Source organism: Amycolatopsis sp. NPDC051716 (assembly GCF_040681595.1).
GTDB lineage: Bacteria > Actinomycetota > Actinomycetes > Mycobacteriales > Pseudonocardiaceae > Amycolatopsis.
In genome coordinates, this window is record NZ_JBFAZA010000011.1 from 193435 (window position 1) to 249746 (window position 56312).

The window sequence follows — 56312 nt, forward strand, 5'->3', positions numbered from 1 at the left end:
GTCCACAAGGCCCCGGCCAACGAGGTCGTCCGCGGCGCGCTCGCGCTCGAGACGCACCTGACCAAGGCGGAGCAGGAACTGCTCAACCCGATCGGCGTCAACTGCGTGCGGTCGTTCTCCGGCAAGGGCATCCGGGTCTGGGGCGCGCGGACGCTGTCGAGCGACCCGGCGTGGCGCTACCTGAACGTCCGGCGGCTGTTCAACTACCTCGAGGAGTCGATCCTCGGCGGCACCCAGTGGGTCGTGTTCGAGCCGAACGACGACGCGCTGTGGGCGCGGATCCGGCGCACGATCAGCGCGTTCCTGGTGATGGAGTGGCGCAAGGGCGCGTTGTTCGGGCTCACCCCGGACGAGGCCTTCTTCGTCAAGTGCGACCGCGAGACCAACCCGGCCGAGGGGATCGACCTCGGCCAGGTCATCTGCGAAGTCGGCATCGCCCCGGTGAAACCGGCGGAGTTCGTGATCTTCCGGCTGGCCCAGATGTCCGGCGGCACCAGCCTGGTCAACGAGTAGTGAAGGGGCTCCACAGACATGGCACTTCCCGATCTTGACAAGGCGGTAGGCCACTCCTTCGGGCTCGAGATCGACGGCGTCCAGATCAAGCAGATCTCCGAGGTCTCCGGCCTCAAGATGGAGCAGGACGTCATCGAGCTCAAGCAGAACACCGCCGACGGCAAGTACGTCATCAAGAAGCTGCCCGGGCGCCCCAAGGCCGGCGAGGTCACGCTGACCCGCGGCCTGACCGAGGACAACAGCTTCGAGAAGTGGGTCAAGGACGCCCACTTCGGCAAGATGGCGACGGCCCGCAAGGGCGGCGCCATCATCGTCTACGACTACGAAGGCACCGCGCTCAAGCGCTACAAGCTCACCAACGCGTGGCCGAAGAGCCTGGAGATCGGCTCGCTGAAGGCCGGCGACACGAGCGTGCTCACCGAGAAGCTCGTCATCACCTACGAGCAGATGGAAGTCGAGTGAGCCGATGCGCAGGGTGATGGCGTCGGCCCCGGTCGAGGAAGCCCCCGCCGCCCCGGCGGGGGAGCCCCGGGCGGAACGGCCGAAGCTGCGGACGGAGTTCGCGTTCGAGCTCCCGCGCGGGTACGTCGACGACGAGGGCAAGGTGCACCACTCCGGCGTGATGCGCCTGGCCACCGCGCGCGACGAGCTGATCCCGCTGCGGGACGACCGGGTGCGCGAGAACGCGGCGTTCCTCACGGTGGTGCTGCTGGCCCGGGTCGTCACCCGGATCGGCGACATCACCGACGTGCACGCCGGGGTCATCGAGAACCTGTTCGCCTCCGACCTGGCGTTCCTGCAGGACATGTACCGCCGGGTCAACAGCGAAGGCCACACCAGGGCGGGCGTCGCCTGCCCCGAGTGCGGCCACAGCTTCGTCGTCGACGTCGCCGGTGGCCGCCTGGGGGAATCGTGACGTACGCGGCCGACCGGCTGCACGAGGAAGTCGCGTACGTGGCCTACCACCTGCACTGGTCCCTCGACGACATCCTCGACCTCGAACACCCCGACCGGTTGACCTACGTCGCCGAGATCGCCCGGATCAACACCCGGATGAGCCAGGGACGGTGACGCACGATGTGGTTTCGCCGGAAGGAGGCGGGCCCGCCGCCCGTGCCGGTGCCCGCGCCTGAGCCGGCCGCGCTGCCGGTGAAGCGCGCGGAGTGGCGGAGCGTGGCGCCGATCCAGCGCGTCCTGGCCGAGCACCCGCTGGTCAACCCGGTGCAGCGGTTCAGCTCGACGCTGTCGTCCTGGCAGAGCCCGGGCTACCTCGAGCCGCTCGGGCACCGCGTCGGCCCGGCGGAACCCGCCGGCGTCATCGGCGATCTGGTGCGCCCCGCGGAGACACCCATGCCGCTGGTGGAGCCGGGACCGCCGTCCCGGCTTCGCGGCGCCTCGGTGCAGCGGGCCGGTGGCGGGCAGTCCGGCGAACCGGACCTGCCGCTGGTGTTGCCGGTCGTCACCGCGCGCGAGACCGTGCCGCCGCTGATGTCCGCGGCGGCCGAGAGCGGCCCGCCGGTGCGGACCCTCCAGGCGATCGCGGAGCCGTTCCCTGTGGACACTCCGGTGGCCGGCGACACCCCGGTGGTCCCGGTGGCGGCGCCGGAACCCCCGGCACCCGAACCCCCGGTCCCGGCTGAGCCGGCGCGGCCCGAGTTGCCGCTCGTCCAGCGGACCGAACAGGCGACACCGCGGCGGCTCGGACTCGGCGCGCCGATGCTGCCGGATCCCGGCTCGCCGCTTCCGGTGTCGCGGCTCGCGGAGGACGTTGCGCCGGTCTCGAGCGCTCCGGGGCCACCAGCTGAGCCGGTGTCGCGGACGACCGGTTCGCCGCCGGTGAACACCTTCCGCCCGTTCGACACCCCGGAGATCCGTTCCGGGACCACGGAGCCGCCCGGGACACCGGGCGGCTCGACGAGCGTTTCCCCGTCCTTGCCGGTGGCGCCGGTCGTGCGGCCGGGGGAGGGCTCGTCGGTTTCGGTCTCGCGAGCCGTCGAAGGTACTTCGCTCCCGGTGCTGGGCGCCGCCGAGCCGGCGGGGGTTCCGCTGACACGAGGGGTGGAGGAGTCACTGCCTCAGGTGCCGAGGGCGGGCGAGGCGCTTCCTGTCGTACCGACGGCTCAGGAGTCATCTTTGCCGGTGTCCCGCGCGGCTGAGGCCTCGGCAACGCCGGATTCGCCGCTGCTGGTGTCGCGGGCGGCGGAGGCCTCGCGACCGGCGGCCGAGCCGCTGGTGCCGGTCGGGTCGGCGGCGCGTGAGCCGTCGCTGCCGGTGGCGCGAGCGAGCGAAACCTCGGCGGTGCCGGTGGGACCGGCGGCGCAGGATTCTCCGCGGCAGGTGCCAGGCGCGGCCGGGAACCCGGTGGCGCCGACAGTGCCGGATTCGTCGCCGCTGGTGTCCCGGGCGGCCGAGAGTTCCGGCGTACCGGCGGCTCAGGAGCCGCCGCTGCCGATGGCGAGAACGCTTCCGTTGCCGGGAACGGAAGGCACTTCGGCGCTTTCCGCGGCCCGCATGGCCGATGAGTCCCCGGCCCCTTCCGCCGGGTCGGGATCACCGCTGCCGGTGTTGCGGGCTGTCGAGACCCCGGCGCGCCCGGCTGCGCCGGAGCCGCTGCCGCGGGCGACCGAGACCTCGGTGCTCTCCGTGGCACGAGCGGCGGAGGAATCACCGGTTCCGGTGACACGCGCCCTCGAGACTCCGGCACTCCCGGTGACGAGCGCGGCAGAGGCCACATCCCTTCCGGCGACACGGGGGAGCGAGGGTTCGCCGCTTCCGGTCGCCCGGACCGCCGAGGATGCACCTGCCGCGACGGACGCGACGCAGAGTGCTCCGCTCCCGGCGGCTCGCGCCATCGAAGGCTCGGCAAGCCCGACGGCAGGTGCCGGGTCGTTGCCGGTGGCTCGGTCCCACGAGGGAGTGGCGAGCCCGACGGCAGGAGCCACGGCCCCGTTGCTCCCGGTGGCACGGTTCCTCGAAGGCCCAGCGAGCCAGCTGGCAAGAGCCGCGGTGCCGCTGCTTCCGGTGGCTCGGTCGGCCGAAGGCTCGGCGAGTTCGACGGCAGGTGCCGGGTCGTTGCCGGTGGCTCGGTCCGACGAGGGAGCGGGGAGTCCGATGGCACGAGCCACGGTGACGTTGCCGGTGGCTCGGGCGGTCGAGGGGGCGGCGAGTCCGATGGCTGGGGCCGCGGTGCCGCTGCTTCCGGTGGCGCGGTCCGTCGAAGGCCCGGCGAGTCCGATGGCAGGTGCCGCGACGTCGCCGCTTCCGGTGGCACGGTCCCTCGAAGGTCCAGCGAGCCCGATGGCTGGAACCGCCGTGCCGCTACTCGCCGTGGCACGGTCCCTCGAAGGCCCGGCAGCCTCGACAGCGGGAACCGCGATGTCCTCGCTCTCGGTGGCACGATTCGCCGAAGACTTCGCCACCTCCACTTCACTCCCGACGGCACGCACCATCGGAACCGCGGCGCTCCCGGTCGCGCGAACCCCGGAAGGGGCGCCCGCCGAGATGGCGGGCACCACCGCGCAACTCTCGGCAGCACCGGCCGTTGACGGCGTGGCGCCCGCGATGCCGCCACTCCCGGTGGCCCGAGCGGCCGAAATCCCGGCACTCCCCGTGACCCGGGCCCTCGGCAATCCGGCCGTCCCGCTCTCACGCACCGTCGATGCCCCGGCACCCCACGCCGAACTGACCGAACCACTGCCCGTCGCGAGGATCGCCGACCCGGTCCAACCGTCCACACCGGACCCGCCGCCGCCTCCCGCGCCGGTCGTCCAGCGCGAGCCGGAACCGGCCGCCGCACCCGCACCCGTGCCGGCACCCGCGTCCGCGCCGGCCGCGGCTCCGCACCAGCAGCCGGTGGAAACCGAAGAGCTCGTCAAGAAGCTGTTCGATCCGCTGCTGCGCCGTCTCAAGACCGAACTCCGTCTCGACCGGGAGCGCCGGGGCGCGCTCACCGATCGCCCGCACTGAAGGAGGAGCGTCGATGCCGGACACCGAAGAAGCCGTTGCCGTGTGCTACGTCGTCAAGCTGGACGACAAGAACCTCGGCAACCTCGGCGCGTTCTCCAGCTGCGACGGGCTCGGCTGCGAATTCGTCATGGAACAGCGGGAAGAGGGCGGCAACAACGGCATGGTCTGGCAGCTGCCGACCCGGATCAAGTACTCGAACATCAAGCTCTCGCGCCCGGTCACCGAGGCCAGCTCGCAGATCACCAAGTGGTTCGCCAGCCTGGCCGGCGGGATCGAACGCAAGACCGCCACCATCGAGGCGCGCACGCTCGAAGGCAAGGTGATCGCCAGCTGGGCCCTCGAAGGCGTCGTCCCGGTGCGGTGGAGCGGGCCGCAGCTCTCGCCCGACTCGCCGAAGGTCGCCACCGAGACCCTCGAACTGGCCCACCACGGCTTCCTCAGCCCGGCGAAGAAGGGCTGACCGATGCCCTCGCCCGTCACCTTCACCTCGGCCGGCGCCCAGTCCACGGCGGCCTACAGCTCAGGCGCGCCCAGCAACCTCCAGCGCGCGGTGCTGAAAGTCCACAAGCCGCCGCAGTCCGGCGGGACCGGGCAGCCGCCCGGCGACTGGCTGTTCGACATCGAGTTCCAGTTCAACCCCAAGGAATTCTCGGTCAGCAAGAACGCCAAATGGGGCCGGGACGCCCAGCCCAACGCCAAGAAGAGCGCACCGCCGCAGTTCAAGGGGTCCGATCCGGCGAAGCTCTCGCTGGAGATGTTCATCGACGCGACCGACAAGATGAACGACGCCGTCGTCAAGAAGGTCGAGCAGCTGTTCACCTGCTGCGTGGCCACCGAGGACAGCCGTCAGCACAAGAAGCCCTCACCGCCGTGGGTGATCTTCAAGTGGGGCGGCATGACCGGCTTCCCCGCCTACGTCGCCTCCGTCACCGCGAAGTACACGCTGTTCACCCCGTCGGGGACGCCGGTGCGCGCGATCTGCACGGTCAACCTCGAGGAGATCTCGGGCGAGCTGGGCGGGCAGAATCCGACGTCCGGCGCGCTCGCCGCGCGGGACACGCACGTGCTCGTCGCCGGGGACTCGCTGCCCTCCGTGGCGTTCCGCGCCTACGGCGACGCCGGGAAGTGGCGCGCGATCGCCGACGCCAACGACATCGACGACCCGATGCGGCTGCGCCCCGGCACCCGGCTCCTGGTGCCCGCGCTGGAGGAGCTCGATGGCTAACGAGACCTTCACGAACACCCTCGTGGTCGAGGTCGAAGGCACCGCGCTGCCCGACGACGTCCGGGTGATGCTCGGCTACGCCTACGTCGACGACAGCCGGAACCTGCCGGACACCTTCGTGCTGCGCTTCCGCGACCCCGGGGCCGTCGTGCTGGAGAAGGGCAAGTTCAAGGTCGGGGCGAAGCTCAAGCTCAAGGTCCAGACGTCCGACCCCGAAGCCCCGCAGGACCTGCTCTCGGGCGAGGTCACCGCGGTCGCCGTCGACCTGGACCCGCACGGCACCTTCACCGAGGTCCGCGGGTACGACCACGCGCACCGGCTGTTCCGAGGCCGCCGGGTCGCGGCGTACCCGAACATGACGATCGCGGACGTGGTGCGCAAAGTCGCCCGGCGCGCGAACCTGCCCACCGGGAAGATCGACGACGTCAAGGGCTTCGGCGGCCGGCCGAACACCCAGCTGAGCCAGGACAACGTCAGCGACTGGGAGTTCCTGTCCCGGCTGGCCGACGCGGTCGGCGCGCAGATCGCCGTCCGGGACGGGAAGCTGAACTTCGAGCTGCCGGAGAAACCGTCCGGCGCGCCCTCCACGAGCACCAAGGCGACCGCCGATCCGCTGGTCCTCGAAGCCCACGGGACACTGCTCAGCCTGCGCGCGAGCGTCACCGCGGCCGAGCAGGTCCCCGAGGTGCGGGTCAACGGCTGGGACTACGAGAACAAGCAGCCGATCACCGCCACCGCGACCCCGAAGAACGCGGGCACGGACGTGCCCGGCGTGGATCCGGTCGCGCTGGCCGGGAAGTTCGCGAGCCCGCCCTTCCTCGACGCCGCCGCACCCCGGCGCACCCAGGGCGAGGCGGACGCGACCGCCAAGGCGCTGGCCGACCGGTTCGGCGGCGCCTGCACCGAACTCGACGGCGTCGCGAAGGGCAACCCGAAGCTGCGCGCGGGCGCCGCCGTCACGCTCACCGGCGTCGGCCAGCCCTTTTCGGGCAAGTACACGCTCACCAGCACCCGCCACCTGTTCAACGAGGAGGTCGGCTACACCACCGAGTTCGCCGTGTCGGGACGCCAGGAACGCTCGCTGTACGGCTTGGTCGCCGGCGGGGCGAAGCACTCGTCGTGGCCGGGGGTCGTCCCCGCGCAGGTGACTGACCTCAAGGACCCGGCGAAGCTCGGCCGCGTCAAGCTCACGTTCCCGTGGCTGGACAAGGAGTTCACGAGTACCTGGGCACGCACGGTCCAGGCGGGTGCGGGCCACGACCGCGGCGCGCTGGTGCTGCCCGAGGTCGGTGACGAGGTCCTGGTGGGCTTCGAACACGGCGACTTCGAAGCGCCCTACGTGCTCGGCGGCCTCTACAACAGCAAGGACACGGCGCCGTCGAAGTTCACCAAGCCCGTCGTGGACGGCAACAGCGGCGAGGTGGCGCTGCGCGGGTTCGTCTCGCGGAAGGGCCACAAGCTCGAGTTCGCCGAGGACGACGGGATCATCCTGTCGTCGGCGGACGCGAAGTTCGTGGTCAAGATCGACCAGAAGAACCAGGTCATCGAGGTGACCAGCGGCAAGAGCGTCACGGTCAAGGCGCAGAACGGCGTGAGCATCGACGCCGGCGCCGGGCCGCTGGAGCTCAAGGGCCAGAAGGTGTCCGTGAAGTCCCAGACCGACGCCAGCATCGAGGCGACCAGCCAGCTCAAGCTGAGCGGCACCGCGGGCGTGAAGGTCGAGGGCGCCACGGTTTCGGTCGCCGGCCAGGGCCAGACGGAGCTGACCGCCAGCGGTGTCGTCACCGTGCGCGGCAGCGTGGTCAAGATCAACTGACGGGGGAGCGACATGCCACCAGCCGCGAGGGTCGGCGACCCGACCGGGCACCCGGGCGTCATCGCCGGGCCCGGCGTGCCGACCGTGCTGATCGGCGGGATGCCCGCCGCGAACGTCGGGACGCTGCACACGTGCTCCTTCCCGCCGCCCGCGGTGCACCCGCCGACGCCGATCGCGCCGCCGGGCTGCCCGACGGTGCTGATCGGCGGCATGCCGGCCGCCCGGATGGGCGACATGGCCACCTGCGGCGCGCCGATCGTCATGGGCTGCCCGACCGTCCTGATCGGAGGCTGAGGTGACGGTGAGCGGGAAGGACTTCCTCGGCCGGGGACTGGCGTTCCCGCTGCACACGGACGCGACCGGCTCGATCGCGCTGGTCGGCGGCGAGCGCGAGGTCGTCGAAAGCATCCGGCTGATCCTGGCGACCTCACCGGGCGAACGCCCGATGCGCCCCGAGTTCGGCTGCGCGGTGCACGACCTCGTGTTCGCGCCCGCCGACGCGGCGACCGCCGGGCAGATCGCCTACGAGGTCCGCACCTCGCTGGAGCGCTGGGAGCCGCGGATCACCCTCGACGACGTCGTCGTCAGCTTCGACGAGGCCGACCGGGGCACCCTGCTGATCGACATCCGCTACCGCCTGCGCGGCACCAACGACCCGCGCAACCTCGTCTTCCCCTTCTACGTCATCCCGCCGCACGAGTCCACCGAGGACGGTGCGTGATGACCCTCCCGATGCCCAACCTCGACGACCGCCGGTTCCAGGACCTGGTCGACGAAGCCAAGTACCTGGTCCAGCGCAACTGCCCGGAGTGGACCGACCACAACGTCTCCGACCCCGGCGTCACGCTGATCGAGACGTTCGCGCAGATGGTCGACCAGCTGCTCTACCGGCTCAACCGGGTGCCCGACCTGCACTACCTGCGCTTCCTCGACCTGATCGGGGTCCGGCTGTTCCCGCCCGCCGCGGCGCGGACGGACGTGACGTTCTGGCTCTCGGCCGCCCGCGACGTCCCGGTGGTCGTCGCGGCCGGCAAGCAGGTCGCGAGCGTGCGCAACGAGGTCGAGGACCCGGTGGTCTTCACCGTGGAACGCACGCTGGACATCGTGCCGTGCTCGCTCGCGCACCTGGCGACCAGCACGGCCGACACCGGCTCGCCCCCGGTCGACCGCACCGACGAACTGCTCGTCGGCGGCGGCCCGGCGGTCTTCGCCGAGACCCCGGCCCCCGGCGACGCGGTCCTGTTCGGACTGTCGGACGCCGTCCCGGGCTGCGCGGTGCTGCTCCGGCTGGACTGCGAGGTCGAGGGGCAAGGCGTCGACCCGCGCGACCCGCCGTGGCTGTGGGAGGCCTGGGACGGCTCCGGCTGGGCGGCGTGCGAGGTCGACCGGGACAGCACCGGCGCGTTCAACCGGTCCGGGGACATCGTGGTGCACGTCCCGCCCGGGCACGCGATGTCGGTGCTCGCCCGGCAGCGGGCCGGCTGGCTGCGCTGCCGCCTGGTCGAGGCCAACCCGAATCAGCCGTTTTACCAGCGTTCGCCGCGGCTGCACGCGGTCGAGGCCTCGACCATCGGCGGCACGGTCGCCGCCGTGCACGCCGAGATCGTCCGCAACGAGGTCGTCGGGACCTCCGACGGCACCCCCGGCCAGCGGTTCCCGCTCGGCCGTCCCCCGGTGGTCGTCGGGGAGGGCGAACTGGTCGTCGAGGTCTCGGGCCCGGACGGCTGGCAGCAGTGGACGGAGGTCCGCTCCTTCGCCGACTCCGGCCCGGACGACCGGCACGTCATGCTCGACCGCGTCGGCGGCGAGGTCGCGTTCGGCCCCGCGGTGCGCCAGCCCGAGGGCGGGCTCCGCTACTACGGGGCGTTCCCGCCCAAGTCCGCCGCGATCCGGGTGCCCGAATACCGGTCCGGTGGCGGGCGGCGCGGCAACGTCGCCCGCGAGGTCCTCGAGGTGCAGCGGGACCCGATCCCGTTCGTCAGCAGCGTGGTGAACCGCCGTCCGGCGATCGGCGGGGTGGACGGCGAGTCGGTGCGGGACGCGGCGGTCCGCGGTCCGCTGCTGCTGCGCACCCGCGACCGCGCGGTCACCGCCGAGGACTACGAGCAGCTCGCGCGCGAAGCGGCACCGGAAGCGGCCCGGGTGCGGTGCATCCCGGCACACGGCGCCGACGGCCGCGAGACCGGCGCGATCCGGGTCCTCGTCGTGCCGGCGGTGCCCGACACCGGCGAACTCGCCTTCGCCACCTTGATGCTCGAGGCCGGCATGCGCGCCCGCATCGAGCGCCACCTCGGCGAACGCCGCTGCGTGGGTGCGCTCGTGTCCGTGGAACCGCCGTTCTACCAGGGTGTCACGGTGGTCGCGCGGCTGCGGGCCCGGCGCCGGACGACGGCGGGCACGCTGGGCGCCCGGGCGAGCCAGGCCCTTTACGACTACTTCAACCCGATCAGCGGCGGCCCGGACGGCGACGGCTGGCCGTTCGGGCGCCCGGTGCAGTCAGGGGAGGTGTTCGCGGTGCTGCAGCGGCTTCCCGGCGTCGAGCTGGTGGAGGACGTGCGCCTGTTCGCCGCGAACCCGATCACCCGCGAACGCGGCGAGCAGGTCGACCGGCTCGACCTGCCGCCCAACGCGCTGGCGTTCTCGTTCGGGCACCAGGTCCGGGTCCGGGAGGCGGGCGCATGAGGACGGGGATCCCGGGACTGCCGAGCCCGCACCCGATCGGCGAGCAGCTGCCCTCGGTGTACGCCGAGGACCGGTTCGTGCAGGGCTTCACCGGCGCGCTCGACGAAGTCCTCGCCCCGGTCATCTCCACTTTGGACAATTTCTCGGGCTACCTCGACCCGGGCGTGGCGCCGGCCGACTTCGTCGGCTGGCTGGCCCACTGGGTCGCGCTGGGCGTCGACGAGAGCTGGCACCCGGACCAGCTGCGGCAGCTGGTCACCCGCTCGGTCGAGCTGCACCGGTGGCGCGGCACGCGCCGCGGCCTCACCGAACACGTGCGGCTGCTGACCGGCGGCGCGGTCGAGGTGACCGACAGCGGCGGGGTCGTCGCCGACCCGCAACCGGGCGCGCCGCTGCCGGACCCGGGACCGCCGTGGGTGCAGGTGCGCGTGCGGGTGCCCGACCCGGCCCGGGTCGACGTGCGCCGGTTGACGGCGACGGTCGTGGATGCGGTGCCCGCCCACGTGCGGGTCACGGTGGAAGTGCTGGAGGGCTAGCGGATGGTCATCTACGCGGAGTGCGGGCACCAGGGGCCCGCCGACGTCGAATTCTGCGGCGAATGCGGCCGCTACCTGAAGTGGGACGACGACGGCCCGGTCGCGGTGAAGACGCAACCGGTACTGCAGCAACAGCAGCAGCAACAGCAGCAGGTCGTGCAGCCCGCCGAGCCGATCGCCCCGGTCCGGCAGCCGGTGCAGCCGACCGTGGAAGAGCAGGTCCTCAACCCGGGCGACCTGATCTGCGGCCGGTGCGGCAAGGGCAACGCGCCGGCCCGGAACTTCTGCAGCCGCTGCGGCGCTTCCCTGGCCGAGTCCGAGGTAGTCAAGACGTCGTGGTGGCGGCGGTTGTTCGGCCGCAAGCCGAAGGAGCTGAAGGCGGGGGCCCGGCCCGGCAAGGACGGCGTCCGCCGCCGGGCCGGCCGGAGCGGGGCCGCGCGCCGGACCGTGGGCAAGGTGCTCCGCCGGACCGTCGCGGTGGCACTGATCTTCTCGGCGCTGATCTACGCGCTGTACCAGCCGTTCCGCGGGGCGATCAACACCGCGGCGGTGGGGCTGTGGAGCCAGGTGACCGGCGTCTTCGAGGCGAAGCTGAATCCGATCCACCCGATCAAGGTGAGCGCGACCGCGCAGACCGACGGGCACGCGGCGCCACTGGTCACCGACAACGCCAAGAACACGTTCTGGGCGGCCCCCGGCGACCGGGAACAGGTGCTGGTGTTCACCTTCGACCACCCGGCGGACCTGCGGAAGGCGATCGTGTACTCCGGGGACGCGGCGAACTTCCCGGCCGCGCACCGGCCGCAGAAGCTCCACCTGGTGTTCTCCACCGGCAAGACCTACGACATGGTGCTGGCCGACACGCCGGACGCCCAGGAAGTCCCGATCGAGAACAGCGCCGGCGCCACGAGCGTCGAGCTGCACGTGACCGGGCTGTACCGCTCGCTCAACGGCACGGACGTCGCGATCTCCGAGATCGAGCTGTTCGAAGCCGGCTGATCCGCCGAAGGCTTTTGGGGAGGACCGACCATGCGCGCGAACCGAGCGGTGGCGGGCAGCGCGGTCATCGCGGTGCTCGGCGGCTGGGCGATCAGCGGTGCGCTCGCGCCGACCGAGGCACAGGCACCGGTGGCCTCGCCGTACCGCGTCGGGTACGTCAGCGAGGCCAGCACCGGCCTGTACCAGGCGACCGGCGAAGGCGCGGAGCCGGCGCTGCCCCGCACCATCGGCGGCGTCGACTCCGACGCGTCCGCGGGCACCGGAGGCATCGTGTGGGTGAGCCACCGCGCCGCGGCCGCCGGTGGCGCCGAGCGGGACGGCGAACTCTGGTACCTCCGCGACGGCGCCCCGGCGGCCCTGCAGCTGACGAACGACGACGCCGTCGACCTCCACCCGGCGCTTTCCCCGGACGGCCGCACGGTCGCGTTCGCCTCCGAACGTGCCGGCGGCCGGAAGCTCTTCGTGATCGGCGTGGACGGCCGCGGCCTCCGCCAGGTGACGTCCGGCCCGGCCGCCGACGACTCGCCGAGCTGGTCGCCCGACGGCACCCGCCTGGCCTTCAGCAGCACCCGCGACGACCCGGCCGGGGACATCTACACCGTCGGAGCCGACGGCGGGACGCCGGCGCGCCTGACCGCCGACCCGGCCGCCGACACCCAGCCCGCGTGGGGTCCGGCGCGGATCGCGTTCACCACGACCCGCTTCCACCCGGCCGGCGACGTGGTGTTGATGGCCGACACGGGCGGCGCGGTCACCCGGGCGGTCCCCGACCCCGGGGATTCGGCCGAGCCGGCGTGGTCGCCCGACGGCGCGCGCCTGGCCTTCACGACCCGCGCGCAGGATCCGCTCGGCGACGTCAAACAGGTCGAGGGCGGCACGGTGTCGGTCATCTCGGCCCTGTCGGCCATCGGCGAGACCGAGCCGGCGTTCCGCGCGGACGGCCGGCCGGTGTTCACCGAGCTGCGCGCGAGCGGCACCGCGGACATCTGGAGCGCGGACGCGACCGGCGGCGATCGCCGGGACCTGACGAACCGCCCGGGCGCCGGCGAGTTCGACCCGGCCTTTTCCGCCGACGGCTCGCAGCTGGCCTACACCCAGGCCGGCCCCGGCGAGGCTGCCTCGGGGACCGAGATCATCGTGGCCAACGCCGACGGCGGCGCACCCCGGCCCCTGACCGGCCCGAGGGACGGGATCAAGCGCGAGCAGCACCCGGCCTGGTCGCCGGACGCGACGGCGATCGCCTTCACCAACACGGCCATCCGCGGCGAGAGCCGCTTCGACACCGTGCGGATCGCCCGCGTCGCCGACGGCCGCGTCCTGGGCGAAATCCCGATCCCGCCGTACCTGTCCGGCGACGACTCGCAGCCGGTGTGGTCGGCCGACGGCACGAAGATCACGCTGACGCGGGCGGCCTCGCGGAGTACGCCGCCCCCGCCGGGCCGGGTGCAGCCGACGGTGGTCGACGTCCCGGTCGGGCAGGGGTCTTCGGCGGCGATCCCCAAGACCGTGCCGACCGACAAGGTGCCGGCCAAGCCGGACATCGTGCTGCTGATGGACCAGACCAGCTCGATGGGCACCGCGCTGGCCGCCATGCAGGCCAACCTGACCGAGGTCATGAAGACCATCACCACGGCGCAGCCGGAGGCCCAGTACGCCGCCGCGGCGTTCGGCGATCGCGACGACGGCATCGACGCGAACAACCCCAACGGCCGCCTGTTCCAGGTGCAGCGGGACCTGACGAAGGACCAGTCCGAGATCACGAAGGCCTTCGCGAAGATCACCCCCGACGGCGGGATCGACACCCCGGAGGACTGGATCTACGCCCTGGACCGCGTCGCCACCGGCGCGGTCACCTTCCGGCCGGACAGCAGCCGGATCGTCGTGCTGGTCGGCGACGCACCCAGCCACGACCCGAGTGGCGTTCCCCAGCACCCCGACCAGGGCGTGACGCTCAGCCAGGCGATCGAGCACCTGAAGGCGCAGGGCATCCGGGTGGTCGCGGTGTCGGCCGCGGGCGGCGGCGGTGGCCTGGACAGCGACCCGGCCCACCAGGCGACCCAGGTGACGGACGCGACCGACGGCGTGCTGGCCAGCACGGACCCGGGCAACATCAGCGCCGTGATCACCGAGAAGATCGGTGACCTGAAGGTGAAAGTGCAGCCGGTGCCGTTCTGCGACCCGGGGCTGACGTTGACGTTCACCCCCGAGGGGACCCAGTCGGTGCCGGGCGGCACGACCGCGAACTTCACCGAATTCGCGGCCGTCGCGGCCACCGCACCCCTCGGGGCTTTCCTGCACTGCCGGGTCGAGTTCCGGCTGGCCGGCGAGCCCACCGTGCGGCCCGGCTACACCGAGGACGTCACCGTCCGGGTCAAGGACCCGCGGCTGCCGCTGATCACCCTGCACGACAAGACCGTCACCGGAACCGCGCCCACGGTCGTCGAATACTCCGCGACCGCCATCGATGCCGATCGCGAAACGCCGCTGACACCGTTCTGCACGCCGTCGTCCGGCAGCCTCTTCCCGGTCGGTGCGACGACCGTGACCTGCACGGCGACCGGGCGGGGCGGCACGGCCACCGAGACCGCCGTGATCTCCGTCGACCCCGGCGGGGAATTCCGGCAGGAGTTGTGGCAGGTTCCCCTGGCCGCCGGACCGGACAGCGTCACCTTCGGCACCCAGCGGAACCTGTCGCCGTCGTTCGGGACGCCGTGCGGCGCCGGGCGGCAGGGCTCGGCGGACGTCTCGCCGGACGGCGCCGCGCTGGTGTTCCACAACGACTTCCGCCAGCTCTGCGTGGCGCCCGTCGACGGCGGGCGCGCGCGGGTTCTCGTGCAGGACACCGATTTCGTGGACGACCCGGCCTGGTCGCCGGACGGCACGCTGGTCGCCTTCGACAGCGCGGCCTCCGAATCCCGGCCGGGCATCCGGATCGTGCCGTCGGCCGGGGGCGCCTCCAAGCCGCTGATCGACGAGCCGGGCGGCGCATCGCAGCCGGCGTTCCAGCGGATCGGTGACGTCGGGGTGACCGCCACCGCCGTTCCGGCTGCCATCCCGTTCTCCGGGCTCACGACGTTCGAGTTCGTGGTCACCAACCACGGCGCCGCCGCGGCGCCCGGGACCGGGCTGTTCGTCCGGCTGACCGCGGGGCTGCGGCCGCAGGCGCCGATCACCAGCGTGGGCACCTGCACGCCGGACCTCGTCTGCACCTTCGGCACGCTCGCGCCGGGTGCGCAGGCGCGGGTGCGGTTCAGCGCCACCGGCGCCGAGCCCGGGCCGCAGGCCGCGACCGGCACGGTCACCACGGCGGGCCCGGACGCCGACCAGCGGGACGATTCCGCGACGGCCGTGGTCACCGTCGGCGAGAAGCCGGTGCCCCCGGTCACGCCGGGATCGCTGTCGGTGGGCCTGGCGGTGTCGGCGGTACCGCTGTTCGTCGGCGGCGACGACGTCGGGCTGACCTTCCTGGTGCACAACGGATCCGGGGCGCCGATGCCGGACGTCCGCCTGGTCACCCAGCTGCCGCCGCAGCTGCCGGCGACCTCGGTGCCGCCGGGGTGCACGCCGGGCGGCGGCAGCTGCGCGCTCGGGACGCTCGCGCCCGGCCAGACCGTCGAAATCCGGATCACGCTGGCGGCCGCGGCCGCGGCGGACGCGCCGGTGGCCGGCACGGTCAGCACCAGCGGGCCGGACAGCAACCCAAGCGACAACACGGTCAGTGCCCGGGTGGTGATCCGCCAGCCGGTGGTGACCGTGGACCCGGGCGTCGGCCCGGTCGGCTCCGTTCCGCGCGTGACGGGCACGGACTTCCCGCCGGGCGCGACCGTCCGGCTGGCCTGGTCGGCCGGGATCTCCGAGACACCCGGCCTGGCCACCGTCGGCGTCGACGGGAAGTTCGAGGCGCAGTTCCTGATCTTCCACCACGACCTGATCGGGCCCCGGACGGTGGCGGTGACCTCGGTGAGCGGGCCGAAGTTCGGGACGGCCCAGTCGAACCCGATCCTGGTGGTGCTGCGCACGGAACAACCCCCGTTCATCTCCCGCGGCTGAGCCGCGGCGAACTCGCTGCCCGTAGGGGCAACCACCAGCGCACGGCCGCACACCCGTCCGCTGGTGCCGGATCCACACCACGAAAGGGAGACTTCGGCGCATGGGAGCAACGGCGACGCTGTCCGAGGCCGGCCTGGTCGCGGAACCCGGCCAGGAGACCAGCTGCACGGTGACCATCCGGAACGCCGGGCAGGTCGTCGACCAGTTCGCGGTCGACGTGGTCGGCAACGCGAGTGGCTGGGCCACCGCGGAACCGGCCACGGTCAACCTCATGCCGGGGGAGACCGGGACGGTCACCGTGCGGTTCACGCCGCCGCGATCGTCCGACGTCCCCGCGGGGGCGATCCCGTTCGGCGTCCGGGTGTTCTCGAGCGAGGACCCCGCCGGCTCGGTCGTGGAGGAGGGCACCGTCGAACTCGGCGCCTTCACCGAGGTGACCGCCGAGATCGTGCCGGCCAAGGTGGAAGGCAGCTCGAAGGCCGACTTCGAGGTCGCCGTCGACAACCGGGGCAACCGGCCGGTGGTGGTCGAGCTGAGCCCGCTGGACCCGGAGGACGAGCTCGACTTCCGGCTCGAGCGCGACCGGGCCGAGCTGGCGCCGGGCACCGCCGCGTTCATCCGGATGCGCACCAAGCCGCGGAAGCGCTTCCTGCGCGGGCCATCCGTCCGGCACCGCTTCCAGGTGTTCGTCGTCGCCGACGGCGCCGAGCCGATCAAGACCGAAGGCACCATGGTGCAGCGACAGCTGCTGCCGAAGTGGCTGCTGCCCGCGCTCATCGCGCTGCTCGTTCTTCTGCTCGCCCTCGTGACGTTGTGGTTCACCGTGCTGCGGCCCGCGGTCAAGTCGGCCGCCCGCGAGGCCGCCGAAGAGCAGAACCACGAGATCGTGAAGGCGGCGCAGGACGCCGGCGCCGGGGCCGATCAGGCCAAGAAGAACGCCGACCAGGCCAAGCAGAACTCCGAACAGGCGATGAAGGCCGTCGGCCTGACCCCGCCGGGCGACAACCCCGCACCGCCGGGTTCCGGTCCCGGGACGCCGCCTCCGACCCGCGTCTCGAACGCCGCGGCCGACGGGACACCGACGGACTTCCGGGTGGCCGCGGACGCGAAGATCGACTCGAACGTCAACCGGTTCGCCGAGTTCCCCTACACCCTGCCGGACGCGAGCAAGACGCTGGTGATCACCGACCTGATCCTGCAGAACCCGCGTGGTGACACCGGAACCCTGCGGCTGCTGCGGGATTCCGGCGGCACCAAGACCGTGCTGCTGGAGGTCGGGCTTTCGAACTTCCGCGACCTCGACCACCACTGGCTGCAGGCCTGGCGGTTCCAGCCGGGGGACAAGATCGTGCTCGCGGTCAGCTGCCAGAACCCGGCGGACCGGGGCCACTGCACCCCGTCGGTCTCCTTCTCCGGCCGCGTCGAGTGAGCCGCGCTAGTGTCGCGCGTCGCAAGTTGTTTGACGTCCGGGAAGAGCGCCCCAATGTGGCCTTCGGTGCGTTGAACGCAACCATGGCCACATTGGGGCGCTCGGGGACCGGGCCGCTGTCACTGAACTTCGGACGCGCGACACTAGATCAGCCCTTCACGCATGGCGAACGCCACCGCGTGGGCGCGGTTGCGGAGCTGGAAGCGGTTGGTGATGTCGTGCAGGATCGACTTCACCGTCCGCTCCGAGTAACTCAGCTGATCGGCGATTTCCTTGGTCTCGAACCCGTCGGCGACCAGCCGCAGCACCCGGGTTTCCCGCTGGGACATCCCGGCGAGGTCCCAGCCGTTCGGGCGCAGCACGTCCCGCTGCAGCCGGGACACCCGCGACAGCAGGCGGCCCAGCAGGTCGGGCGGCAGCGCGCCTTCGCCGACGGCCGCGGCTTTGACCAGCCGCACCAGCGTGTCCGGGGTGGCGTCGGCCCGGCGGATGATCGCCGAAACGCCGTTGCCCACCACGTCCAGCAGTTCCGAGTCCTCCACCTCCCCGGCGACCAGGACGACACCCGCGTGGCCGGCGCACTGGAGGCTGCGCAGCAGCTGCCGGGCTTCCTCGTTCAGCCGCTCCACGATGACCAGCACCACGGCGGGCTCGCCGGAGTCCTCGTCGGCGAAACGGATTTCGGGACGTGACCGCAGTGCGGCCGTGACGCCCGCGTGGGTGATGGTGTCGGTGGCGTGCAACAGCACCGGAACCTGGTCGGTGATCATCGGTGAGGCCCTCCCTCGAACGACGTCGGATCGTTCCACCCCCCAAGGATCGGGGTGCGGACGCCTGCCGAACAGGGACATGGAGTCCCGACCTGTCCCGCTTTCCTTACTCCGATCGGGCAATGCCGGCCTCTTTGGCCTTGGCGATGGCCTGGGTCCGGTCGGTGACGCGGAGCTTGCGGAAGATGTGGGAGACGTGGTTGCGCACGGTCTTCTGGCTCAGCACCAGCTCTTCGGCGATCGACGCGTTGCCCATGCCCCGCGCGACGAGCCGCAGGATCTCCTGCTCGCGCAGGGTGAGCCGCGGGAACGACTCGTCGCGCGGGGTCGCCGTCCCCAGCAGCGACAGCACCCGGGTCGCGATCGCCGGGCTGAAGATGGCTTCGCCGTCGCCGATCACCCGCACCGCGCGGATGATCTGCTCGTTGCGCGCGCCCTTGAGCAGGTAGCCGCGGGCGCCCGCGCGCATCGCGGCGAACACCGCGGCCTCGTTCTCGAACATGGTCAGCATGAGCACCCCGGTGTGCGGGCTCGCGCTCACGATCCGCCGCGTCGCCTCGATCCCGTCCAGGTCCGGGAGGTTCAGGTCCATCAGGACGACGTCGGGTTCGAGCCGGCCCGCGTCGGCGACGGCGGTCAGGCCGTCGGCCGCCTCGCCGGCGACCTCCATGCCGTCGGTGGCCTCGAGCATCGCGCAGAGCGCCGCGCGGAAAACGGGGTGGTCGTCCACCACGAGGACGCGCAGTGACTCGAACACCGCCTCACTTCCCCGCGGCGAGGGGCAGCCAGGCGGCGATCCGCGTGCCACCGGAGGAAACCGGCTCGACCCGGCAGCCGCCGCCGAGGTCGCCGGCGCGTTCCCGCATCGACCGCAGCCCGGTCCCGCCGACCGTGGGCAGAGCCTCGCCGTCGGTGCCGACGCCGTCGTCGACGATCTCGACGTGCAGGTCGCCGTCGAGCGGCCAGAGGTGCACGGTGCACTCCCGGGCGCCGGAGTGGCGGGCGACGTTCACCAGCGCCTCGCGGATGATCCGGTAGGCGGTGACCTCGACCTCCGCCGACAGCGGCGGCAGCTCCCCGCCGACCTCGACTTCGACCCGCAGCGGCCCGTGTTCGGCGGGCACCCGCCCGGTGAGCGTGGCGGCGTACCGGCGCACGGCGAGGACCAGCCCGGCCTCGTCGAGCGCCGGCGGCCGCGCGTCGGCCACGATCCGCCGCAGGTCGGTGATCGCGCCGTAGAGCTCGTCCTCGAGCCGGGCCAGCAGGTGCTCGGTACCCGCCCGGTCCCGCCCGATCAGGTCCCGGGCGGCGCGCAGCCCGAGCACGGCGGCCGTGAGCGTCGGCCCGAGCCCGTCGTGCAAATCGTGGAGCACCCGTTTCAGCCGGTCCTCGTACCCCGCGGGACGACCGATGTCGGCGACGACGAATGTCCGGCGCATGTTCTCCCCGTCCGCCAGAAATGATCCGGCACGCCCTCGCGAACCGGGGTACCAGCCCTCGTGCGGGTAGCCCAGCCGGCTGCTCCGTTTCGCGTAGCGGGATGGTCACCCGCTGTACTAATCGCCGCATCCTGCCCCGGCGTTTCATTCGGAGCCACCGTCAAAGGTCACGGTATGGTCCCGATGCGGAAACGCTCGTAACGGTGCAGGTCCACGCAATGATCCGTCTGGTCCAGCGCGGCCGGGCCGTCAAAAACCATTCATGAACTGTGCCGTGAACCGGTGGAAATTCGACAAAGCCGGGACGCTGCACTTTCGGGAAGTCGCACGGCGGATGGCGCAGAAGGCGACGGACAATTGGCGCAATGGCAACAGGGCCGCGTGGCCGGTTCGTTTCGCGGGCCGGGGGGAGCCCGCCTTTCGCTAACGGATCTCGGCGGGGCCGGGGAGTTCGGCGAGCTGGGTCACGGCACCGGCGTCGGCCGTGCTGTGCCGGGCCAGTTCGGTGAAGAAGCGGGCCACGTGGCCGGTCGCCAGGTGCGCCCGGAAGGCGTCGGTGTCGGCGTAGACCTCGTAGAGGTGAAAGGTCCCCGGCTCCGCGACCGCGCGGAACGACCGGAACTCCCGGCAGCCGGGCTCGCGCCGCACCGCGGCGGTCAGCGTCGTGATGGCGGCGGCCAGCTGTTCCTCGTGGCCGGGGACCGCCCGGACGACGGCGACCATCGGCCGCTCGCCGGGCGGGAGGTCGGCGCCGACCTCGGGCATGAACCGCCGGTCATCGGTGCTCACGGGACCACGACCGGCGTACCCGGCACCACGAGCCGGACGGGGATCTCCGGGGCGATGCGGGCCACCGCGTCGGCGTAGTGGCGCGGGTCCTGGTCGCCCTTGGTGATCATCCGGTCGCCCAGGCGGCCGCTGTGGAAGGCGTAGTGGTGCGGGATCGCCAAGGCCGGCTTCAACGCCGCGGTCAGGCCGGCTGCCTCCTCGGCGTCCATCACCACCTGCTCGAGGTGCATCGGCCGGATGCACAGGCCGTTCGTCGGCAGGATGGCCAGGTCGACGGGACCGAACCGGTCGGGGATCGTGTCGAGCTCCGGGACCCGCAGCGAGTCGCCGCCGAAGAAGACCGTGCGGTCGCCGGCCTGGATGACGAACGTGACTTCGTGGACGCCGTGCTTGCCCGGCGTCGCCGTCACCGTGAGGTCGCCGACCGTGGCGGCCTCCCACGCTTCGACGACGCGGATGTCGCGGAAACCCTTGTCCCGCGCGATGGCCGCGACCGTGCCGGGCCCGATCAACGGGGTGCCGAGGTCGAAGCCGCCGTCCACGAGGCCGTCGAGGTCGCAGTGGTCGTAGTGCTCGTGGCTGACCACGACCGCGTCGACCCGGCCCAGACCGGCGACGGTCGAGGCGACCGGCTCCCCTTGGTAGTAGGTCGCGGCCTGGGTGAACCACGGGTCGGTCAGGACCCGGAGCCCGCCGATTTCGATCAGCTGGCAGGCGTGCCCGATGCGGGTCACGCTCAACGAAGTGGGCATGCTGGTTCTCCTGGTGTCAGTTGCCGAGGTCGAGCAGGGCGCCGAGCAGTTCCTCGGGCGTCTCCACCTGCGGCAGGTGGCCGGTGCGGGGGAGCAGGGTGAACGTCGACAGCGGGATGGCGTCGGCGAAGGCCTTGCCGTACCCGGGGCCGGCGATGCCGTCGCTCTCGCCCCAGATCACGTGCACGGGGAGGTCGAGTTCGCCGAGCCGCTTGGCGAGCGTCGGGTCGGCCATCGCCGGGCCGGTGTAGCCGATCAGGGCCCGCACGTCCGGACTCGGCCCGGTACCTCCGCCCGCCGGCGGCACCGGAGCCTTGCCCGGGTCGTGAAAGGACAGTGCCCGGATCTCCGGGAGGGACATGGTGCTGATGTCGGTCAGTGGATGCCCCTCGACTTCGATTCCGATCCCGTCGATGATCACCGCGCCGCTGACCCGCGGGCTCTTCTGAAGGGCGATCTCGGCGGCCAGCCAGCCGCCGAAGGAGTTGCCGACCACCGTGACGTCGGTGAGGTCGAGCTGGTCCAGCAGCCCGACGTACAGCCGGGCCAGTTCGGCCACGCCGGTCAGGCTTTCGGCTTTCGGGGTGCCGGCGAAGCCCGGGTGGGTGGGCAGCAGCACCCGCGAGTGGGTGCGTTCGGCGAGCAGGTCGGCGAAACCGGCCATCGTCGCGACACCGCCGCCGCCGTGCAGCAGCAGGAAGGGCCGGGTGCGGTCGCGGTCCTGGAGGGTCACCTCGGCGGGGCCGACGGTGCGGGTTTCGGTGCGGGTGGGCCGGAGTGACCCGGCCGCGGGGAGAGTCGTCATCGTTCCTTCTCGGTCGTGGAGGGTCGTACCTAAGGAACCTTATATAAGGTTCTTTAGATAAGCAACCTGACTTCGATGAGTTAGGGTGAGCGGCATGAAGTACCGCCCCGGCGACGTCTCCCTGGCCGTCAAGCGCCTCCAGTACCGCCACCACCGAGCACTGAGCCGGGTCCTGGCGCCGCTGGGGCTTTCGCTCGTGCAGTGGGACACGCTGCGCCACCTGCACCGCCGCCCGGACGCTTCGCTGCACGAGCTGGCGGTGCTGACCTTCCAGACCGACCAGTCCTTCGGTTCACTGGCGACCCGGATGGCCGAACGCGGGCTCATCGAACGCGTCCCCGGGCCGGGCCGCGCGGTCCGGCACCGGCTCACATCGGAAGGCGCCCGGCTGCGCGCCGAAGGGCAGGACCTCGTCGACGGGGTTGTCGAGGCGTCGTTCCGCGACCTGTCGGAGACGCAGATCGACCAGCTGGGCGAGCTGCTGGATCGAGCCTTGGGTCCGGACCCGACCGCGTAGTCGCTTTCGCGGGTGAGCCGGACGGGGAGTGCCCGGAAGGGCCGAGGAGGCGGGAACCGTGTGGTGTGGCCGGGGTGGGCGAGCATGATCACCGCCACGGCGGCGAGCGTCTCCGTGGACACCCGGGATTGGCGACCGTGAGTGCGCCCAGTGGCGAGGCCCGAACCCGCCGGCGCGGTCGTCCCGACGGCAACGACCAGGCTCCGAATCGCCGGCCTCCGCGGAACTGCTGCTGCGTCCGCTGCCCGGCGGACCGCTGGTGGCTACCCAACGCGACCTGACCGACCAGCCGTGGACCTCGAAGTCTCCCGAGGTCGTCAGCGACCTTGCCCAGCGCCGAGAAAAGTGTATAACGTCATATACGACGTGGGTACTTTTGACAAAATTCGTGACCAAAAACCACAGATCAAAAGCACTTCGACCGCGCCGAGCGGTCAGCCGGTGACCTTCCGCGCCACCCCGCCGTAGAGCTGCGTGTTCGTGTACGGATCATTCGACACATCACCCGGGCCGCCCGGCCGCCACAGCGCGCAGCCGACCAGGCCGGGTTCGATCAGCTGGAAGTCACCGAACATCGACTCGACTTCGCGGTACGTGCGGGTGGTTGCCTGGTCGTGGCCTCTGGCCTGGTTGAACGTGCCCACGAGGCTGTTCATCCGGTTGCCTTCCTGGTCGCTGACCATGTGCGAGATCGCCAGGTAGCTGCCGGCCGGGAGGCGGCGGCGGTACTCGGCGAGCAGCCGGTGCGGCTCGCCGGCGTCCGGGATCCAGTGCAGCATGGCCACCATCAGCAGGCCGATCGGTTCGCCGAAGTCGAGCCGGCGCAGTTCCGGGTCGGCGAAGATCCCGTCCGGGGCCGTGAAGTCCCCGTGCGCGATCGTGGCGTTTTCGCTGGTGCGCAGCAGCATCTTGCTGTGCGCGACGGCGATGGGGTCGCGGTCGACGTAGACCACGCGGCACCGTGGGTCGATCTCGCCGGCGATCTGGTGGACGTTGCCCACCGTGGGGATGCCCGAGCCGATGTCGAGGAATTGCCGGATGCCCAGGTCCATCAGCGTGCGGACGACCCGCCCGAGGAACGCGCGGTTGAGCCGGGCGACGTCGCGGATGCCGGGCATGACCTTTTCGGCCTGTTCGGCGGCCTCGCGGTCGGCTTGGAAATTGTGCGCGCCGCCCAGGAGATAGTCGTAGGTGCGGGAACTGCTGGGTTTCGTCGTGTCGATACCCGGAGGAACCCATTCCTCTTGCTGGTGTTGTGTCATCGCGTCCCACCTCGCTCGCCTTCGAACGAAGAACATACTCACTCCGGCGGCGGACCCGATTACGCCATCGGTGTGACGTCAATTCAGCCGATGGGTGCTGTCGCGTGCGGCCGATCGGGCCTAGGGTGGCAAGCCTCCTTCCGGACAGCCAAGGAGAGGAAATGGACGTCCCGGTCGCGCCAGGCCGTCGGATCCTGCTGGGACACACGTCGTCGCTGTTGCGGCAGCGGGTCGAGTTCACGTCTTCGTTGCGGTCGCACGGCGATATCGTGCGGCTCTTCCTCGGTCCGTTGGAGACGTATTTCCTGACGAGTCCGGAGTTGGTCAATCACGTCCTCGTCACGCAGGGGACCAGCTTCTCGAAAGGGATCATCTTCGATCGTTTCCGGCCGTTCATGGGAAACGGGCTGGTCATGTCGGAAGGAGCGTTCCACCTGCGGCAGCGGCGGTTGATGCAGCCGGCGTTCCACGGTGCCCGGCTCGCCGCGTACGCGGACACGATGGTGCGGGCCACCGGGGAATTGACCGGTACCTGGCGGGCGGGGGAGGTGCGCCGGCTGGACGCGGACATGCAGCGGCTGGCCGTCACCGTCGTGGGGGAGACGCTCTTCGCCACCGAACTGGGGCGGCGGGCCGTCGCGGAGGCACGCCGGTCGATCCCGGTGGTGCTGAAGTCGGGGATGATCCGGGCGTTGTCGCCGCGGTTCCTCGAACACGTTCCGGTGATTCCCGCCAACCGGCGGTTCGACCGGGCCGTCGACCGGCTCCGGCGGGTCGTGCAGGAGGTCATCACCGGGTGGCGGCCCACGGGGGAGGACCAGGGTGATCTGCTGTCCATGCTGATGCTGGCCCGGGATCCCGGGACCGGTGCGGGGATGACCGACGACCAGGTCTACGACGAGGTGATCACGTTGCTGACGGCGGGCAGTGAGACGAGCGCCGTCGCGCTGACGTGGCTGTTCCACGAGCTGGCCCGGCACCCGGAGGTCGAGCGGCGGGCGCGGGCCGAGGTGGACGAGGTGCTGGCCGGCCGCGCGGCCACGTTCGATGACGTCGCGAGGCTGGCGTACCTGCGCCGGATCGTCAGTGAGGTCTTGCGGATGTACCCGATCTGGATCCTCATGCGGCGGGCCCTGCGGGACGTCGAACTCGGCGGGGTGCGGCTGCCCGCCGGTACGGAGGTCATGTTCAGCCCCTTTTCGCTGCATTTCGATCCGCGGTTCCACGAAGATCCGGATCGGTTCGATCCCGATCGGTGGTTGCCCGAGCGGGCGGCGCGCATTCCGAAGGGTGCGTATGTGCCGTTCGGGGCCGGTGGCCGGCAATGCATCGGGCAGGCGTTCGCGCACACGGAGATCACGCTGGTCGCGGCGTCGGTGCTGGCCGGGTGGGAGTTGTTCCCGGTGCCGGGGGTGCCGGTGCGGTTGACGGTGACTTCGGCCGCGTATCCCGACCGGATGCCGATGACCGTGGTCCCGCGGCGGGTGGCCTGAGCGGCGCCGGAAATCGATCGACCCCGTTTCTTGATCGATCTTGTTCTTGATCTGTTCTGTTTCTTGATCGCTTTGTCGGTTTGCTCGGTACTGTTCTCTTTCGGAGGTAGTTTTTCGTGTTCGGATTCCGTGGTGGGATGAAGCGCGCCGCCCGTCGTCGCCGGCGGGCCACTGTGCTCGTGCTGGTGGCACTCGGCTTCCTGCTGGTGCCCGTTTCGGCCAGGGCGGAGGGCGCGAGCTGCCGGGAGCTGTACTTCCCGGTGACGCTCGTGGCGCTTCCGCAGACGATGCACGGCACCTTGTGCGTGCCGTCCGGTGGCGCGGGCACGGTGCAGGTGCTGATTCCCGGCGGTACGTACAATAGTTCCTACTGGGACATCGGGTACCAGCCGGAGATCCGGTCCTACCGGCTGGCGATGAACAACGCCGGGTACGCCACGCTGGCGCTCGACCGGCTCGGTACCGGGCGCAGCACCACGCCGCCGAGCGTGGTGCTGACGACGATCACCGAGGCGGCCGTGGTGCACCAGGTGATCCAGGCCGTCCGGTCGGGTGCGCAGGGGCCGCGCTTCGGCAAGGTGATCCTGGCGGGGCATTCGTTCGGTTCCGGGACCGCGAGCATCGAAGCGGCCACGTTCCACGACGTCGACGCCGTGCTCGTCACCGGGCTGGCCCACCGGTTGAACCTCACCGGGACGGCGGCGGTCTTCGCGTCCACCTACCCGGCCTTGCTCGATCCGCGGTTCGTCACCGGCGGCTACGACCCCGGCTACCTGACGACGCTGCCGGGCACGCGGTACTCGATCTTCCATTCGCCCGGGCCGAAGGTGGACGGGGCGATCGCGTTCGACGAGGCGACGAAGGACACTTCGGCGTACGAGCAGGCGGCCGACCTGTTCCCGATCGGGATCATCGCGCCGTACTCGCTGCTGATCGACCGGCCGGTGATGGTCGTGCTGGGCCAGGATTCGGTCTTCTGCGGGCTGCTGGCCACCAACTGCTCGTCCGCGGTCGCGATCAAGACGTCCGAGACGCCGTACTACGGGGCCGGGGTGGATCTGACGACGTATGCGCTGCCGGGGTACGGGCACGCGATCAACTACGCGCCCAACGCGCCCGACTACTTCCGGGCGGTCGTCGACTGGGCGAACCGGAAGGTCGGCCGCTGAGGCGCGCGATGGATTGAGCACCACGTCGGGGTGGCGACGCCCGGGGGTTCGGTGGCGGCCGGTGAGCCGGCCGCTGGGCGTGGTGTCGATCGGGCGGGCCGGGTTCGCCGGGGCGGCGCCCCTGAGCCGGCCGAGGGGGCGGCGGCGCTGACCGCGGCCGTACGGACCGCGCTGAGCAGGCCGGCCTCCGTGATCGTCGTGGTGCGGGCGGTCTCGGCGTCGAATTCGCGTCGCCGTTCAGCGGGGCATCTCGAAAGTTTCGAATTCCCGCCCCCGTGTAAATTTCACGGCCTCATTGTCCTTTGTGGACCTATGACAAGCCTTTGAGGAGGCAAAGCGCGCCGGCCCGGCGTCGGGGGCGCCGGGCCGCGCGTGCGTGGATTGACAATTCCGCTTCGGGAAGTCCAGGCTGGCGCCACGCATGTTAGCGATAACAGTTGTCGTCTTGCTCATGCGCATACCGATCTGGCCGTCCAACGGCGGGTAGCTGACCGGGAGAAGGTCGTCATGAACAGAAGAAGTTTGAGCCGCGGGAGCCGACACTCGATCGCCGTGCTCGCCGCCGCGGCGACAGTCGCGGTGACGGCGTTGTTCGGGGCCGGTGCGGCCCAGGCCGACGTCACCGGCGCCCTGCGCGGTGTCGGGTCGGGTCGCTGCCTGGACGTCCAGAACGCCAGTCAGGCCGACGGCACCGGCGTGCAGATCTACGACTGCTCGGGCGGAGCCGGCCAGCAGTGGACGTCGACGGCCAGTGGCCAGCTGACGGTGTTCGGCAAGTGCCTGGACGTGGCCGGCAGCGGGACCACCGCCGGCACCAAGGTGCAGATCTGGACCTGTCACGGCGGGGCCAACCAGCAGTGGCGGGTGAACGCCGACGGCTCGGTGGTCGGCGTGCAGTCCGGGCTCTGCCTGGACGTCACCGGCGCCGGGACGGCCAACGGCACCGCGGTGGCGCTCTGGACCTGCCACGGCGGCACCAACCAGCAGTGGACGGGCCTGTCGGGCACGCCGACGACCACGACCACCACCACGACCGGGGGGAACACCGGCTGCACCCTGCCCTCGTCCTACCACTGGACGTCGTCCGGTGCGCTGGCGCAGCCGAAGAACGGGTGGCTCTCGCTCAAGGACTTCACCAACGTCGTCTACAACGGCAAGCACCTGGTCTACGGCTCGACGGTCAACTCGTCCGGGTCCTACGGCTCGATGGCGTTCAGCCCCTTCACCAACTGGTCCGACATGGCCTCGGCCGGGCAGAACGGGATGAACTCCGGCACCGTCGCCCCGACGCTGTTCTACTTCGCGCCGAAGAACATCTGGGTGCTGGCGTACCAGTGGGGTGCCTGGCCGTTCATCTACCGCACCTCGAGCGACCCCACCAACCCCAACGGGTGGTCCTCGCCGCAGCCGCTGTTCACGGGCAGCATCTCCGGCTCCGGCACCGGCCCGATCGACCAGACCCTGATCGCCGACGGCTCGAACATGTACCTGTTCTTCGCCGGTGACAACGGCAAGATCTACCGGGCCAGCATGCCGATCGGGAACTTCCCGGGCAGCTTCGGGTCGTCGTACACGACGGTCATGAGCGACTCGCAGGCCAACCTGTTCGAGGCGGTCGAGGTCTACAAGGTCCAGGGCCAGAACCAGTACCTGATGATCGTCGAGGCGATGGGCTCGGGCGGCCGCTACTTCCGCTCGTTCACCTCCAGCAGCCTCGGCGGTTCCTGGACCCCGCAGGCGGCCAGCGAGAGCAACCCGTTCGCGGGCAAGGCCAACAGCGGCGCGACGTGGACGAACGACATCAGCCACGGCGACCTGGTCCGCACCAACCCCGACCAGACGAAGACGATCGACCCCTGCAACCTCCAGTTGCTCTACCAGGGCAAGGACCCGTCCGCGGGTGGCGACTACAACCGGCTCCCGTGGCGGCCGGGCTTGCTGACGCTGCGGCGTTGATCGCCTGAACGACTGTTCGAGAAGAGGAGCCCCGGCCGTCCAGCGGCCGGGGCTCCTCTTCGTCGCGGGCACGTTTCGCCCCGAATTCACCGGGAATTGCGCTGCCTTTTGGTGACACCCGGACGGGTTGAAAAGGTTTATGGGGAAATCCGCGTGGTTCGCGGCCGTGTTCACTCGTCAAGGCGATCATGATCTTGCTCCGGTGGCAGCTTCGCCGAGCTGTCGGTTAGCGTGATCCCGGCCCGGGAAACGGCGCGCCACAAGCGCTTCGCCGACCGGCTTCCCCGAAGGCGTCCGATCAGCGGATCCGAAGAGCCTTCATTTTCGACCCAGGCAGGGTTGGCTGCTGAACCGGAGAAGAAGATGTCTTTCGGCAATGACGCGACGACGATTCCCCGCCCGCGGCGGCCTCGTACCGGGCGCGCCGGCGGGGTACTGGCGGTGCTGCTCCTGGCCCTCGCTTCGGCCTGCCCGGTGGCGCACGCCTACCCCGCCCGGGTGCAGGTGTTCGTGGCGAACAGCGGTTCCGACAACGTCACCGTGTACGACACCCGGATGCAGGAGGTGGTCGCCACCGTCCGGGTCGGCCGGTCGCCGGTGGGGGTGGGCGCGGCACCCGGCGGGGACCGGGTCTACGTCACCAACGAGCTCTCCGACACCGTTTCGGTGATCGACGCCCGCACCTACTCCACCCTGGCCACGGTTCCGGTGGGCCTGCACCCGTTCGGCGTCGCGGTCGCTGGCTCCCACGCCTACGTGACGAACTTCGGGGCGGACACCGTTTCGGTGATCGACACCGCGACGAACAAGGTCGTGCGGCAGATCCCGGTGGGCCGGTTCCCGCACAGCCCCGCCGCCAGCCCGGACGGCCGCCGGGTGTACGTGACCAACAACGGCGCCGCCACCGTGTCGGTCATCGACGTCGGGTCCGACCAGGTCGTGGCCACCCTGCCGGTCGGTCGCTTCCCGGCCGGCATCGCGACCAGCCCGGCGGGCGACCGCGTCTACGTGGCGGCGACCGGCGCGAACAGCGTCGACGCCATCAGCGCGAGCGGGCCGACGCTGATGACGACGCAGCCGGTCGGTCAGGTGCCGATGGGGGTCGCGGTCACCCCGCGCGGCCAGGTCTACGTCGCCAACGCCGGCTCCGACACGGTGTCCCTGCTGGGCCGCAACCCCCCGACGGCGATCCCGGTCCAGGACGAGCCCGAAGGCGTGGCGGCGGCGCCCGACACGAGCTACGTCTTCGTCACCAACTCGGCCTCGGGCTCGATGTCGGTGATCGACATCGCGACGAACACGGTCATCGCGACCGTGCCCGTCGGCAGCGAACCGGAGGGCCTCGCCGTGACGTCCTGACCCGGTGTATTTGCCCGGCGCTTCCCGACTCTGACCGGCACACAGCTGTCACAGCGGAAGGAAGAACCATGCCGGAATCGCAGACCTACCACGCCCGGGCCGACGCCGAACGCGCCCGGCTGCTGACGGGCACCACGTCGCCGTTCACCATCACCGTCCGGTTCGACGGCGGGCTGACCCAGGCCCAGCAGGACGCCTTCGCCGCGGCCGCCGACCGGTGGGCGACGGTGATCGTCGGTGACCTGCCGGACGTCGTGCTCGACGGGGAGCCGATCGACGACGTGCTGATCGTCGCGAAGGGTGCCGACATCGACGGGGTCGGGCACGTCCTCGGGCAGGCGCACATCACCCACGTGCGTCCGGCGGGCCCCGAACGGTGGGCGCTGCTGCCGGTCCGCGGCGAGATGACGTTCGACCGGGCCGACCTGGTCAAGATGGAAGCGACGGGCATCCTCGGGGACGTCATCACCCACGAAATGGGCCACGTCCTCGGCATCGGCTCGCTCTGGGGCGCCAAGGGACTGCTGGTCGGCAAGGGCACCAGCGATCCGGCGTTCACCGGGCCGGCGGCGATGGCCGAGTACCACAAGCTGCGCGGCTCCGGCGACCTGGTGCGGGTGCCGGTGGAGGACACCGGCGGGCCGGGGACCCGGGACGTGCACTGGCGGGAGCGCACCTTCGGCAACGAGCTGATGACCGGTTTCGTCGGCCACGCCCCGAATCCGCTCAGCCGGATCACCGCCGCTTCCCTCGGCGACCTCGGCTACCAGGTCGACGTCGACGCGGCGGACTCCTACGACCTGCCCGCCGCCGAGCTGGGGCTGACGGCCGCGGGGGTGGCGGTGCACGCACTGGCGGTCACGCCGGCCCCGGTCGAGCTGCCCCGGCAGACCGTGCGCGCCTGATCGTCCGGGATCGTGGCCGGTTCCGCCACCGCGGAACCGGCCACCCGTGCGTCAACAGCTCGAATGCATCTTCAGGTGGGCGATGTCGTCCCACAGGGCGGTGTCGAAGGTCGCCCAGGCGCGGAACCGGTAGCGTTCGGCGCTGCTCGGCATCTTCTGCACGAACTTGCGCCAGTCCCCGCCGATGGGGTGTTCGGTGGCGAGCGAGCCCAGGATCGCCCGGCCGGCGTCGACCAGGTCGACGTTCCAGATGGACCAGACGGCGCCGTCGACCGTGCTGGTCACGGTGGCGTCGAAGGTGGCGGTCCCGTCGGGGGACAGGGTCCACTTGGCACCCTCGAGCATCGTGCAGTTCCCCATCCTGATCGGCCCCCAGCGGAATTCCCACGGCGTCCAGCCGGTGAGCCGTCTCGCTGAGGCGTTCGCCGCCTGCATGATGACCGACGGGTCCATGTCGGGTGCCTTTCCGCTCGGCTCGGTCCTACCGCCGGACAGAGGCGCGGCGGGCGGCACTTGATACCGGTCACCGCCCGGGCGTCGCGGGCAGGGCGAGGGAGAGCGCGAGGTTCCCGTCGAGGAACATCAGCCCGCGTTCGCCGAACCGCCGGAACGCGGCTTCGACCGCGGGAACTCCCACGGTGAGCCCGAGTTCGCGGTGCACGGCCACGGCGGTGCGGGGCCGGTCCACACAGGCGAGGTAGAGGTCGGCGAGCGTGTCGCGGAAGGTGTGGGTGCCGTGGCCGCCCGGGTGGCGGCCGTCGTAGATCTGCAGGAAGCCGGGCGCGCACCGGTACACCAGCACCGGCGCCGGGTCCGCCTGCCAGGCCGCCGACCACGCCGAAACCGCGTCCCGCAGCGGCGTGTAGACCTCCGGCGGCAGCTCGTCCTCGGGTTCGTAACCGAAGAAGTAGGCGACCCGGCGGACGTCCACGGTGGCCGGGTAGACGTGCCGGTAGCTGGCCTCGGGATCCCGGGACCGCAGGGGGAACCGGTCCGGCCGCGAGAACAACGGGCTGAACCGCTCCAGCCACACCCGCGCCGCGCCGGCCGGCGGCTGGAGGTGGACCAGGTGCGGGACGACCGCCGCCTGTTCGGCGTACGCCTCGGCCGGCTCACCCGGGAACCCCCAGAGGATGTTCCAGGCGACGGCGATGCCGTAGTACCGGGCCCAGCGCAGGAGGTTGACGTTCTGCGCGGCCCGGACCCCCTTGTCCATCAGCCCGAGCACCTCGGAGCTCAGCGACTCCAGGCCCGGCTGCAGCTGGGTGACGCCGGCCTGGGCGAGCAGCTTCAGCTGGGCGCGGGACAGGTTGGCCTTGACCTCGTAGAAGAGCTGGTACTCGCGGCCGGCCTCGGCCAATGCCGGCACCAGCGTCTTGAGGTAGGCCGGCTCCATAATGTTGTCGACCGCGTCGAACCGGAAGGTCCGGTACCGCCGAGCCTGCGCGTCCAGCTCGCCGAGCACCCGGGACGGCGACTTGGCGCGGAACCGCATGGTGGTGCCGTTGAGCCCGCAGAACGTGCAGTGGTGCTTGGCGCCCCACCAGCACCCGCGGGCCGACTCGAACGGCAGGGCGACGTGGCCGGTCGGCAGCCCCCGCCGCGCCGCCCGCTCGAAGTACTCGTCGTAGTCCGGGACCGGCAGGTCGTCGAGCCGCTCGTGCGGCGCCTCGGCAGGAGTCGCGACGACTTCGCCGCCCACCCGCCGGGCGACGCCGGGGATCCCGCCCGGGTCCGTGCCGTTCGCCAGCGCGTCCAGCAGGCGCGGGAACGCGACGTCCCCTTCTCCGAGCACGGCGAAGTCGATGCAGGCGACAGACCGGACCAGCTCCAGGCCCATCTCGCCTTCGAAGTTGGCCCCGCCGAACACGGTGACGACGCCGGGATCGCGGTCCTTGAGCCGGCGGGCCAGGGCGAACGACGCCACGTTCTGCTGGAACGTGCAGCTGAAGCAGACGACCCGAGCCCCGGCGAGCTCGTCGGCGGCGGCGTCGAGGAAAGCGGATACGTCCTGCTCCCGCACGGCCGCCAGCCAGTCCTGCGCCGGCGCGGCGGCGTCGTCCAAGGAGGACAGTTCGCCGCCGAACTCGGCGAGGAGCTTCCCGTCCGGGTCCGGTGCGTCCGTACCGAACGCTTCGACGGAGAAGAGCCAGTCACCGAGCTGCCGGCCACGGTGGTCGGCGAGCTGCCGGTAGCGGTCGAGCCCGATCCGCACGGCGAAGTCGAGGTTCAGGTGCAGTGTCCGCACTCCGAACCCGTGCTGTTCCCCGATCGCCTTGAGCAGTCCGAGCTGGATGGACGGCCGTTCGGCGTCAAGGAAGGGCATCGAGACGAGAACGGCAGGTGACGTGGTCATGGCCGGCATCCAGGCCCGCTCAAGTCCTGATGGATTTCGTAGTGGTCTGGATGGAACGCCTGTAGGTCGGGATGGGGTGGTCGACCAACCGGGGCAGCATGTGGACCGGTCCGCTACCGGGTTGGTATTGCGTGAGCAATGCGGCTTGTTCCGGTGTGAACGATCCGTCGAACCCCATCTCGAGCTCCGCTTCCTGTGCGGTGGCAAGCCACGCCAGAAGGAGACTTGCGTGCAACAGTTCTCGTTGTCCCTTCGTGAGGTCTTTTTTCGTGGCTTTCTCGACCTTGTGCCAGAAGTCGGCGAACTTCGCTGATTTGTCTTTGGACATGAAACTCCTCCTGTTCGGTTATTGCTCGTCGGGTGCTTTGGCCAGCTTCGCCCGCACCTCGTCGGCGTCCGGGTGCGCGAGGTGCGCGAGGATGCCGTGGGCCTGCTTCCACCCGGTGCGCGCCGACTCGACATCACCCAGGTCGCGGTGGAGGTTCGCGAGGTCGATGAGCATCCGTGCTTCGATCGCCGGATTCCCGATGTGGCGCATGAGTTCCAGCGCCTCTTCGTAACAAGCGATCGCCCGCGAGTGGCTGCCAAGCTGCTGGTGCGCGTAGCCGATGCTGTGCCAGCTCTGGGCAGCCCCCATCTGGTCGCCGAGCAGCGTTTGCAGGTCGAGTGCCTGCTGGCAGTGCTCGATGGCCGAAGCGTGCTCGCCGAGCAGGGCGTGGAACCAGCCGACAGCGTTGAGCGCCGTCGCCTCTCCGGCCCGGTGTTCGGCTGCGCTGAACAACTCCAAGGCCTCTTCGGCGTGCGTGAGCGCGTCGGCGGCGGCCCCCTGCCGATCGAGCAGCCAGGCGAACTGGCGGTGCGTGTGGGCCTGTCCGACGATATCTTCGCTCGCGCGGTACAAGGCGAGTGCGGCCCGGTAGCCGGCGCCGGCTTCGGCATGCCTGCCGAACCGGGCGTGCGTGTCACCGAGGTGCAGGTGCGCGAACGCCTGCTTGCGGTGGTCACCGAGGCGCTGCGCGGCAGCCAGCGCGGCGGCGAGTACACCCTTCTCGTCGTGCCAATACCCGCGCGAGTCCAGGAACCGCTGCATCGACCAGGCGAGCTCCCAGACCCGGGCGTCGAACTCGGTGTCCGCGTGGACGAGCTGCAGCAGCACCCGGTGCTCGGCCTCGAACCACCCCAGCGCCCGCCGGTGCTCGGTGATCCGTTCCGGCTCGGCTCCCTCGGGCAGCGGGGTCAGCTCGGGCGGCACTTCGAGCCGGGGGTCGAGGAACCCGTCGGCGAGGTAGGCGGTGTGGGCGTAGTGGCCGAGCATGCGGTGGACGGCCGCCGCCCGCCCGGCGGGGGACTCTTCCGCGTGCGCCAGCTCCGCGGCGTAGGCGCGCAGCAGGTCGTGCAGGGTGTACCGGCCGGGAACGGGCTCGGCGATCAGGTGCGCGTGCGCCAGCTCGGTCAGCAGCGCCCGGGTCCGGCCCGTGGGCAGGCCGGCCAGGCTCGCCGCCGCGCTGGTGCCGACGTCCGGGCCGGGGTGCACGCCGAAGAGCCGGAACAGCCGGGCCGCCGCGGCATCCAGCCGCAGGTACGACCAGGAGAACACCGCGCGGGGGTCGGTGGCCGGGTCGGCGTCGGCGAACTCGTCCAGGCCGCGGGCGTCCCGCAGCTGCCCGGCCAGCACGGCCAGCCCGAACCCCGGGTGGATCGCGGCGCGGGCCGCCACCACGGCGAGAGCCAGCGGCAGGTGGGCGCAGAGGGCGATGATCTCGTCGGCCGCGGCGGGCTCGGCCGCGATCCGGTCCGCGCCGATCCGCCGGCGGAGCACCGCACGCGCCTCCGCGGTGTCCAGGAGGTCGACGCCGATCGGGTGCGCGCCGGCCGTCACCAGACCGGTGAGCTGGTCGCGGCTGGTCACGAGCACCACGCTGCCCGGCGCGCCGGGCAGCAGCGGGCGCACCTGCCCGGCGTCCCCGGCGTTGTCCAGCACGACCAGGACACGCCGGTTCGCCAACAGGGTCCGGTACAGGCCCACCTGCGCGTCCAGGGAGCGGGGGATCCGGTCGTCCGGAACGGCCAGCGCTTCGAGGAATCCACGTACCGCGTCGGCCGGCGGCACCGGCGACCCGGTCGGATCGAAGCCGCGCAGGTTGACGTACAGCTGACCGTCGGGGAACTCGCCGGCCACCGCGTGCGCCCAGTGCAGCGCCAGTGCGGTCTTGCCGACTCCGGCGGTCCCCGACAGGACCACGATCCGCGGCGCGGGGGACCGCTCGCCCTTGATCTCGTCGAGGCGGCGCAACGCCCGTTCGCGGCCCGCGAACCCCGGCGTGTCCGGAGGCAGCTGCGCGGGGGTGGCGGCGGGCGCGGTGCGCGGTCCCGGCGGTAACTCGCCCCGCAGCAGCTCACCGTGCAGCGCCCGCAGCTCGGAGCCGGGATCGGTGCCGAGCGCGTCGGCGAGCCGGTTCCGGACGGCGGCGTAGCGTTCGACGGCCTCCGCGTCGCGCCCCACGGCGTGCAGGGCGCGCATGAGCAACGCCTCGAGCGGTTCCGCGAGCGGGTACTCCGCCGCCAGTTCGGGCAGCGCGCCGATGACCGCGCCGGGCCGGCCGAGCCGCAGTTCCAGCTCGCCCCAGCCCACGGCCGCGTCGAGCCGGCGCCGGTGCCAGGTCGTGCGGACTCGCTCGGCCCAGTCGCCGTGCAGGCCCGCCAGCGGCGGACCCCGCCACCCGCGCAGTGCCTCGGCCAGCGCCGCGGCGCGGTCGGCGTCGGTCGCGCTCAGATCGTTCCCCTGCTCGACCAGGTGGGCGAATCGGTGCAGATCGACGACGTCCGGATCGATTTCCAGCACGTAACCCGCGGTTTTCCGGGTGACCCCGGCGGGGATACCGGTCAGCTCCGTCACCCGGTTGAGCAGCTGCCGTATTCGGCTCAGGTGGGAATAGACCGCATTGCGGGCTTCTTCCGGTGGGTTTTCGCCCCAAACCCGGTCGATGAGCGTTTCGATCGGAACCGGGCGGCGGGCATCGACAGCCAATGCCGCGAGAACAACCTGCTGACGTGGGGTTCCGACGTCGAGCGGCTGTCCGCCGACGCGTAGCTGCACCTCCCCGAAAAGCAGAAATTCCATGCGGCGGACTCCCCGTGCTCGACACGTCCGAACCGGCCACGTCGATGCTGCCCGCACCGCAAGGTCTCGGCAAGGTCGGCGAACAGGGCGTGGCGGAATCGTGAACACGGGAACAGCCGAGTCCGAGGAGGGACCATGCGGGACGAGTCGCCGGCCCGATTGCTGGAAAATGCGGCCCGAGGTGCGGAATGGGCCTGGCGGGACCTGGTCGCCCGCTATTCTTCGCTGATCCACGCGGTGTGCCGGCAACACCGGATCGGCGGTGCGGACGTCCAGGACGTCAGCGGCGCGGTGTGGCTGCAGCTGGTGGCCAACCTGGCGCAGATCCGCGAACCGGACGCACTGCCCGGCTGGCTGCGCACCACCACCCGGAACGAATGCCTGCGCCTGCTGCGCCACCGGAACCGGCAGATCCCCACCGAGAGCACGACGTTCGCCGATTCGGCCACCCCGGCGCCCGACGCCACGCTGATCGGAGCCGAACGCCTGTTCGCCGCCCGTCGGGCGTGCGCCCAGCTGTCCCAGCAGGACCGTGAGCTGCTCGCGTTGCTGTTCGACGACCCGCCGAAGTCCTACCGGGAAATCAGCGCGACGCTGGGAATCCCGATCGGCTCGATCGGCCCCTCGAGGGCCCGGTGCTTGGCCAGGGTGCGCAGCACGCCGGCGATCGCGGCGCTGCTGGCCGGGTAACGGCAGGATTTCGCTGGGCACACTTCCCGGAGGAAGCAGGCCACCGCTTGATACACGCCGCCGGAATGCGCTCACGGCGGCTTTCCCTCGCCGGTTTCGTTTCCCGAATGAGGATGACGCCCGGCGGTTTGCCGAGCCGATTCGCCCGGACTCGAAGGGTGCCGCGGAGCGATACCCGCCCCGCGGCACCGCCGAGGTCAGCCGCGCAGCATCTCGGCCACCAGGAACGCGAGCTACGCGACAGCCTGATCGAGCAGCTGGGCACCGAACCCCGCGGAGAACTGCAGGAACTGCACCGGCGGATCCTGGCCGCCGACCCCGCCGGCCTGAGCGCCGCACCCGGACCCGGGGGTGACCGTGGCGCCGATGCCTCCCCGGCAGCTGCCGGCCGCGCCCGCGCTGTTCGTCGGTCGCCGGGAAGAGCTGGACCGGCTCGACGCCGACCTCTGATTACCCCATTCCGGGGAATTGCGCGCGCGAGGACATCCCGGTTGGCCGGTAGGCGGTCCGAGCTCGGGTTCCCCCGCCGGATACGCTGCCGCGGCCGAGTACGCGAACCGATGGGGGACAAGGCATGGACAGCACTACGGGCACGGACAGAGTTCGCCTTCACGAACCTGTTCCGAACGTGCCGTCCGGGGCCGAACCGCTGTTCGCCGGGTTTGTCCAGAAATTGACCGGGCTGACCATTGTCCGCATGGGACTCAGCGGCGCGCTGGTCATGCTGGGTTTGCTGCTCGTGTTCACCGAAGGGTGGGGGAGCACGCTGCCCTACATCTACTTCGGCATCTTCGGCGGCATGCTGGCGATGTGGACTTACGTCCTGGTCCTCTACCGGCGAGTCCATGGCCTCTTCGGGGAGCCGTACCACCGGCTCGACGTCGCTCCGGACGGGTTGCTCGCGAAGGGTTCGCGGCTCTCGGTGCGGCTGCCGGACGGGCGGTGGCTGCGGACCCGGCTGCCCGGCGGGCCGCGGGTGCAGCTGGCAGGCGAGCGACGGCTGTGGGTGCTCGGCACGGGCCGGCGGGTCTTCGTCCGCCCGCCGGGGGCGATGTGGCTGCGGTCCGGGCGGATCGAAGACGCACCTCTTCCCGGGGCGACGCTTGCCGAGCTCGTCTCCCGCCACCCGACGCCGCCGTCGCGTGATCCGGTGCTCGCCGCGCACCGGGCGTTCCAGGTCCGGCGGGCGGCCGTCACCGGGGTGACGTTCCTGGTGCTGGGCGCGGCGGGGCTCGCGCTCGCGTCGTCGATGGGGTCCGAACCCGCCGGCGCTGCGGACGCGGCCGGGGTGGGCGGCATCGCCGGGGGCAGCGCGGTTTTCGTCATGCTGGGGCTGTTGATGGCCATCGGCAGCCTGCGGATGCGCCGTCCGATCACCGGGGACAGCTGGGTGGAACTGCGGGTCGCGCTCGACACGCCGTTCGTGCCGCGAGCTCGCACGGCGGTGCGGCTGACGGGCTGGGCGTTGTACCCGGACGGGCGGCAGACGCGGTTCCGGCTGGTCGCCGACATCTCGCTGGCCGCGAACGTCGCGGTGACCGGGCAGCTGTGGCTGCTGGGCTACCCGCCGCCGGGCAAACCGGCCAAAGCCGGTCTGCCGGGCTACCCTTGCCTGGGCAACTTCCGCCCCGTGTGAGCCGAGCGCCGGTCAACGCCCTGTGCGCCCGGCGAGGATTGGCTCTGGAGGATCCGGGCGCGATCGTGGCGGCCCCATCGCGGCCGGCGCCGGTGGATCGCCACGATGGGCACCCTGGTCGGGTACGCGTCCTGGGCGAGCGCGACACCTTCGCCGACCGCCGACTCGCGCCCATCCGGCATCGACCGATCGGCGGGGCCCGCATTCGGGTGAAACCCGTTCCGAGGCGGCAACGTGACCTTCGATGTGCGCGTGTGGTGCTGCGAGCCGGAAATCCCGGGTGCCGAATCGATCACGGGGGAAGCTCCTTGTTCACCATGCTGAAGTCCGCTCCACGTTCCGCACGGACGACCGCGCGCCGCACGGCTGCGGCGGCCGGTGCAGCCGCTGTCGGGCTTGTCCTGGCAACCGCGTCCGCGGCCACGGCTGCGCCGGTGTCCGTCGCCCGGCACTTCCACGTCCCCTACGGCAACAGTTACGCCGACGGATATGCCACCTTCACCAACCGGTGGGTGACCCTCGACGGCACTCTGCACGCCGTCGGATGTGGCCGAACGGTCTACGGCGACTCCTACGCTGCGGGGAAATATCTCGACAGCGCGAGTTCGACTCCGCGCTGCGACGGGAACTGGCCGATCCACATCCCGGTCCCGGCGGACGTGGTGGGCGGTGCCGACAGTGTGTTGATCACCCTGTCCGCCCCGGACGGCTCCGCCGCGAGGTGGGCTTACCGCGATATCGGCCTCTCGCGGTAACCAGCGGATATCAGCCTCTGGCGGCGGGTGGTGGCTCCCGCCACGACCCGCCCAGGGCCGGGCTTCTACCGGCTGTCCTTGAGCCGGTATTCCGCGTTCACCAGCTCGAGGAGCTCGGCCACCGACGTGTCCGCGGACCGCCGGTCGAAGGTGATCTCGCCGTGCTGCAACAGGTTCACCCGGTCGCAGACCTCGGTCACCTGCCCGTAGTTGTGCGCGATGAGGATGATCGCGATGTCGCCGCGCTGCTTCAGCTCCCGCAGCAGGCGGAGGATCACCGCGCTTTCCTTGGCGCCCATCGCCGCGAGCGGCTCGTCGAGCAGCAGCAGCTTCGCCTCCGAATACACCGAGCGGGCGACCGCGATCGCCTGCCGCTGGCCGCCGGAGAGCATGCCCACTTCGGCCGTCACCGAGGGGATGTTGATCCCGATCGAGTCCAGGGCTTCCCGGGCGCGGCGTTTCATCTCCCGGCGCCGCAGGAAGGGCAGTGGCCGGTGGGTCAGTTCGCGGTTCAGGTGCAGATTGAGGTACACCGGCAGGTCGTCGACCATCGCGAGGTCCTGGAACACCGTCTCGATGCCCAGCGACCTCGCGTGCACCACGGACTTCAGCGTCGCCTGCTCGCCCTCGAACAGGATGCGCCCGCCGTCCGGCTGGTGGTAACCGGTCAGGATCTTGATCAGCGTGGACTTGCCGGCGCCGTTGTCCCCGATGAGGCCGAGGATCTCGCCGCGGCGCACGTGCAGGTTGACGTCGGCGAGCGCGGTGACCGGGCCGAACTTCTTGCTGACGCCTTCGATCCGGATGACCTCGGCGCCCGGTTCCCCCGTCATGTCAGCTCCCGGGAGCCGAGCCGCTTGCGCACCACGATCAGCGTCACGTTCAGCACCATCGCGAGGAGGATGGCGGCACCGAGCACCACGTTGAACGCGTTCGCGCTGACGCCGTTCAGGTTGAAGCCGTCGAACACGATGCCGAGCAGCAGCGCGCCGAGGAACGCCCCCACCACCGTGCCGGACCCGCCCAGCAGCGCGGTCCCGCCGATCACCGCCGAGGCCACCGCGAAGAACATCGTGGTGAACCCGCCGTTGGTCGGGTCGTACGAGCCGACCCGGGTGCCCTGCAGGATCCCGGCGATCCCGGCCAGGGTGCTGGTGACCGCGAAGTTGACCACCTTCACCCGGTTGACCCCGATGCCCGATTCCGCGGCCCCGACCGGGTTCCCGCCGGTGGCTTGCGTGTGGATGCCGAACCGGGTCGCCGACAGCACCACCTGCATGACGAGGATCAGCCCGGCGGCCCACAGGAACTCGGTCCAGGGCGCCCCGCCGAAGACGTCGACCACCCAGCTGTCCTTCGGCGCGGCGACGGGACGGGCGTTCGAGATGATCAGCACCAGGCCCTGCAACAGGAACGCCATGCCCAGCGTCGTGATGAACGACGGGATGCCCAGCAGGGTCCGGATCAGCCCGTTCACCACCCCGACCACCGTGCTCACCACGACCGCGCCGAGCAGCGCGAGCCACAGCGGCCAGCCGTTGACGAACAGCTGCATGAGCATGAACGGGGCGAGGGTGAACACGAAGCCGGCGGACAGGTCGATCTCCCCGCAGATCAGGAGCATCACCTGCCCGGCGGCGATGATCGCCCACGGGGCGACGTACTGGGCGATCGTCCGGTAGTTGTCGAGGGAGTTGAACGCGTCGCTGGTCGCCGTGAAGTAGATCCCCGCGGCGATCGTGACCAGCAGGATGCTCAGTTCCTTGACGTGCATCGCGCCGAGCAGCATCGGCCTCAACGACATCGCCGCGCCTACCGGCTCAGCGTGGTCGCCGGCGGCAACGGGATCGCACTCGGCATCGGGATGATGTCCTTCTTCGTCCCGCCTTCGAACCGGCTGCCGGCCGAGGCGTAGGGGCCGACGTTCTCCTTGGTGACGAACGTGAGGCCGGTGTCGGTGACCGGCGGGGCCACCAGCGTGCCGGACAACCGGAACAAGTACAGGTACAGCACGGAAAGGAAGCCCTGGAGGTAGGGGGACTGGTCGATGGTGAAGTCGAGCGCGCCGTTCTTGACCCCGGTGACCGTGTCGTCGAGCAGGTCGAACCCGCCGCTGCCGATCTTGCCGGACAGCTTGCGGTCGGCGATCAGCTTCGCGCACGCGGCGGTGCTGCCGGCGTCGACCGCGTAGATGCCCTTCACCCCGGTGTTGCCGGTGTACGCGGCGGTCATCGCGTTGAGTTCGCCGGCCTGCTCGGCCCCGGTGTTCACGGACTGGACGCGCACGCCGGGCGCGGCCTGCTTGAGCGCGTCGGTGATGCCGTCGAGCCGCGGCTGGACGTTGTTCCCACCCGGCTGGGCGATGCCGACCAGGATGTCGCCGGAGGTGATCTTCTGCGCGATGCGTTGCCCCATCCGGAATCCGGACAGGTACAGGTCCTGGCCGACGTAGGTGAGCGGGTAGTTGCCGGCGGCGCTGGCGTTGTAGGCGATCACCGGAATGCCTTGGCCCAGCGCGCGCTTGGTGAGGTCGACGAAGGCGTTGTCGTCGGTCAGGGCGATCGCGATCCCGTCGGCCTTGCCGGTGATCGCGGTGTCCATGGCGCTGGCCATCTGGGCGACGTTGCCGTTTTCCGAGCCGGTCCACTGTGGTTCGGGCACCCCGAGCAACGCCGCGGCGTCGGCGAGCCCGGACCGGGTCGGGACGAAGAACGAGTTCGTGGTGACGTGGTTGACGAAGACGAACCGCCAGCCCGGCGTGCTCGGGAACGGCCCCGAACTCCCGCCGTTCTGGGCCTGTTGGACGCCGGTGCACGCCGCGAGCAGCGTGCTCGCGGCCATCGTCGCGCCCCCCGCGCCGAGGTACTTCAGTGCTCTTCTTCGTGAAGTTTCAGTAGTCAACGTGACCCCCACAATCGTCTCAGCGGCAGTGTTCCGGCTACGACGGGTCTCTCACGGTTCAGCTTCGAGGACCTTAACAGACGTATGATGTCTCGACCAGGCTTAACCGGTTGCTGACGTACTTCTTGACAATTTCCTGACCAAATGTGGTCAGACATATGTTGTCTGGGGGTGATCTGGTGATCACCGAGTCCGCTCGAGGACTGACCCGGCGGTGGGGAATACGCGCCTCCCGGGCCGTTTCGGAAAGAATTCCGCGCTGCCTGTGCGGGTGGAAATCCGATTTTCGGAATGGGTCAGGGTAGCGGCATGCGTGTGCTGGTTCTCGAGGACGAACCGGAGCTCGGTGCGGAGATCGCCGGAGGTCTGCGGTCAACGGACCACACCGCGGCCGACCGCTTCGCCGAGCTCAACCGGTTCCCGGCCATGCGCCCCTGCGCGACAGCGGGATTCACCCGCTTCGACGGCCACAACGCCCGTTTCTTCGACGACGTCGGAGCGTGGCAGAGCGTCGAGCCCGCCGACGACTTCACGGCGACGGCGCTGCTGGCCTTCGCCCTCGCCGGCCGCTGACAAGCGCCACGGCCGACGATCACCGTGCCCACTCGCCCGGCGGGGGCGTCGGGGGACGCCCGCCGGAGGGCCGGCGGGCGTCCCCGCGCCCAGCGAACTCGCCGCCTGGGGAACGGCGGGTCGCCGGCTCTGAGCCCAGGAGCGGTCAGCCCCGCTTCCGGGCATCGTCAGCGCTTGTAGGCGCCGACGTCGTAGGCCGCACCAGCGGGGCGAGGAGAGCCGTCGAGGTCGGCCGAGCCGGTGTCGCTCGCGGCTGCGGCCCGGCGGCCCCCACGAGCGCCGGGACGACCACGACCGCCGTCGGCGGTGCCGCGCTTCGCGTCTTCACGTCCGCTCCACTCCGTTCCGTCGGCTTGCCGGTGCGCCCGTTTCTAGCGGAGGTCACCGGGGACCGGTCCCCGGCCGAGGCGGGCGCGGGTGCACCGCGACCTCGTGGCGTTGAGGACAACGGTCAGCCGCTGCCGCTCTTCGGCGGCAACATCGCGACTTGCGCGGCGATCGCCACCGAGGCACTTCCCTCGACCAGCGAGCCCCATGCCGGGTTTCCCGGCATGGGGCTCGCTGACAGACTCGAGCTCGGCCGCACTCTTGCCGCTCTGGGGGACAGGACCGAAGCGGTTCGGCAGCACGAGCTCGCCCTCGCGATCGCGGTGCGAGGGGGGCACCTCCGCGAACAGGCTCAGGCGCATGACGAACTTGCCCGGACCTACCCGGGGAGTAGGCCTGGAGAGGCCCGAAAACACCGGCAAGCCGCCGCGGACCTGGCCGTCCGGCTCGGCCTGACGTGCCCGAAATCGCTCCCTCATCTTCGTCCCGCCGGCTGGTGAACCCCTTCGAGTCGTGGCTCAGACCGTGCATCTCCCTAACTGTATAACGCCCTATACGACAGGTGTCTGCGGCCAGCGATTGCTGGCCGCAGACAAAAAACCTCACAGACGCCAGGGATGGACTGGCTAAACCGGTTCTGCCTCCCGCGCGTGTGCGGTCGTGGCTCCGTTTTCGGGCCGCGACGGCAACAGGGAGTGAACCATGATGAAGGACCGAACGATGGCGAAGAGCGGCACGAGGAAGGTCGCCGCGGCCGTGGCCGCAGCTGCGTCGGTGGCGGGGATGGTCTTCGCGGCGGCGCCCGCCACCGCGGCCGCTTACCCCACCAGCACCTTCACGATCAAGTACGGCGCAAGCTACTACAGTGGCACGGTCATCTGGCAAAACCGGTCGGTCGCGGTCACCGGAACGTTCAACGCCGTCGGGTGCCGGCGGGTGTACGCGATAGCGAAGTCGGACAACACTCAACTGGACTACCGAAGCTCCAGCACCCACTGCAACTCGACGGCGGCCGCGCCCTTTGCCCTCACCACGGACATCGCCGGCGGGGCCAACAACGTGGGACTCTGGATGTCCACCGAAAACCCCAACGACATCCTCACGAGCGTCTACTGCTACCGCGGCGACAGCGTCTGCGGATAGGTTTCCGGCTGAGGCGTTCCCCAGGCGGCCGGTGACTGGCGGATCGCCCGGTGGTCAGTGCCGGGTGATCCGCCAGTAGGTCGTCGTCAGTGGATCGCGCCGTGCGGGAGGACCGCGTGTACGCCCCACGTCTCGTTGGCGACCTGGGTGATCCGCAGGTCGACGACCGGCGAGGCGAGCGCCAGGGCGGTCGGCCGGTCGAGGCCGTGCAGCTGCTGCAGCCAGGTCACCATGGCGGCCAGGGCGTCGGCCATGGCCTCGTTGAGGTCGGTGCCGAAGCCGAAGGTGATGCGGCCTTCCGGGGTTTCGGCGTGGATGCCCGGGACCGCCGCGTCCGCTGCCAGGGTGAGGGTCACCGCGGTGGTCATCGGGCACTCGATCGCCGTTCCGCCGACTTCGCCGTGGCCTTGGGCCGCGTGGCCGTCGCCCAGGTGCAGCAGCGCGTCCGGGACGGTCAGCGGCAGGAAGAGCGTCGACCCGGCGACGAGGTCCCGGCAGTCGAGGTTGCCGCCGCCGGCCGGGCGTGGCGGGATGGTCGGGTGCGGTCCGGGTTCGGCCGGCGGGACGCCGATGACGCCGAGGAAGGGCGTCACGGCGACGGTGTGGCCGAGGTTGCTGGTGGCGGTCTCGGGCCCGATGTCCCAGGTCAGCCAGGCGCCGGGGCCGCCGGCGACCCCGAGCCGGCGGTTGAGTGCGTTGTCTTTCGTGCCCGCGGCGGTCCAGCCCCAGTCGCCGGGCGTGATCGACGTGAAGTGCACGCCCAGGACCATGCCGGGTTCGGCGCCGCGCACCGCGATCGGACCGGTGAGGCAGTGGCCGCGCCGGTCCGGGAACATCGTGGGGCCCTGTACTCGCCGGTCCAAGTAGCCGGCGGCGTCGAGTGAGCCGACCACGATGGAGTCACCCGGGTCGACGGTGAGCACGGGCGGGGTGGCCCGGTCGAAGACGTCCACTGTGGTCTCGCGGGTCGCGGGAAGCCGGTGCTCGGCCACGAATTTCCTTTCCGACGTCGGCTCAGCGCAGCGCCGATCCGGCGGTCGGCACCAGCCGGGTCGTGGTTGCCGGGTCGCTCGTCAGCGCCGAAACGGTGGCGGCCAGCGGGGCGCAGCGGGGATCCTGGTGGACGGCGTCCAGGATACGTTCGCGGTCGGCGTCGTCTTCGAAGCGCCTGATTCAGACGACGGCGTCTTCGTCGCCGGCCACGGTGAACGAGCCCACCACCCGCATCCCGCGTTCCTCGTGCAGCGGGATGACGGTCTCGTCCAGGTAGCGGGCCAGTTCGGCGCCGCGGCCGTGCCGGGCGTGTTCGGTGCGGATCTCGTAGAACATCGGCGGTGCTCCTCAGGTTCGGGGTGCGAGGCGGGCGGCGGCGAGGGCGTAGACGTCCGGGGAGCCGTCCCACGGCGCGGTGCGCACGATGGTCCAGTGCTCGATGAGCCACCGCCCGCCGAGCTTGCGGAGCTTGAGGTCCCAGCGGCCGCGCATCGTGCAGTGGTCGACGACGCCGGGGTCGGCGGGGACGTGGTGGTAGGCGACCATGTGCGCGCGGCAGGTGGCTTCGCCGCCGGTCTGCCGCATGAGGAGGTCGGTGGCGGCGTGGTGGGTGCAGTCGAACCCGGTCAGGGTGGTGCGGGCCAGTTCGACGAGGTCGGCGGCGGTCACGGTGGTCGGCGGCCTGCCGTGGTAGTGGGTCGAGAGATCCAGCGTCACGTGCTCGGCGAAGAGCCGGCGGAGGGCGATCCAGTCCTGGTCGTCCTGGGCGTGGGCCAGGCCGGCGACGACGTCGGCGATGGCCGCCCGGTCGGCCGGTTCCGGCAGCGTGGTCATGCTCGGTCCTCCTCGGGGGTGGGGCGTTCGATCACCGGCAGGATCAGCCGGCTGGGGTGGGCGGGTCCGTGGCGGACGTGGTTGACGGCGACCACCACGGCGTCCGCGTCGTCGGTGGCGATCGTCGCGCCGGTGTTGGTGTTGCGGTCGTAGCGGGGGAAGTTGCTGCTGGAGACTTCGAGCCGGATGCGGTGGCCGGGCCGGAAGACGTTCGCGGTGACGCCCAGGTCGAGGGTGAGTTCGGCGTTCGTGCCCGGTGCCAGGAGCGCGGGTTCGGTGAGCGACTCGCGGTAGCGGACGCGCTGGATGCCTTCGCAGAGCAGGATGGCCCGGCCGTCGGGGTGGACGTCGACGAGCTTGCCGGTGAAGTCGGTGTCCGGTGTGGACGAACGGGTGTGCAGCACCAGGGTGATGTGGCCGGTGACCTCGATGGGCCGCTGGAGAACCGGGGTAGTGAAGCACAGGACGTCCGCGCGCGTTTCGATCGCGGCCTGGTCGGCTGGTCCGGGGTAGGTGCCCGGCGCGGCGGCGAGCACGGTGCCGCCCAGGCTGGGCACCGGGTCGTGGGGGTCGTAGTGGAAGGTGTCGGTCGCGTCCTCGGCCGGGGTGTCGCGGGTCAGGACGCCGTCGCCGGCCGCGGTGCCGGCCTGGCCGCCGCCGTCGAGGAAGAATCCGGTGTACCGGGTGTCCGGGAGCGGCCAGTCCGGCTCGTCGCGCCACTCGTCGGCCCCCATCACGAACAGCCGGACCCGGTGGGTGTGGTCGGGGAGGCCGGGCCGGCCGCGGACCCAGCAGTCGAAGAACCGCAGGTGCTCCTGGGTGATGCCGGCGGTCTTGATGCCGGCGGAGAGCCCGAACGACCGGTCGGGGTAGGTCCCGTCGGGGTGGGACCAGGGGCCGATGACCAGCCGCTGGCCGTCGCGGGCGGCGGTGCTGCCACCGCGGTGGCGCAGCGTCGTGTACGACCGGACGGTTTCGCCGATGAACACGTCGTACCACCCGCCGATGTGGAGGGCCGGCACGGTGATCCGCTCGACGTCGTCGATGGCGGCGATCTCCCGCCAGAAGGCGTCGCGTTCCGGGTGGTCGAGCACCTGGCCGAGCCAGGGCAGGGAGCGGGTCACCGCGGCGCGGCCGGCGGTCGGCAGCGGTTCGTGCAGCGATCGTGGTTCGGACAGGCCGGCCAGCAGCGCCGCGGCGTCGGCGGGGTCACCGCGGCCGTCGTCGAGTCCGCGTCGCAGGTTGCGCAGGGCCGAGAGGGTGCCCCAAGTGAGGACGGTGTCCTGGGACAACGCGCCGCCGGGGGAGCGCCACGGTGCCGCGTACGGGTCGGCCGAGGTCATCACCGGTGCGATCGCCCGCAGCGCCGGGACGTCGTGCACCGCGGCCTGCCATTGGCTGAAACCCATGTAGGACCCGCCCCACATGCCGACCGCGCCGTCGCACCACGACCGCGCGGCCAGCCAGGTGAGGGTGTCGACGGTGTCCGGGGCTTCGTGGGCGTGCGGCACGAACGTGCCGGGGGAGCGGGAGGTGCCCCGGACGTCCTGCGCCACCACGGCGTAACCGGCTTCGACGAGGGCGAACACGTCGGGGAGCTTCGGATTGCCGTACAGCCCGGCGTCGTCCTTGCCGTAGGGCGTGCGGACCAGCAAGGCCGGGAACGGGCCGGGCCCGTCGGGGAGCCACACGTTGGTGGCGAGCGCGATGCCGTCCCGCATCGGCACCGGCACGTCCACCTCCACCGTGAACCTCACGCCGTCACCGGGTTCCCGGTCGGCGTGATCATCCAGTGGCTGAACGCGGCGTAGTGCCGCGCGAACCCTTGCGGTGTGGCGGCGTGCTCCACCGCCGCCGACAGCGCCGCGACCTGGGCGTACCGGGGGATCCGGTCCGCCTCGTAGGCGGCGAGCGCCGCGATCACGTCGCCGGTGGGGGAAAGCAGGCGGCCGAGCAGCGCGGCGTCCTCGATGCCCAGCGTCGCACCGGCCGTGACGTGCGGCGACATCGCGTGGGCCGCGTCCCCGGCGAGCACGACGCGCCCGGACGCCCAGTGCGGCAGCGGCGGCACGAGCATGATCCGGTTGTGCAGGATCCGGTCCTCGGGCGTGGCGCGGATCAGTTCGGCGAGGACGCCGCCGTGCTCGCTCTCGTCGAGGTGCGCGGCCCGGGCGAGGGCCTGCTCCTTGAGGGTGCCGGTCGGTTCGGGCGCGTCGAACTGGTTCACCAGCCAGTAGACGCCGCCGTCGTGGGTGCGCAGGTACCCGCCGCGGCAGCGGTGGCCGCCCAGGATCAGCCGGTTCTCGGTCAGCGCGAGGCCCGGGTCCGGGAGCACCGCGCGCCAGGCGTGGTGGCCGGGGTGTTCCTGCGCCGGCGTCCCCGGCACCAGCTGGGCGCGGACCGCCGAGTACGCGCCGTCCGCCCCGATGAGCACGTCGGCGGCCTCCTCACTGCCGTCGGTCAACCGGACCGTGACGTGGTCCGCGTGCTCTTCGTACGCGGCGAACCCGGTGGCGAGGCGGATGTTGTCCCGGCCGACGGCGTCGGCGAGCAGATCGTTGAGTTTCGCCCGGTGCACCAGCAGGAACCGGTGATCTTCGACCCCGAATTCCGGGGTCTCCAGCAGCCGTCCGGCCGGGTCGTGGAAGGACATCTCGCTGGGCTTGCCGATCGCGCGCACCTGCTCGCCGAGGCCGAGGGCGTCGAACACGGCCAGCGCGTTGGCCCACAACCCCAGTCCGGCCCCGGCCGCTCGGATCTCCGGCGCGCGCTCGTGGACCACCACGTCGATTCCGCTGCGGCGCAACGCGATTCCGGTCGTCAGGCCCACGACCCCGCCACCGATCACCACAGCTCGCATCGCGGTCCTCCTTCGTCGTTCGCCACCGACGCTAGGGACGTCACCCGGTTAACTCCAGTGCAACCTGGGTACGGACTGATTCCACCTGTGATAATCGGCTGGGTGGACTACGACCTGAACCTCATCGAGGCGCTGGATGCCCTGCTCACCGAGAGCAGCGTGACGAAGGCGGCGGCGCGCCTGCACACCTCGGCGCCGGCGATGAGCCGCACCCTCGCCCGGCTGCGGCGCACGTTCGACGATCCGCTGCTCGTCCGGGCCGGCCGCGATCTGGTGCCGACTCCCCGGGCGCTGGAGCTGCGCAGTGAGGTGCACGCGGTCGCGACCCGGGCCCGCGCGCTGTTCACCCCCTCGGCCGCGGCCGACCCGCGCGCCGCGGTGCGCATGTTCGACCTGCAGGTCACCGACGTGCTGTCCACGACGTTCATCCCGGCCCTCATCGACGACCTGCGGAGCCAGGCGCCGGGGATCTCCCTGCGGCTGCGGCCGGAAAACCTCGAGGACACCCCGGCGCTGCGCGAAGGGCTCGTGGACCTGGAGATCGGGACGCTCCGCCCGGGGGACCCCGAGATCCACTCGGAAACGCTCGTCACCGAAACGCTGGTCGGCGCGATCCGGCCGGAGCACCCGCTGGCGAAGGCGAAGACCGTCACCCCCGAGAGGTTCGCCGCGGCCGACCACATCGTCGTCTCGCGCCGGGGCCGGGCCCACGGCCCGATCGACGAGCGGCTGGCCGAGCTGGGCCTGAGCCGCCGGGTGATCGCCGTGCTGCCGAGCTTCGCGGGCGCGCTGCACGTGGCCCGGGGCACCGACGTCGTCTGCGTCACGCCCGCCCGGCTGGGCCGTTCGATGCTGGAGACGCTGGGGCTGCGGACGTTCCCGATTCCCGTGGTGCTGCCGGAGGTGGTGCTCGGTATGGCCTGGCACCCCCGCAACCACCACGACCGGACGCACGCGCTGCTGCGGGAGCGCACCCGCCGGATCATGGCCCGCGCCGCGGGCCTGCCGTGATCTTTTCGATGAACGACGAAGCAGCGGTACCCATGAATGGTACCGCCATTTCAGCGAGTCGATTTTTCGGAAATCGGACATAAAACGATCTTGCCGAATTTCCGTGAGCCGTTTGAATTGCGTCCGAACGGCCGTCGAAGCAGCGCCTCGTAAATGCATACACTACGCGCGAAGTGTTCAGATGCTTCGTCGAACTGGAGGATGCCATGCAAACTGTGGATTCCACGGCCGTGCTGGAAGGCTGGCTGTCGGGTTCGGAATCGGTACACGGCCTGGCGAACCCGGCCGGCCCGCTCTACGTCGGCGGGAAAGCCGCCGAGGCCGCGCTGGTCGACCCGACCGACATGCTGTACGCGTTCTGTTCGAGCCCGACCGGCTCCCACGGCAGCTGGTGCTGCTGACGAGATCGGTTATCGGTACGCGCCCGCCATTCCCCTCGCGGGAGTGCGCGGGCGCACTCGGATCGGATCAGGCGGAGGCCGGCATGCTCGACGCAGTGGACAACGAAACCCTCCCGTTCGGCGGCCCGGTGGAACGGCTCACCCGGCCGTGGCGGACCACGCTGGCGGGCGAGCTCGACGCGATTCCCGGCCTGGCCCCGGACGAGCGTGACCTGATCCTGGCCGCCGGGAGCGAGGCGTTGGTCCAGTCCTTGCACGCGAAGCTGTCCCGCGTGTTCCTGATCGAGCTGCACGCGCGGCGGCTGGCCGCCGGCGCGGCCGGAGACGGCGAAATCTGGGCGGATTACGTCGAAGAAGCGACGCGCGAGGGCTACCTGACGAGCATCGAAGGGCGCTACCCGGTCCTGCCGCGGCGAGTCGAGCGGGTCGCGCGGGCGTCCGTGGCCGCCGTCGCCGGCTTCGCCGCCCGGCTGGCCGCCGACCGCCCCGCCTTCGACGAGCCGCTGCGCGGACCACTGAACGCGGTCGTGTTCGGGCGGGGTGACACGCACCGGGGCGGCCTGACCGTCAGCCGGGTCGACGTCGGGGCCGGAACCATCATGTACAAGCCGCGGAACTCGGCGATCGACGTGGCGCTCGCGGCGCTGATCGAGGACGTCTACGCACAGTTCCCCGGCGCGCCGGGGCCCGCCGAGCGGATCCGGGTGCCGCGGGTGCTGCAGCGCGACGGCTACGGATGGGCCGACTACGTCGAGCCGCGCTACTGCGCCGACGAGCGGGAGCTGGGCGTCTTCTACCGCAACCTCGGACACTGGCTGGCCGTCCTGCGGCTGTGCGGCGGCACCGACATGCACGCGGAGAACATGATCGCGGCGGGTCCGGTGCCGGTCGTCGTGGACGCCGAGACGTTGTTCGACGCCCCCGCGGAGTTCCCGGCCAGCGGGCAGGGCGACGCCGTGGACGTCGCGACCGCGTCGATCCGCCGGACGGTCCTGCGCACCGGCCTGCTCCCGGTGCGCGGCACGGGATACGCGCTGGGCGGGGTGGACATCTCCGGGATCGGCGCGCTGCCCGGGCAGCAGCCCCGGATCCCGGCGCCGGTGATCGCCGACGCGGGCACGGCCGCCGCGCGCCTGCAGGTCGACCTCGTCGACGTGCCGGCCGCGGGCAACCACCCCAGCCCGAAGCCGGTGCTGCACGCCCACTGGGACCGCGTGCTCGAAGGGTTCCGGGAGATGACCGCGCACCTGCACCGCCTCGACGCGTCTCCCACCGGCGACGTGCACCACCTGCTCCGGCACTTCGACGGCGCCGAAGCCCGCCGGATCCTGCGGCCGACGCAGGCCTACGTCGACATCGGCCGGATGCTGTGGCACCCGGCGTCCCTGCACGACGAAGCGGCCGCGATCGAACGCGGGCGGGACATCCTGCTCCGCAACGCGCAGGTCCTGCACGGCGCGCCCCAGGACCGGCCGACCATCGACGCGGAGATCGCCGACCTGCTGGCCGGGGACGTCCCGTTGTTCAGCTTCACCGTCGACGACGCGGCGATCGCGGCGTCGGTGGCCGACTGGCGCGGGGCGGACCTGCCGTTCGAGGAGTCGATCATCCAGGACGCCCTCGTCGGCGCCTACCTCAACGAACGCACCCTGCCATCGCGCCGCCAGTACCCGGCGCACGAGCCGCACGGCCGGGACCGGGACCACCGGCGGCGGGCGCTGGCCGCGCGGCTGGTCCGGCAGCTGTGCGACGGCGGGGTGCATGGCGCGGACGGCACGGTCACCTGGATCAGCCCGGTGTTCACCCCGGCGGGCTGGTCGATCCGCGTCCTGCCCGCCGACCTGTACACCGGCCAGGGCGGGGTGGTGCTCACGCTGGCCGAATACCTGGCCGAGGTGCGCGCCGGCCGCGCCGACGAGGTCGCCGGCGTGCAGGAGTGCTTCGACGGGGCGCTACGGGTGCTGATGAGCGTCGAGGAGCTGACCGAGACGCCGTCGGCCGGGGCGTTCAGCGGTGCGGCGTCGCAGGTGTGGACGTGGCTCGCGCTGCACCGCGTGCTGGGCTGGGACTGGCTGCCGGAGCGGGCGGCCGAGCGGGCCGGGCTGTTCACCGACGGCCGCATGATCGCCGAGGACCGCGAGGTCGACCTGCTCAACGGCGTCGCGGGCGCCGCGGTGCCGCTGCTCGGCCTCGCCGCAACCGGCCGCCCGGAGTGGCTCCCGGTGGCCGCGGCGGTCGGCAACCGCCTGGTGGAACTGGCCGTGCACGAGGACTACGGAGCACGCTGGCCCACCCGGCTCAACCCCGAGGGCATCGGCGGCTTCGCCCACGGCGCAACCGGCATCGGCTGGACCCTGATGCGCCTCGCGCTCAGCGACGCCGGCACGGTCGCGGAACGGGCTACCTGGCGGGAGCTGGCGGAGCGGGCGTTCGCCTACCAGGAATGGCTGTACCGCCCGGAGGAGGGCAACTGGTTCGACGCCCGCACCGGCAGTGAAGAGGACTTCTTCACCAGCTGGTGCCACGGCAGCGCCGGCATCGGGCTGGCGGCGCTCGACCTGCACCGCCGCACCGGCGAGGGGCGGTGGCTGGAGATGGCCGGCCGCGCCGCCCGCGCGAGTGCCGCCGAAGGCTTCGGCTGGAGCCACACGCTGTGCCACGGAGACATGGGAATGTGGGAGGTGCTCGACGCGATCCGCCAGGCCGAACCGTCCTGGGACGGCCCGGACCGCGACGAGATCGACGCGGAACTCCTGACCGGCCTGGAGCAGCGCGGCCCGGTCGGCGGCCTGGCTCGCGAGGCGTTTTCACCGAGCCTGATGTCCGGGTTGGCCGGGGTGGTGCACGGGCTGCTCCGCATGCATCCCGAGCAGCGCCTGCCGTCCCCGCTCCTGCTGGACTGAGGACTGGGTCTCGCCTGAAGGGCTCGCGGTGACGTCATCGCCCGGTGCGGGGGGCCGGAGCTCATCGGTTTGGCCGGCCATTTATCTGTAACCCGGCGGCCGGCATCGGCGACTTCGATGACACCCACGTTCCGAGGAGGTCAGATGAAGCCGTTCTTTTGTCACACGAATCGTCCTTTCGGTGTTATCCGCAAGGTGGTCGTCGTCGCCGGATTGCTGGGCATCGCCGTGTCGATGAATTGTGCGCCGGCCCAAGCGGTTCCTGGCCGCGCGAGCCGTGGCGACGCGGAAGCCGTCCTGCACGCGAGCGGCACCGGCGGAGCAGCCATCCGGAACCACGGCCCGGTCCACGGCGGCTCCCCGGCCGACATCGACGGCCGGGTGTCCATTCGCGTGCTGCAGCCGGTCGACGGCCGGCACTTCTGCCAGGACGACTGGCACGTCATCCTGGTGGCGGAACACATCGGTGGAGACAAGTCGTTCACCATGCAGAACGCCAAGGCGGAATTGAACTCCGTGCGGCTGGACTTCTTTCTCGACGGCGCCCCGCTGGCCACCGAGCGCACGTCGATCAAACGGTTCTTGGACCCGGGCTTCTTCGAGTTGGAAGAGGCATACTTTTTCCAGCAGGGCGCCATCATGGCACCCGGCGACCTGACGGTCGGCCCGCATTCATTGCGGGTGGTGGAAACCGACCCGGCCGGTAGCGGGGAGAACGACATCACGGTCTGGATCGATGCCACGGGCACCGGCGCCTGCCTTTGACTCCGGTGCTCTGCAGCCGTGAACGGCCCACAGCGCCCAGGACACTGGGGGTGCCGCTGGCTCTGGTGACGGCTGGACTGGCCTTGGCCGGTCCAGCCGGTCGGAGTCCCGCGTGCCGCTCCAGTGCGGGGCGATCCCCGACCTCGGCTACGACGCCGGTTCGGCGGAACCCGCCTCACCAGCCTCGTGTTTTGAGCGAACCTCGCCTTCGGCGCACTGTACGAGGCCTATCTCAACGCCGGGCTGACCAGATTCGACCGCGAACACGGCACGGAGGGCCCGAGTTTGTTCTGCCGCCGGTTCTTAACATTCACTTACGTTGGCCGGTCGGCGGTGTCTCCCGAGGTGTGGAGTCCCTAACGTCTGTCTGTGCCGCCGTCCCGTTTTCCCTTGTACCACAAGGAAAGGACGAGTACATGGACACGTCCCTGGTTCGACGCCTGTCGGCGGAGCTCGCCGGCACGGCCATCCTGTGCCTGTTCGGCATCGGCGCCGCGGTGTCCGTCGCGGCGGCCCGGGCCGGCGGGCCCGGCCTGCTGATCGTCGCGCTGGCACACGGGCTCGCGCTGGCCATCGCGATCTACGCCTTCGGTTCGGTGTCGGGTGGGCACTTCAACCCGACGGTCACCGTCGCGCTGGCCGCGCGTGGCCGGTTCTCGTGGCGGGAAGTCCCCGCCTACGTGGTCGCGCAGCTCGCCGGTGGCGTGCTCGGTGCCGCACTGGTCTATGCCACCTACGGCGACACCGCCACCGCCGCCGGGCTGGGCGCCACGACCTTCGGCACCGGGGTCGGCTACGTCCAGGCGCTGGTGGCCGAGGCGATCGGCGCTTTCATCCTGGTCACCGCGGTGTTCACGCTGGCTGTCGCGCCGAACGCGCCCAAGGGCGTGGCCGGGATCGGGATCGGGCTCGCGCTGGCCACCCAGATCATGGTGTTCGGTCCGCTCACCGGTGCCTCGGTGAACCTGGCCCGCACCTTCGGCCCGGACGCGGTGCTGGCCCTCGCCGGCGAGGATGCCGCGTGGTGGCAGCTTTTCGCCTACCTCGCCGGCCCGCTCGCCGGCGGTCTGGCCGCCGCGTTCCTGTGCGACTACCTCGTCACCCGCCGGCCGGCGGTCAAGGCCGGGGTGTGACGTGAACGGCGAAGACCCGTGCCGTGCCTGTGTCCTGCGAACCGCCGCCGCGCTCGGCTGGACTCTCGACGACGCCCCGCCCACCGTGGCGCCGCGGCATCGTTGCCCGTTGAATCGGAACGATCCGGCCCAAGTCGGCGCGCAACGGGACGGACCGGTCGCCGACGGCTGAGCCGCCGGAATTGCCGGCCGGCTACCACGTGCTGGTCCAGCAGTTCCAGGCCATCCTTGGCAGTCCCAGGTCACCGGCTTGGCCGGGCTCGACGCCCCCCGCCGAGCGGCTGCCGCGCAACCGCCGCGCGAGCCGCGGAACCGGGCTCCTCTTGTCAAGATCCGGTCAAGCCGTCGAGGAACACCCGCACCAGTCGCTCTGCCGGTTCCGACGGCTCCCGCGTGACCAGCTCCGACGCCAGTGCCGCCTCGTGCATCTCGAACAGCAGGGCCAGGTCCGCGGGTTCGATGTCCGCGCGCACGGTGCCTTCGCGCTGGGCCTGCTCCAGAGCCGGGCGCAGCAGCGAAACCAGGGCGTGGGCGTGGTGGCGGCGGCTGCGCTCCGGCAGTTCGCGGAACAGCCGGACGAGCGGGCGGCGCCGAGCCTGCATGGCCAGCACCGATCCCAGCAGTTCGCGGAACGGCTCCCGGCCGCGGACCCGGTTCTTGAGCGCGGCGAGGTGGTGCGCGGCGACGGCCAGCGCGAGCGCCGTGCGGTCGGGGAAGTGGCGGTAGACGGTCGCGCGGCCGAGGCCGGTGCGGCGGGCCACCGCGTCCAGTGCGACGTCGGCGTCCTCGCTGAACGCTTCGTCGGCCGCGCGCAGGATCGCCTCGCGGTTGCGCCGGGCGTCGACGCGCCGGGGTACGGCCGCGGACGGTCGCGCTGCGCGCATGAGGCCCGACCCTACTCGTGAGTAGTGAGACGGGCAATCCGTTCCATCTCTCGCTTCGGGTTCCTACAGTCACCGAAAGTCACGATCACGGCCGGAGGAACCCGCTCATGCGCACCCTGAACCGCCGCACCCTCCTGCAGGGCGCCATCGCCTTCGGTGGCGTCGCCGCGCTCGGAGCGGGCCGCGTGCCGGTCAGCCGGGAAGAACACCGGGTCGTCGTCATCGGGTCCGGGTTCGGCGGCGGGGTCACCGCGCTGCGGCTCGCCCAGGCCGGGGTGCCGGTGCTGGTGCTCGAACGCGGCCGGCGGTGGCCGACCGGGCCGGACGCCGAGACGTTCCCGCACCCGACGTCGGCGCCCGACAAGCGGATCTTCTGGCTGGGCTCGGCGCCGGCGTTGCCGGGCCTGCCGTCGCTGCCGCCGTTCGAGCGCTACACCGGCCTGCTCGAGCAGGTCACCGGCCGGGGGATGAGCATGATGTGCGCGGCCGGCGTCGGCGGTGGCTCGCTGGTCTACCAAGGCATGACGCTGCAGCCGACGGCCGAGCTGTTCCACGCCTGCTTCCCCGAGCAGCTCGACTACGCGCGGCTGGACG

52 protein-coding genes (2 of these 52 only partly in view) are annotated in these 56312 nt (G+C 71.3%); 32 read left to right on the plus strand and 20 right to left on the minus strand.

Features of this window, described 5'->3' with window-relative positions; genetic code table 11:
* The 15 genes from AB0M30_RS17710 to AB0M30_RS17780 form a co-directional block, all read left to right on the plus strand.
* Nucleotides 1–513, plus strand: the 3' end of a protein-coding gene (locus AB0M30_RS17710) for a phage tail sheath subtilisin-like domain-containing protein (protein WP_364585082.1). 1041 nt of this gene lie to the left of the window's left edge; only the last 513 of its 1554 coding nucleotides appear in the window; its start codon lies beyond the left edge, outside the window; it ends in the stop codon at nucleotides 511–513.
* 18 nt (nucleotides 514–531) lie between these two features.
* Nucleotides 532–975, plus strand: a complete 444-nt coding sequence (locus AB0M30_RS17715; protein ID WP_013226672.1) for a phage tail protein — start codon at nucleotides 532–534, stop codon at nucleotides 973–975.
* A gap of 4 nt (nucleotides 976–979) precedes the next feature.
* Entirely contained in the window at nucleotides 980–1429 is a 450-nt protein-coding gene (locus tag AB0M30_RS17720; RefSeq protein WP_364585083.1) for a hypothetical protein, read from the plus strand.
* On the plus strand, nucleotides 1426–1584 hold the full coding sequence (locus tag AB0M30_RS17725) for a DUF6760 family protein (protein WP_003098516.1): 159 nt from the start codon (nucleotides 1426–1428) through the stop codon (nucleotides 1582–1584). Before AB0M30_RS17720 ends, AB0M30_RS17725 begins: the two co-directional genes overlap by 4 nt.
* A gap of 6 nt (nucleotides 1585–1590) precedes the next feature.
* Nucleotides 1591–4479 (plus strand): hypothetical protein, encoded by a 2889-nt coding sequence (locus AB0M30_RS17730; protein ID WP_364585084.1) that lies wholly within the window; start codon nucleotides 1591–1593, stop codon nucleotides 4477–4479.
* Between the two features lie 13 nt (nucleotides 4480–4492).
* Nucleotides 4493–4939: a phage tail protein gene (locus AB0M30_RS17735; protein ID WP_013226669.1), complete on the plus strand. Its 447-nt coding sequence runs from the start codon at nucleotides 4493–4495 to the stop codon at nucleotides 4937–4939.
* A gap of 3 nt (nucleotides 4940–4942) precedes the next feature.
* A complete protein-coding gene (locus AB0M30_RS17740; protein ID WP_364585085.1) occupies nucleotides 4943–5704 on the plus strand; it encodes a LysM peptidoglycan-binding domain-containing protein in 762 nt (253 codons plus the stop codon).
* Entirely contained in the window at nucleotides 5697–7520 is a 1824-nt protein-coding gene (locus tag AB0M30_RS17745) for a VgrG-related protein (RefSeq protein ID WP_364585086.1), read from the plus strand. Before AB0M30_RS17740 ends, AB0M30_RS17745 begins: the two co-directional genes overlap by 8 nt.
* Before the next feature lie 12 nt (nucleotides 7521–7532).
* Nucleotides 7533–7814, plus strand: a complete 282-nt coding sequence (locus tag AB0M30_RS17750; RefSeq protein ID WP_103342742.1) for a PAAR domain-containing protein — start codon at nucleotides 7533–7535, stop codon at nucleotides 7812–7814.
* Between the two features lie 7 nt (nucleotides 7815–7821).
* Nucleotides 7822–8241 carry a GPW/gp25 family protein gene (locus tag AB0M30_RS17755; RefSeq protein ID WP_360181618.1) on the plus strand — a complete coding sequence of 140 codons (420 nt, stop codon included), beginning with the start codon at nucleotides 7822–7824 and terminating at the stop codon, nucleotides 8239–8241.
* Complete coding sequence (locus AB0M30_RS17760) at nucleotides 8241–10202, plus strand: putative baseplate assembly protein (protein WP_364585087.1); 1962 nt, start codon at nucleotides 8241–8243, stop codon at nucleotides 10200–10202. The genes AB0M30_RS17755 and AB0M30_RS17760 overlap by 1 nt, the downstream gene beginning before the upstream one ends.
* The gene (locus tag AB0M30_RS17765; RefSeq protein ID WP_013226663.1) at nucleotides 10199–10738 is read left to right on the plus strand and encodes a phage tail protein; all 540 of its coding nucleotides are present in this window, start codon (nucleotides 10199–10201) and stop codon (nucleotides 10736–10738) included. The genes AB0M30_RS17760 and AB0M30_RS17765 overlap by 4 nt, the downstream gene beginning before the upstream one ends.
* A gap of 3 nt (nucleotides 10739–10741) precedes the next feature.
* Complete coding sequence (locus tag AB0M30_RS17770) at nucleotides 10742–11737, plus strand: zinc ribbon domain-containing protein (protein WP_364585088.1); 996 nt, start codon at nucleotides 10742–10744, stop codon at nucleotides 11735–11737.
* 30 nt (nucleotides 11738–11767) lie between these two features.
* Nucleotides 11768–15787 (plus strand): VWA domain-containing protein, encoded by a 4020-nt coding sequence (locus AB0M30_RS17775; RefSeq protein ID WP_364585089.1) that lies wholly within the window; start codon nucleotides 11768–11770, stop codon nucleotides 15785–15787.
* Nucleotides 15788–15887: 100 nt separating this feature from the next.
* Entirely contained in the window at nucleotides 15888–17216 is a 1329-nt protein-coding gene (locus AB0M30_RS17780) for a hypothetical protein (RefSeq protein ID WP_364585090.1), read from the plus strand.
* A gap of 143 nt (nucleotides 17217–17359) precedes the next feature.
* On the opposite strand, the gene AB0M30_RS17785 is transcribed toward AB0M30_RS17780, so the two are convergent.
* The 6 genes from AB0M30_RS17785 to AB0M30_RS17810 all read right to left on the minus strand — a co-directional run bounded on the left by AB0M30_RS17785 (nucleotide 17360) and on the right by AB0M30_RS17810 (nucleotide 21771).
* A complete protein-coding gene (locus AB0M30_RS17785; protein WP_043785945.1) occupies nucleotides 17360–17986 on the minus strand; it encodes a response regulator transcription factor in 627 nt (208 codons plus the stop codon).
* Between the two features lie 106 nt (nucleotides 17987–18092).
* The gene (locus AB0M30_RS17790) at nucleotides 18093–18743 is read right to left on the minus strand and encodes a response regulator transcription factor (protein WP_103342747.1); all 651 of its coding nucleotides are present in this window, start codon (nucleotides 18741–18743) and stop codon (nucleotides 18093–18095) included.
* 4 nt (nucleotides 18744–18747) lie between these two features.
* On the minus strand, nucleotides 18748–19425 hold the full coding sequence (locus AB0M30_RS17795) for a sensor histidine kinase (RefSeq protein ID WP_364585091.1): 678 nt from the start codon (nucleotides 19423–19425) through the stop codon (nucleotides 18748–18750).
* A 423-nt stretch (nucleotides 19426–19848) separates the two neighbouring features.
* Entirely contained in the window at nucleotides 19849–20214 is a 366-nt protein-coding gene (locus tag AB0M30_RS17800; RefSeq protein WP_364585092.1) for an antibiotic biosynthesis monooxygenase, read from the minus strand.
* On the minus strand, nucleotides 20211–20966 hold the full coding sequence (locus tag AB0M30_RS17805) for an MBL fold metallo-hydrolase (protein WP_364585093.1): 756 nt from the start codon (nucleotides 20964–20966) through the stop codon (nucleotides 20211–20213). The genes AB0M30_RS17800 and AB0M30_RS17805 overlap by 4 nt, the downstream gene beginning before the upstream one ends.
* A 16-nt stretch (nucleotides 20967–20982) precedes the next feature.
* A complete protein-coding gene (locus AB0M30_RS17810) occupies nucleotides 20983–21771 on the minus strand; it encodes an alpha/beta hydrolase (protein WP_364585094.1) in 789 nt (262 codons plus the stop codon).
* Between the two features lie 94 nt (nucleotides 21772–21865).
* On the opposite strand from AB0M30_RS17810, the gene AB0M30_RS17815 reads away from it, so the two are divergent.
* On the plus strand, nucleotides 21866–22288 hold the full coding sequence (locus AB0M30_RS17815) for a MarR family transcriptional regulator (protein WP_364585095.1): 423 nt from the start codon (nucleotides 21866–21868) through the stop codon (nucleotides 22286–22288).
* Between the two features lie 434 nt (nucleotides 22289–22722).
* Here the strand turns inward: AB0M30_RS17815 and AB0M30_RS17820 are convergent, their stop codons facing one another.
* A complete protein-coding gene (locus tag AB0M30_RS17820) occupies nucleotides 22723–23550 on the minus strand; it encodes an SAM-dependent methyltransferase (RefSeq protein ID WP_364585096.1) in 828 nt (275 codons plus the stop codon).
* A 161-nt stretch (nucleotides 23551–23711) separates the two neighbouring features.
* Here AB0M30_RS17820 and AB0M30_RS17825 point away from each other — a divergent pair, with 161 nt between their 5' ends.
* The 5 genes from AB0M30_RS17825 to AB0M30_RS17845 all read left to right on the plus strand — a co-directional run bounded on the left by AB0M30_RS17825 (nucleotide 23712) and on the right by AB0M30_RS17845 (nucleotide 30432).
* A complete protein-coding gene (locus tag AB0M30_RS17825; protein ID WP_364585097.1) occupies nucleotides 23712–25043 on the plus strand; it encodes a cytochrome P450 in 1332 nt (443 codons plus the stop codon).
* Between the two features lie 137 nt (nucleotides 25044–25180).
* Complete coding sequence (locus AB0M30_RS17830; protein ID WP_364585098.1) at nucleotides 25181–26212, plus strand: alpha/beta hydrolase; 1032 nt, start codon at nucleotides 25181–25183, stop codon at nucleotides 26210–26212.
* A gap of 507 nt (nucleotides 26213–26719) precedes the next feature.
* Entirely contained in the window at nucleotides 26720–28168 is a 1449-nt protein-coding gene (locus AB0M30_RS17835; RefSeq protein WP_364585099.1) for a non-reducing end alpha-L-arabinofuranosidase family hydrolase, read from the plus strand.
* Between the two features lie 363 nt (nucleotides 28169–28531).
* The gene (locus tag AB0M30_RS17840; protein ID WP_364585100.1) at nucleotides 28532–29527 is read left to right on the plus strand and encodes a beta-propeller fold lactonase family protein; all 996 of its coding nucleotides are present in this window, start codon (nucleotides 28532–28534) and stop codon (nucleotides 29525–29527) included.
* A gap of 68 nt (nucleotides 29528–29595) precedes the next feature.
* Nucleotides 29596–30432, plus strand: coding sequence for a leishmanolysin-related zinc metalloendopeptidase (locus AB0M30_RS17845; protein WP_364585101.1), 837 nt, complete (start codon nucleotides 29596–29598; stop codon nucleotides 30430–30432).
* Between the two features lie 51 nt (nucleotides 30433–30483).
* On the opposite strand, the gene AB0M30_RS17850 is transcribed toward AB0M30_RS17845, so the two are convergent.
* From AB0M30_RS17850 to AB0M30_RS17865, 4 genes are all read right to left on the minus strand, one after another.
* A complete protein-coding gene (locus AB0M30_RS17850; protein WP_364585102.1) occupies nucleotides 30484–30885 on the minus strand; it encodes a DUF6294 family protein in 402 nt (133 codons plus the stop codon).
* 70 nt (nucleotides 30886–30955) lie between these two features.
* Nucleotides 30956–32788: a RiPP maturation radical SAM C-methyltransferase gene (locus AB0M30_RS17855; protein ID WP_364585103.1), complete on the minus strand. Its 1833-nt coding sequence runs from the start codon at nucleotides 32786–32788 to the stop codon at nucleotides 30956–30958.
* 19 nt (nucleotides 32789–32807) lie between these two features.
* Complete coding sequence (locus AB0M30_RS17860; protein ID WP_364585104.1) at nucleotides 32808–33116, minus strand: hypothetical protein; 309 nt, start codon at nucleotides 33114–33116, stop codon at nucleotides 32808–32810.
* A gap of 18 nt (nucleotides 33117–33134) precedes the next feature.
* A complete protein-coding gene (locus tag AB0M30_RS17865) occupies nucleotides 33135–35909 on the minus strand; it encodes a BTAD domain-containing putative transcriptional regulator (protein WP_364585105.1) in 2775 nt (924 codons plus the stop codon).
* Between the two features lie 135 nt (nucleotides 35910–36044).
* On the opposite strand from AB0M30_RS17865, the gene AB0M30_RS17870 reads away from it, so the two are divergent.
* The 3 genes from AB0M30_RS17870 (at nucleotide 36045) to AB0M30_RS17880 (ending at nucleotide 38990) form a co-directional block, all read left to right on the plus strand.
* Nucleotides 36045–36599, plus strand: a complete 555-nt coding sequence (locus AB0M30_RS17870) for a sigma-70 family RNA polymerase sigma factor (protein WP_364585106.1) — start codon at nucleotides 36045–36047, stop codon at nucleotides 36597–36599.
* A gap of 697 nt (nucleotides 36600–37296) precedes the next feature.
* Nucleotides 37297–38235 carry a hypothetical protein gene (locus AB0M30_RS17875; protein WP_364585107.1) on the plus strand — a complete coding sequence of 313 codons (939 nt, stop codon included), beginning with the start codon at nucleotides 37297–37299 and terminating at the stop codon, nucleotides 38233–38235.
* Nucleotides 38236–38543: 308 nt separating this feature from the next.
* A complete protein-coding gene (locus tag AB0M30_RS17880; RefSeq protein WP_364585108.1) occupies nucleotides 38544–38990 on the plus strand; it encodes a hypothetical protein in 447 nt (148 codons plus the stop codon).
* A gap of 65 nt (nucleotides 38991–39055) precedes the next feature.
* On the opposite strand, the gene AB0M30_RS17885 is transcribed toward AB0M30_RS17880, so the two are convergent.
* The 3 genes from AB0M30_RS17885 to AB0M30_RS17895 are packed head-to-tail and all read right to left on the minus strand — an operon-like array spanning nucleotide 39056 to nucleotide 41891.
* Entirely contained in the window at nucleotides 39056–39823 is a 768-nt protein-coding gene (locus AB0M30_RS17885) for an ATP-binding cassette domain-containing protein (protein ID WP_364585109.1), read from the minus strand.
* The gene (locus AB0M30_RS17890) at nucleotides 39820–40794 is read right to left on the minus strand and encodes an ABC transporter permease (protein ID WP_364585110.1); all 975 of its coding nucleotides are present in this window, start codon (nucleotides 40792–40794) and stop codon (nucleotides 39820–39822) included. The genes AB0M30_RS17885 and AB0M30_RS17890 overlap by 4 nt, the downstream gene beginning before the upstream one ends.
* Nucleotides 40795–40802: 8 nt before the next feature.
* Nucleotides 40803–41891, minus strand: coding sequence for a sugar ABC transporter substrate-binding protein (locus AB0M30_RS17895; protein WP_364585111.1), 1089 nt, complete (start codon nucleotides 41889–41891; stop codon nucleotides 40803–40805).
* A gap of 309 nt (nucleotides 41892–42200) precedes the next feature.
* On the opposite strand from AB0M30_RS17895, the gene AB0M30_RS17900 reads away from it, so the two are divergent.
* Nucleotides 42201–42464 (plus strand): hypothetical protein, encoded by a 264-nt coding sequence (locus tag AB0M30_RS17900; protein WP_364585112.1) that lies wholly within the window; start codon nucleotides 42201–42203, stop codon nucleotides 42462–42464.
* Nucleotides 42465–43493: 1029 nt separating this feature from the next.
* A complete protein-coding gene (locus tag AB0M30_RS17905) occupies nucleotides 43494–43934 on the plus strand; it encodes a hypothetical protein (protein WP_364585113.1) in 441 nt (146 codons plus the stop codon).
* An 86-nt stretch (nucleotides 43935–44020) separates the two neighbouring features.
* On the opposite strand, the gene AB0M30_RS17910 is transcribed toward AB0M30_RS17905, so the two are convergent.
* The 5 genes from AB0M30_RS17910 to AB0M30_RS17930 form a co-directional block, all read right to left on the minus strand.
* Nucleotides 44021–44926, minus strand: coding sequence for an acetamidase/formamidase family protein (locus AB0M30_RS17910; protein ID WP_364585114.1), 906 nt, complete (start codon nucleotides 44924–44926; stop codon nucleotides 44021–44023).
* 181 nt (nucleotides 44927–45107) lie between these two features.
* Nucleotides 45108–45263, minus strand: a complete 156-nt coding sequence (locus AB0M30_RS17915) for a hypothetical protein (RefSeq protein WP_364585115.1) — start codon at nucleotides 45261–45263, stop codon at nucleotides 45108–45110.
* Between the two features lie 12 nt (nucleotides 45264–45275).
* Nucleotides 45276–45761: a nuclear transport factor 2 family protein gene (locus AB0M30_RS17920; protein ID WP_364585116.1), complete on the minus strand. Its 486-nt coding sequence runs from the start codon at nucleotides 45759–45761 to the stop codon at nucleotides 45276–45278.
* Nucleotides 45758–47518: a CocE/NonD family hydrolase gene (locus AB0M30_RS17925; RefSeq protein WP_364585117.1), complete on the minus strand. Its 1761-nt coding sequence runs from the start codon at nucleotides 47516–47518 to the stop codon at nucleotides 45758–45760. Before AB0M30_RS17925 ends, AB0M30_RS17920 begins: the two co-directional genes overlap by 4 nt.
* Complete coding sequence (locus tag AB0M30_RS17930) at nucleotides 47515–48621, minus strand: FAD-dependent monooxygenase (protein ID WP_364585118.1); 1107 nt, start codon at nucleotides 48619–48621, stop codon at nucleotides 47515–47517. The genes AB0M30_RS17925 and AB0M30_RS17930 overlap by 4 nt, the downstream gene beginning before the upstream one ends.
* Before the next feature lie 102 nt (nucleotides 48622–48723).
* Here AB0M30_RS17930 and AB0M30_RS17935 point away from each other — a divergent pair, with 102 nt between their 5' ends.
* The 5 genes from AB0M30_RS17935 to AB0M30_RS17955 all read left to right on the plus strand — a co-directional run bounded on the left by AB0M30_RS17935 (nucleotide 48724) and on the right by AB0M30_RS17955 (nucleotide 54834).
* Complete coding sequence (locus AB0M30_RS17935) at nucleotides 48724–49632, plus strand: LysR family transcriptional regulator (RefSeq protein WP_364585119.1); 909 nt, start codon at nucleotides 48724–48726, stop codon at nucleotides 49630–49632.
* 206 nt (nucleotides 49633–49838) lie between these two features.
* Nucleotides 49839–50033 carry a DUF6229 family protein gene (locus AB0M30_RS17940; protein ID WP_364585120.1) on the plus strand — a complete coding sequence of 65 codons (195 nt, stop codon included), beginning with the start codon at nucleotides 49839–49841 and terminating at the stop codon, nucleotides 50031–50033.
* 83 nt (nucleotides 50034–50116) lie between these two features.
* Entirely contained in the window at nucleotides 50117–52936 is a 2820-nt protein-coding gene (locus AB0M30_RS17945; protein WP_364585121.1) for a type 2 lanthipeptide synthetase LanM family protein, read from the plus strand.
* A gap of 144 nt (nucleotides 52937–53080) precedes the next feature.
* Nucleotides 53081–53701, plus strand: a complete 621-nt coding sequence (locus tag AB0M30_RS17950) for a hypothetical protein (RefSeq protein ID WP_364585122.1) — start codon at nucleotides 53081–53083, stop codon at nucleotides 53699–53701.
* Between the two features lie 416 nt (nucleotides 53702–54117).
* Nucleotides 54118–54834 carry an aquaporin gene (locus tag AB0M30_RS17955; RefSeq protein WP_364585123.1) on the plus strand — a complete coding sequence of 239 codons (717 nt, stop codon included), beginning with the start codon at nucleotides 54118–54120 and terminating at the stop codon, nucleotides 54832–54834.
* A gap of 326 nt (nucleotides 54835–55160) precedes the next feature.
* On the opposite strand, the gene AB0M30_RS17960 is transcribed toward AB0M30_RS17955, so the two are convergent.
* Nucleotides 55161–55718: a TetR family transcriptional regulator gene (locus tag AB0M30_RS17960; protein WP_103344015.1), complete on the minus strand. Its 558-nt coding sequence runs from the start codon at nucleotides 55716–55718 to the stop codon at nucleotides 55161–55163.
* A 107-nt stretch (nucleotides 55719–55825) separates the two neighbouring features.
* Here AB0M30_RS17960 and AB0M30_RS17965 point away from each other — a divergent pair, with 107 nt between their 5' ends.
* Nucleotides 55826–56312: the start of a GMC oxidoreductase gene (locus tag AB0M30_RS17965; RefSeq protein ID WP_364585124.1), read on the plus strand. 1076 nt of this gene lie beyond the right edge of the window; the window shows 487 of its 1563 coding nt (coding positions 1–487); it begins with the start codon at nucleotides 55826–55828; its stop codon lies off the right edge, out of view.

Excerpts from the sequence above, each read along its gene's own strand:
- AB0M30_RS17870 (WP_364585106.1), top strand. The coding sequence starts at position 36,045 with ATGCGGGACGAGTCGCCGGCCCGATTGCTGGAAAATGCGGCCCGAGGT.
- AB0M30_RS17855 (WP_364585103.1), bottom strand. The coding sequence starts at position 32,788 with ATGACCACGTCACCTGCCGTTCTCGTCTCGATGCCCTTCCTTGACGCC.
- AB0M30_RS17835 (WP_364585099.1), top strand. The coding sequence starts at position 26,720 with ATGAACAGAAGAAGTTTGAGCCGCGGGAGCCGACACTCGATCGCCGTG.
- AB0M30_RS17720 (WP_364585083.1), top strand. The coding sequence starts at position 980 with ATGCGCAGGGTGATGGCGTCGGCCCCGGTCGAGGAAGCCCCCGCCGCC.
- AB0M30_RS17815 (WP_364585095.1), top strand. The coding sequence starts at position 21,866 with ATGAAGTACCGCCCCGGCGACGTCTCCCTGGCCGTCAAGCGCCTCCAG.
- AB0M30_RS17945 (WP_364585121.1), top strand. The coding sequence starts at position 50,117 with ATGCTCGACGCAGTGGACAACGAAACCCTCCCGTTCGGCGGCCCGGTG.
- AB0M30_RS17905 (WP_364585113.1), top strand. The coding sequence starts at position 43,494 with ATGATGAAGGACCGAACGATGGCGAAGAGCGGCACGAGGAAGGTCGCC.
- AB0M30_RS17795 (WP_364585091.1), bottom strand. The coding sequence starts at position 19,425 with ATGCGCCGGACATTCGTCGTCGCCGACATCGGTCGTCCCGCGGGGTAC.
- AB0M30_RS17850 (WP_364585102.1), bottom strand. The coding sequence starts at position 30,885 with ATGGACCCGTCGGTCATCATGCAGGCGGCGAACGCCTCAGCGAGACGG.
- AB0M30_RS17950 (WP_364585122.1), top strand. The coding sequence starts at position 53,081 with ATGAAGCCGTTCTTTTGTCACACGAATCGTCCTTTCGGTGTTATCCGC.
- AB0M30_RS17750 (WP_103342742.1), top strand. The coding sequence starts at position 7,533 with ATGCCACCAGCCGCGAGGGTCGGCGACCCGACCGGGCACCCGGGCGTC.
- AB0M30_RS17825 (WP_364585097.1), top strand. The coding sequence starts at position 23,712 with ATGGACGTCCCGGTCGCGCCAGGCCGTCGGATCCTGCTGGGACACACG.
- AB0M30_RS17765 (WP_013226663.1), top strand. The coding sequence starts at position 10,199 with ATGAGGACGGGGATCCCGGGACTGCCGAGCCCGCACCCGATCGGCGAG.
- AB0M30_RS17890 (WP_364585110.1), bottom strand. The coding sequence starts at position 40,794 with ATGTCGTTGAGGCCGATGCTGCTCGGCGCGATGCACGTCAAGGAACTG.
- AB0M30_RS17820 (WP_364585096.1), bottom strand. The coding sequence starts at position 23,550 with ATGACACAACACCAGCAAGAGGAATGGGTTCCTCCGGGTATCGACACG.
- AB0M30_RS17745 (WP_364585086.1), top strand. The coding sequence starts at position 5,697 with ATGGCTAACGAGACCTTCACGAACACCCTCGTGGTCGAGGTCGAAGGC.
- AB0M30_RS17860 (WP_364585104.1), bottom strand. The coding sequence starts at position 33,116 with ATGTCCAAAGACAAATCAGCGAAGTTCGCCGACTTCTGGCACAAGGTC.
- AB0M30_RS17840 (WP_364585100.1), top strand. The coding sequence starts at position 28,532 with ATGTCTTTCGGCAATGACGCGACGACGATTCCCCGCCCGCGGCGGCCT.
- AB0M30_RS17845 (WP_364585101.1), top strand. The coding sequence starts at position 29,596 with ATGCCGGAATCGCAGACCTACCACGCCCGGGCCGACGCCGAACGCGCC.
- AB0M30_RS17885 (WP_364585109.1), bottom strand. The coding sequence starts at position 39,823 with ATGACGGGGGAACCGGGCGCCGAGGTCATCCGGATCGAAGGCGTCAGC.
- AB0M30_RS17730 (WP_364585084.1), top strand. The coding sequence starts at position 1,591 with ATGTGGTTTCGCCGGAAGGAGGCGGGCCCGCCGCCCGTGCCGGTGCCC.
- AB0M30_RS17830 (WP_364585098.1), top strand. The coding sequence starts at position 25,181 with ATGAAGCGCGCCGCCCGTCGTCGCCGGCGGGCCACTGTGCTCGTGCTG.
- AB0M30_RS17735 (WP_013226669.1), top strand. The coding sequence starts at position 4,493 with ATGCCGGACACCGAAGAAGCCGTTGCCGTGTGCTACGTCGTCAAGCTG.
- AB0M30_RS17715 (WP_013226672.1), top strand. The coding sequence starts at position 532 with ATGGCACTTCCCGATCTTGACAAGGCGGTAGGCCACTCCTTCGGGCTC.
- AB0M30_RS17920 (WP_364585116.1), bottom strand. The coding sequence starts at position 45,761 with ATGACCACGCTGCCGGAACCGGCCGACCGGGCGGCCATCGCCGACGTC.
- AB0M30_RS17960 (WP_103344015.1), bottom strand. The coding sequence starts at position 55,718 with ATGCGCGCAGCGCGACCGTCCGCGGCCGTACCCCGGCGCGTCGACGCC.
- AB0M30_RS17785 (WP_043785945.1), bottom strand. The coding sequence starts at position 17,986 with ATGATCACCGACCAGGTTCCGGTGCTGTTGCACGCCACCGACACCATC.
- AB0M30_RS17915 (WP_364585115.1), bottom strand. The coding sequence starts at position 45,263 with ATGTTCTACGAGATCCGCACCGAACACGCCCGGCACGGCCGCGGCGCC.
- AB0M30_RS17810 (WP_364585094.1), bottom strand. The coding sequence starts at position 21,771 with ATGACGACTCTCCCCGCGGCCGGGTCACTCCGGCCCACCCGCACCGAA.
- AB0M30_RS17775 (WP_364585089.1), top strand. The coding sequence starts at position 11,768 with ATGCGCGCGAACCGAGCGGTGGCGGGCAGCGCGGTCATCGCGGTGCTC.
- AB0M30_RS17780 (WP_364585090.1), top strand. The coding sequence starts at position 15,888 with ATGGGAGCAACGGCGACGCTGTCCGAGGCCGGCCTGGTCGCGGAACCC.
- AB0M30_RS17930 (WP_364585118.1), bottom strand. The coding sequence starts at position 48,621 with ATGCGAGCTGTGGTGATCGGTGGCGGGGTCGTGGGCCTGACGACCGGA.
- AB0M30_RS17740 (WP_364585085.1), top strand. The coding sequence starts at position 4,943 with ATGCCCTCGCCCGTCACCTTCACCTCGGCCGGCGCCCAGTCCACGGCG.
- AB0M30_RS17900 (WP_364585112.1), top strand. The coding sequence starts at position 42,201 with ATGCGTGTGCTGGTTCTCGAGGACGAACCGGAGCTCGGTGCGGAGATC.
- AB0M30_RS17760 (WP_364585087.1), top strand. The coding sequence starts at position 8,241 with ATGACCCTCCCGATGCCCAACCTCGACGACCGCCGGTTCCAGGACCTG.
- AB0M30_RS17770 (WP_364585088.1), top strand. The coding sequence starts at position 10,742 with ATGGTCATCTACGCGGAGTGCGGGCACCAGGGGCCCGCCGACGTCGAA.
- AB0M30_RS17875 (WP_364585107.1), top strand. The coding sequence starts at position 37,297 with ATGGGACTCAGCGGCGCGCTGGTCATGCTGGGTTTGCTGCTCGTGTTC.
- AB0M30_RS17955 (WP_364585123.1), top strand. The coding sequence starts at position 54,118 with ATGGACACGTCCCTGGTTCGACGCCTGTCGGCGGAGCTCGCCGGCACG.
- AB0M30_RS17805 (WP_364585093.1), bottom strand. The coding sequence starts at position 20,966 with ATGCCCACTTCGTTGAGCGTGACCCGCATCGGGCACGCCTGCCAGCTG.
- AB0M30_RS17940 (WP_364585120.1), top strand. The coding sequence starts at position 49,839 with ATGCAAACTGTGGATTCCACGGCCGTGCTGGAAGGCTGGCTGTCGGGT.
- AB0M30_RS17865 (WP_364585105.1), bottom strand. The coding sequence starts at position 35,909 with ATGGAATTTCTGCTTTTCGGGGAGGTGCAGCTACGCGTCGGCGGACAG.